Raw genomic sequence first — 57,430 nt, 5'->3', positions numbered from 1 at the left:
CCGCATCGGCCACCGCCGCGACCCGCGCCGCCGCCGCGCGCAGCGTGCTGATGCCGTGGCCGCGTGCGGCGCAGGCACCGGCCACGCTGTCCGTCACCCAGGACGGCACGGGCCGCCCGTGGGCGACCGTCGAAAGCCTCGCGGCCGTTCCGCTGCGGGCGCCGTTCGCGGCCGGCTACCGGATCACGAAGACCGTCACGCCCGTGTCGCCCGCCGTCAAGGGCGTGCTGACGCGCGGCGACGTCGTGCGCGTGCATCTCGACATCGATGCGCAGAGCGACATGACGTGGGTCGTCGTCAACGATCCGATCCCGTCCGGCGCGACGATCCTCGGCTCCGGCCTCGGTCGCGACTCCGAAGCCGCGACGCAGGGCGAGAAATCGCCGGACGGCGCATGGCCGGCGTTCATCGAACGCGACTTCGACGGCTACCGCGCGTATTACGACTATCTGCCGAAGGGCAAACTCTCGGTCGAATACACGGTGCGGCTGAACAACGTCGGCACCTTCGGGCTGCCGCCGACGCGCGTCGAGGCGCTGTACGCGCCGTCCGTGTATGGCCTGTGGCCGAACCCGCCGATGACCGTGAAGCCGGCCGACGCGGGCAAGTAACGAGTACGTGATGATCGATCGTGTATCGCCGCGGCCGGTGCGTTTCGCCGGCCGCGTATTCGTCGCCGTCGTGCTGGCCGCGCCGCTGGTCGCGCACGCGCTGCCCGGCTACGACGACGTGCGCCGCAACTGGCGCAGTTCCGACTGGGTGCTGCTCGCGCGCGACGGCACGCCGCTGCAACGCACGCGCGTCGACCTCACCGAACGGCGCGGCGACTGGGTCTCGCTCGCCGACGTGTCGCCCGCGTTCCGCGAGGCGATCGTCGTGTCCGAGGACAAGCGCTTCTACGCGCACAGCGGCGTCGACTGGCGCGGGATCGCCGGCGCGGCGTGGGGCAATCTGTGGAACGAGCGCACGCGCGGCGCGTCGACCGTGACGATGCAGCTCGCCGGGCTGCTCAGCGATTCGCCGCGCCGCTCGGGCCAGCGCTCGCTGCCGCAGAAGGCCACGCAGGCGATGAACGCGCTGCTGCTCGAGCGCGGCTGGCGCAAGGACCAGATCCTCGAGGCCTACCTGAATCTCGTGCCGTTCCGCGGCGAGACGGTCGGGCTCGCCGCGCTGTCGCAGGTGCTGTTCGGCAAGGCGCCGTCCGGTCTCGACGCGCGTGAAGCCGCGATCGCTGCCGCGCTGGTGCGTGCGCCCAACGCGGCAAGCGCGAAGGTCGCCGAGCGTGCGTGCCGGATCCTGCGCGACATGCATGCGGAACAGGCGTGCGCGTCGCTCGACGGCTACGTGCAGCTCGTGATCGCCCGCCCGGCCAACGCCGTGCGCGACGACGGCGCCGCCCTCGCCCCGCACTTCGCGCGCCGCATTGCGGCCGAGGTCAGACCGGCGGCCGGCGCGCAGGTGCGCACGACGCTCGATGCGCCATTGCAGCGCTTCGCGCGCGACACGCTGACGCGCGCGCTGACCGAGCTCAACGCGCCCGCGCACCGGCGCAACGTGCAGGACGGCGCGGTCGTCGTGATCGACAACGCAACCGGCGAGATTCGCGCGTGGGTCGGTTCGTCGGGGGCGTTGTCGGGCGCGCGCGACGTCGACGCCGTGCTCGCGCCGCGCCAGGCCGGCTCGACGCTCAAGCCGTTCCTCTATGCGCAGGCGATCGACGAGAAACGGCTGACTGCCGCATCGCTGCTCGACGACGCACCGATCAACCTCGCGGCCGGTGGCGGACTCTACATTCCGCAGAACTACGACAAGGATTTCAAGGGCTGGGTGAGCGTGCGCAGCGCGCTCGGCGGCTCGCTGAACGTGCCGGCCGTGCGCACGCTCGTGCTCGTCACGCCGCACCGCTTCGCGCGCACGCTGACCGCGCTCGGCCTGCCGCTTGCGCAGGAAGGCGACTACTACGGCTTCAGCCTTGCGCTCGGCAGCGCGGACGTCACGCTGCTGTCGCTGACCAATGCGTATCGCGCGCTCGCGAACGGCGGCGTCGCACGCCAGATCGTCGACCTGCCCGCGCCGTCGCCCGCTTCAGGCGCACCGGCATCGGGGCGCGCGGACAACAGCACGCGCGTTTTCAGCGAAGCGGCCAGCTTCGTCGTCACCGACATCCTCTCCGACAACAACGCGCGCGTGCGCACGTTCGGCTTCGACAATCCGCTCGCGACGCGCTTCTTCTCGGCGGTGAAGACCGGCACGAGCAAGGACATGCGCGACAACTGGACGGTCGGCTTCACGTCGCGCTATACGGTCGGCGTGTGGGTCGGCAATGCGGACGGCTCGCCAATGTGGGACGTGTCGGGGGTGACGGGCGCGTCGCCGGTGTGGTCGGCCGTCGTCGGCTACCTGCACCGCGACCTGCCGAGCCGGGCGCCACGTCCGCCGGCCGGTGTCGAAACGCGCCGCATCACGTTCGAGCGCGACGTCGAACCGTCGCGCGACGAGTGGTTCGTCGCGGGCACGGCGCTCGACACGATCCGGCTCGCGGCGCCCGTCACGCCGGGCAAGGACGGCGCGCGCGCACCGCTGACGATCGGCGCGCCGACCGACGGCACGATCTTCGCGATCGATCCGGACATTCCGCCGAAGAACCAGCGGATCTGGTTCGAGCGGTCGTCCGGACATGCCGCGCGGTTCGCGTGGCGGCTCGACGACAAGGTGATCGGGCACGCCGACCGCGTCGCGTGGATGCCGTGGCCGGGAAGGCACCGGCTCGAACTCGTCGACGCGCGCGGCAACGTGGCGGATGCGATCGGCTTCGAGGTGCGCGGCGCGTTCGCGAAGCCGGCTGGGCGCAAGCCCTGAGCGCCCGTGCCGGCCGCTTACTGGCCTGCTGCGTTCGCCTTCGGCGGCTGATTGGAGAAGTCGATGACGGGCGCGGTCGAGATCGCGGCTTCGTTCGCGACGCTGAAGTTCGGACGCGGCTGGTAGCCGAAGATCCGCGCAATCACGACGCCCGGGAACTGGCGGATCTGCACGTTGTACTGCTGCACCGTCTTGATGTAGCGGCCGCGCGCGACCGCGATGCGGTTTTCGGTGCCTTCGAGCTGCGTCTGCAGATCGCGAAACGCCTCGTTCGCCTTCAGTTCCGGATAACGCTCCGACACCACCATCAGCCGGCTCAGCGCGCCCGACAGTTCGCCCTGCCGCTGATCGAACGCCGCCAATGCGGCGGGATCCTTTGCCATCTCCGGCGTCATCTGCACGCTGCCCACGCGCGCGCGCGCCGACGCGACCTCGGTAAGCACGCGTTCCTCGTGCGACGCGTAGCCCTTTACCGACGCAGCAAGGTTCGGCACGAGGTCCGCACGACGCTGATACTGGTTCAGCACCTCCGACCACGCCGCGTTGACGTCTTCATCCGACGACTGGATCGCGTTGTAGCCGCAACCGGCGAGCGGCGCGAGCACGCAGCACACGAGCAGGATTCGAAACCATTTCATTGTTTGTGACTTCCGGTTGAACGCTCCGGCTGGAGCGGTAAGTTGAAAAGAAACGTTCGCCCTCGCGCCGCGCACGGCGGCTACCAGCGGCCCGATGCCCCGCCGCCGCCGCTCGAGCCGCCACCGCCGGTGAATGAATCGGACGAACTGGAGCTGGACGAATCCGAGCCGGACGATGACCAATTGAACGACGAAGACGAGGACGTGGAGCGGGATGACGACCAATCGCTGCCCGTCAGTTTTTCGACGATCAACAGGATCCCCATCACCACGCAGAAGACCGTCAGCAGAACCTCACCGGGCGAATATCCCATCAGATGCCCGATCCAGATCAACGCCAGCAACGTCACGCCGATGATCGCCGTATTCTTTCGGACGCGTGCGGAGCGAACGAGACCGATGCCGAGGAGCCACGCACAGAAACCCATGCTCGTCGCGACGATCCCCAGCCCACCCAGCATCGCGACCAGATCGCCTCCGAATATCGCGCCGACCGGCAACATCGCAACCGGCACGATCGTCGCGACGAGAAAGCTGGCCGGCAACATCACCTGCCAACGCAGCTTGCGCCATTCGGTGACGACACCCAGCGCGACACCGGTCAGCCCGAGCAGTAACCAGAAAAGGAAGCTCCCGACGTCGGCTGAGGGTTTCTCCCGCAAGCCGTTCGACAACCGCTTCGCATCGCCGGACGTCGCACGCTGCGCGTCCTCGTCGGGCAGTGCGCTATCCGACGCCGCCATTTCAGGCGGCGTCATCTCGCGCACCAGCGCATCGACCGCATCGCTCACGCCGGCTTCGATACGCTTCTCGCGAAACGCCGGCACGATGCGTTCACGGATGATTCGCCCCGCGACGATGTCCGGAATCGCGTCTTCCAGGCCGTATCCGACCTCGATCCGCACGGTGCGATCGTTCAGCGCGGCGACCAGCAGCAGACCGTTGTCGATCTTGCTCGCGCCGAGACGCCATTTCTCGAACACCGTCGTCGCGAACTGCTCGATGGTCGCGTGGCCGGTCGAGCCCACCAGCAGGATCGCCATCTGCACACCGAGCCGGCGCTCGAGATCGGCGAGACGGTCGGTCAGCTCGGACGCACATGCGACACTCAGTACGCCCGTCATGTCGGTCACGCGGCCTGTCAGCGACGGCGCTGCTTCGGGGTCGTTGGCGACGGGATAGGCGGCTGCGGTAGCCACGTTCATGCAGGCCGACGGCGCACCGGCCGCCAACGGAATCGCGCTGGCGTCAGCCGCCGGCGCGGCGAAGGCCGCGCTGCACAGAAACATCGCCCCGGCCAGCAGCACGGCCGCCACCGCCTTGCCGGTGCCGGTCTTGCCGCGGATGCGGGCGGGCCGCGCCGCGTTGCGGGTCGTGCATGCCATCGATGCCGGATCGCCCTCGCAATCCGGGAGGCGTGACCGCCGCGTCAGTCGTTTCAGGTTCATGTCGGAAACGGCGCGCCGGTTCCGTCGGGAATGGCGCGTTCTCTCGTCGTTTTTTGATCGTCCCGCAGCATAACCAGTTGCGAAGGGAATTGAAAGGTTCCGGACCCGGGCGGTTGCCGATCGCGCCGGTGCTACGTGCGGCTCGCGCGAGCAGGATTGACAAGACTCATCTTCCGGCACGCGCTCCCCGCGCTCTGTCGAGAAAGCGAGCATGCACCGCCGGAATCCGAGACCTAGAATAGGAGCGACACCGCCTATCCGGCGTCCACCGGTTGCCACACTTGCCCATATGCCCGCGACCATGAACCTTCGCCATCCGCGCTTTCTCCGCCCCGCGCTGGGCACCGCCTGCGTCGCCGCCCTCGCGGCACTGGCCGGTTGCAACGGCGACGCCTGCTTCGGCGTCGATGTCTGCTTCAACGGCAACAACACGCAGACCGTCGCGCTGTCCGGCACGGCCGCCACAGGCTCCGCGCTTGCGAGCGCGTCGGTCACGGTCAGTTGCGCGCAAGGCTCGGCGACGACGCTGACCGACGGCGGCGGCAACTACCGCGTGACGGTGAACGCCGTGCTGCCGTGCGTGATCACCGTCGCATCGAGCGGCACGAGCCTGCATTCGCTCGCCTACGCGGGCGGCACCTTCAACACGACGCCCGAGACCGAGCTGATGCTCGTCTATCTCGCCGCGCAACTCGGTACGAACACGGCCGGGCTGATCGGCAATTTTCAGGGGAATGCGCACTTCCAACAGGCGATGGGCAGCCCGAACACGGTGCAGGCCGCGCAATCGGCGGTCGTGACGAATCTGCAGCAGCGCTATTCGGTCACGCTGTCGACGCCGGCCTTCCTGACGACGCCGTTCGTGGTCGGTCAACCGGGCGTCGACAGCGATCTCGACGCGCTGGCCAAGGCCGGCGCGATCGATTCGAACGGAATGCCGGATCCGGCCGCGGTTTCGCTGCTGGCGCAGGCGGGCGCGGGGCACCCGCTGTGAGCGGCCGGCGTGCCGTTGCGGCACGCGCTTGCGCAGCCTCTACGGCTTACGCGGCTTCCCCGCTCCCGCAAGCAACCCGCGCCGCCTGCTGCTGCGTGAGGTAGCGCAGCAGCTTCGTCACCATCCACACGACGATGAACGACAGCGCGACGAAGAACACCGCGAGCGGCGTCAGCACGTGAATCGACACGAACCCGGCCAGCCCCATCATCGCGGACGACACGAGCAGCAGCGCGCACCCGAGGATCGCGCTCGTCAGCCCCGCGATATGCGGAAACAGCGAATTGCCCTTGGCCATCAGCGTCGGATACATCGCGCCCGCGCAGAAACCCATCACGAGCACCGGCGTCGCGAGCGTCCACACGCGCAGGCCGACCGTCAGAGCCAGCACCAGCATCGCGACCGCCGCGCCCGCCATCACGCGTGCGCCGATGCGCAGCCGCTGCTCGGCACTCGGCAGCCCGCGCCCGTGAATCCGGTTCGACAGCCCACCGAGGAAATACATCAGCCCGATTCCGAGCGCGAGATAGCCGAAGTAGGTCGGCGGCTTGTGCAGCGTGGTCTGCACCATGAACGGCCCGACGATGTTGAACACCAGCAGGATGCTGTAGCACAGCCCCTGCGCGAGGAAGCAGCTCTGGAACACCGGGCTCGCGAGCACCTTGCCCGCGTTCGCCATCAGCGTGCGCGGCTCGAGATGGACCGGCTTCGGCAAGGTTTCGCGATAGCGCCAGAGCAGCGCCCACATCACCAGCGAGTACACCAGCAGGAACACGAGGCACGCGCGCCAGCCGAACCATTCCTGCAGGTGCGCGCCGATCACCGGCGCGATGATCGGTGCAAGCCCCCACGCGATCGACATGTACGTAAACGCGTGCATCAGCGCCTGGCCCGAGAACGAGTCGGTGATGATCGCCTTCGCGAGCAGGTTCGTGGTCGCGATCCCGAAGCCCTGCAGGCAGCGCGCGAGCACGAACGTCTCCAGGTTCGGCGCGCCGAGCGACAGCAGGCAGCCGATCGTGTAGATGACGAGCCCGAACGCGAGCACGCGCTTGCGCCCATACGCATCGGCGACGGGGCCGAAGATCAGCTGGCCGAGCGCATAGGCGGCCATGTAGCCGGATACGCTCGACTGGATCGCCTGCGGCGTCGTCGCGAACGAGCGCGCCATGTCGGGCAGCGCGGGCACATAGATGTCGATCGCGAGTTGGCCGGCGGAGGCAAACAGGCAGATCAGGAACAACAGGAAGCGCGGCGAGTTCGATTCGCGCGCGGGGGTGAGCGAGGCGTTCATGACAACCGGGAAAGATTCGGACGGCGGCGGCACGCGCCGTGCTGTTCGAACGACGAACAACGGTGCGCGGCGAAGTGCGTATTGTGCCTGTTGTTGCGCAGCGCGACAGGAATCCCATGGCGCGGGCACGGTTGAATGCCGATTTCGGCACAGTCGGCAACTGACGAACCGGCATTGCGCCGGCCGGAAATCAAGGTCTCACGCACGCTTGCGCCGCGCCAGGGATCGGGCCAGAAACGGAAGCCGCCAGCAGGTGCCGGCGGTCTTTTTATTTGCGGTGCGATACGCGGACGACGCGTCGATCAATACTGCGCCTGATCCGTCGGATTCCTGAACAGCTGCTTCATCTCCGGCGACAGCGGATAATTGAGGCTCACGCCCTTCGGCGGAATCGGCTGCATGAACCACTGGTCGTAAAGCTTCTCGGCCGCGCCGGAGGTCTGCATCTTCGCGATCACGCCATCGACCACGTGCTTGAACGCCGGATCGTCCTTGCGCATCATGCATGCGTAGTTTTCGTGAACGAGCGGCGTGCCCGTCACCGTGTACGCACCCGGATTGCGGTCCTTCGCGATCTCGCCGTACAGCAGCGGCTCGTCCATCACGAACGCGACCGCGCGCCCCGTCGTGACGTTCATGAACGCTTCGGCGTGGTCCTTCGCGCTGATGATCGTCATGTTCATCCCCTTCTCCTCGTTGAGCTTGCGCAGCAGGCGCTCGTCCGACGTACCGGCCGTCGTCGCGACCGTCTTGCCGGCCAGGTCCGTGAAGTCCTTCACGCCGGAATCCTTGCGCGTGCTGAAGCGGATTCCGTACAGGAAAATACTGTTCGAGAACGCGGCCTGCTTCTGCCGCTCCAGCGTGTTGGTCGTCGACCCGCACTCGAAGTCGATCGTGCCGTTCTGCAGCAGCGGAATCCGGTTCTGCGACGTGATCGGGATTTCCTTCACCGTCAGGTTCGGCGCCTTCAGCTCGGCCTTGAGCGCGTCGATGATGCGCGCCGCGATGTCGCGCGAGTAACCGATGTTCTTCTGCTGGTTGTCCGAATACGAGAACGGCACCGACGATTCGCGGATACCCAGCGACACGATGCCCGTGTCCTTGATCTTCTTCAGCGTGCCGGTGAGCGCCTGCGCGTGCGCGGTGCCCGCCAGCGCGCAGGTCAGTGCGACGGCCAGCCAACGGAAGCGGCGATCCATGCTTTTCTCCTGACGAAACGTTGATCGAATCGCGATCGTACGCCCGACAAAATTCGCACCTCATCAGGGAAAGCCGCAAAGCGCACTCCGTCGATGCCACCCGCGAACAATCGTTTCCGTGGCGCGCAAAAACGCCCGCGCCGCACGTTTCGCCCGGTCAACCGCCTCCAATCTTGCACTGCGTGAACAGATCATCCGTTCCAAACGCGCGTTCATGCTGCAATGCAGCGAGGCAATCGTTTGCGTGTCGCGCTTTTTTCACACAAAACATATTCAAGAAGCCGCCTCATCGGCCGTTACCCAGTGCATGGCGCGTCGCAGCAGTCTGCACGTGCCCGATAAAAAACAGGTCCGGTTTGCGCCGGGCAGGCACGACCGCCAGCACGACGGTCATCTACGAGGATCGAGTTTCACCATGAGAGCCAAACGATTCAATTTCGCGCTGGCCCGCTCCGCTCATGCGCGCATGCTCGCCGGCATGCTGTCTGCCGCAGCCCTGCTTCCGATCGCCGGTTGCGGCGGTGGCGGCGACGGCAGCAATCCGTCTTCCTCCAATGCAGCGCCGGCCCCCTCGCCGGCGCCCTCCCCAACCCCGACGCCCCCGCCCGCGACCAGCGGCAGCAATGCATGCACGACGCAGCAGGCCGCCGTGCAGATGGCCGCCCAGACGGCCGGGCCCATCGAGCCGCCGGTCGATCACCTGATCGTCCGGCTGAAGACGCCGACTGCCGCGCGCGCGATGGCGGCCCTCGACACCGGCACGCGGCTCGACGCGGTGATCCAGCGCTCGATGACGCGCTGGACAGCGCCGACGTCGAGCGGCGCCGCACGGACGTATGCCGCCGTGACGACATCGCAGGCACCACTGAACGTGCAGGTCGAGCGAACCCTGTCGGACGGTGCGGCCGTGCTGTCCATCGGCCAGCGCATCGCATCCGACGACGCGGCGGCGCTCGCGCAGGCGTTCGCGGCCGACGGCGACGTCGACTACGCGGAACCCGATCACCCGATGCGAATCCGCGACACGCCGAGCGACCCCGCATATGCCCAGCAGTGGTATCTGTCCGACGCCAGCGTCGGCATCAACGCGCCGCCCGCGTGGACGCGGACCAAGGGTGCGCCGACCGTCGTCACGGCCGTGCTCGACACCGGCTACCGGCCGCACCCCGACCTCGTCGGCAATCTGCTGCCCGGCTACAGCTTCATCTCGAACGCCAACACCAGCAACAACGGCCAGACGCGCGGCACCGATGCAACCGATCCGGGCGACTGGGTCACGCAGCAGGAACTGGACGACACCAGCGGCCCGTACTATCACTGCGCGAGCGAGCCGAGCACCAGCAGCTGGCACGGCACGCGCGTGATGGGCGTGATCGGCGCCGCCGCCAACAACGGCATCGGCGTCGCCGGCGTGTCGTGGCTCGGCCGGATCCTGCCGGTGCGCGTGCTCGGCAAGTGCGGCGGCAAGACGAGCGACATCGCGGACGCGATGCGCTGGGCAGCCGGCATCCCGGTCGCCGGCGTGCCGACGAACCCGAATCCCGCGAAGATCATCAACCTGAGCCTGGGCGGCGTCGGCGCGTGCAGCGCGACGTTCCAGCAGGCGATCGACGATGTGAACGCGAAGGGCGTGACCGTCGTCGTCGCCGCCGGCAACGATGGCCTGTCGACCGCGCTCGACCAGCCGGCGAACTGCCGCGGCGTGATCACCGTCGCCGCGACCGACGCGACCGGGCGCCGCGCGTCGTTCAGCAACTTCGGCTCCGACGTCGCGCTGAGCGCGCCGGGCGTCAACATCCTGTCGACGGCCAATAGCGGTACGACGACACCGGGCACGGACACATACGGCACCGCGAGCGGCACGAGCCTCGCGACACCGCAGGTGACGGGCATCGTCGGGCTGATGCTGTCGGTGAACGGCAACCTCACGCCCGCGCAGATCCAGCAGAAGCTGCAAGGCGGCGCACGTGCAGCGATGCTGCCGGCCAGCACGTCGTGCACCGCGCTGCCGGCCGGTTCCGGTATCGCGGATGCGGGCGCTGCCGTCACGGCGTCCACGCAGTAACCGGTACGTCGCCTCGATGCAACCGCGCGCATGCCTGCCTGGCATGCGCGCGGTTTTTTTCGTTCGCAGAGCCAGCGTCGTCGCACCGACGTATTGCAGGAATTGCCTGAAAAAAGGGCGGAAAAAGGGTTGACGCTTCGCACGACGACCCATTACCATCGCCCCCGTCTGATTACATGGAGTGTTCTGTGAACACCGATGCGAGTTGTAGTTGGTCCTCGACCAACTTGACTGCTGCCTGAGGAAACCGCGCAGAGCCTCGTCTTCTGCCGCATCCCGGGAAGCAGGATGCGGCGCCCTTCCGGCCTGACCGGCCAGAATCCCCCGCCGATTTTTTCGATATCGCCGCACGTTCGCGCTGCGCAACCGTGCGTTGCTGCGCGCATACGTTCGCGCCGCACGCAGCGCACGCTGCGTGCGTGTTCCGTTCGCGTGCCGTCCGGCCGCGCGCCCTCACGCGTGCGCGGCTACCGATCGCCCGTGCCGCCCACCCGCAACCGACAGGAGTGCAGATGAACTCAGACGACAGTAGTCGATTACCGCTCGCCGGTGCGACGCCGCGCTTCGTCCCTCGGACCGCACTCCACGCGCCGGCGAGCCTTCCTCCCTTCACCGATCCACAGCCGATCGCGCCCGGCGCGACGCGGCGGGGAGCGTTCGTGCGTCGATAACGTCACGGTCGCTTCCCGCCCGCCGCCGCGTGCGCAAGGAGCGATTCATGACACAACGAAACACCTCGCAAAAGAAACAGCGCGGCTTCATCAACGCCGGACCCGGTCAGCAGAACGAACCGCGTGTCATGCGCGCCGCGCAGGAAGCGGCCCGCCCGCTCGAAGAAACCTTCAAGTCGCTGCATACCAGCATGCGCGGTCTCACCTACGGGCAGGCCGCCGACCGTCTGCAGCACGACGGCCCGAACGAAATCGCGCACGACAAGCCGCCGCACTGGACGCGTCAGTTGCTGCATGCGTTCCACAATCCGTTCGTCTACGTGCTGCTGGTGCTGGCCGCGATCAGCTTCTTCACCGACGTCTACTTCGCGGCACCTGACGATCGCGACTACGTCGGCATGACGATCCTGCTGGCGATGGTCACGATCAGCGCGTTGCTGCGCTTCGTGCAGGAATTCCGGTCGCTGCGCGCGGCCGAAAAGCTCAAGGCGATGGTCCGCACGACGGCGACCGTGCAGCGCGCGGTGACCGACACGTCCGAGCCGGCGCGCCGCGAGGTGCCGATGCGCGAAGTGGTGGTCGGAGACATCGTGCATCTGTCGGCCGGCGACATGATCCCCGCCGACGTGCGTCTGCTCGCGTCGCGCGACCTCTTCATCAGCCAGGCCGTGCTGACCGGCGAAGCGCTGCCGGTCGAGAAGTACGACACGCTCGGCGCGGTCGCCGGCAAGTCGGCCCACGCGGGCATGGCGGGCGCGCCGGGCGCGGCGAACGATGCGTCGACGTCGCTGCTCGATCTCGAGAACGTGTGCTTCATGGGCACCAACGTGGTCAGCGGCACGGCGACGGCCGTGGTCGTCGCGACCGGCGAGGACACGTATTTCGGATCGCTCGCGCGCAACGTCGTGAGCCACAAGCGCATCGAGACGAGCTTTGACCGCGGCGTCGCGAGCGTGAGCTGGCTGCTGATCAGGTTCATGTTCGTGATGGTGCCGATCGTGTTCATGATCAACGGCCTGACCAAGGGCGACTGGCTGAGCGCGCTCACGTTCGCGCTCGCGGTGGCCGTCGGCCTCACGCCCGAGATGCTGCCGATGATCGTCAGCGCGAACCTCGCGCGCGGCGCGATCGCGATGGCGCGCCGCAAGGTCGTCGTGAAGCGGCTGAACTCCGTGCAGAACTTCGGCGCGATGGACGTGCTGTGCACCGACAAGACCGGCACGCTCACGCAGGACAAGATCATCCTCGAACATCATCTCGACTTGTCCGGCCACCGGAACGAGGACATCCTGCGGCTCGGCTGGCTGAACAGCTTCCATCAGAGCGGCCAGAAGAACCTGATCGACATCGCGGTGGTCGCGCGCGCCGACGAGATCGGCGAGCGCGTGAAGCCGCAGGGCTACAGGAAGATCGACGAGCTGCCGTTCGACTTCGTGCGCCGCCGCCTGTCGGTCGTCGTCGAGGACACGCACGGCGCACACCTGCTGATCTGCAAGGGCGCGGTGGAGGAAATGCTCGCGGTATCGACCCACGTGCAGGACGAGCATGGCGTGCGTCCGCTCGACTTCGTCGCGCGCAAGCGGCTGCTCGAACAGGCAAACGCCTACAACGAGGACGGCTTCCGCGTGCTGGTGCTCGCGACGCGCGCGATCCCGCGCGGCGACGAACGCGAACAGTACCGCACCGCCGACGAGCGCGACCTCGTCGTGCGCGGCTTCCTGACCTTCCTCGATCCGCCGAAGGAATCGGCCGCACCGGCGCTCGCCGCGCTGCGCGAGAACGGCGTGTCGGTGAAGGTGCTGACGGGCGACAACCCGACCGTCACGATGAAGGTGTGCCGCCAGGTCGGCCTCGAACCGGGCAAGCCGGTGCTCGGCGCTGAAATCGAGACGCTCGACGACGCGACGCTCGCGCAGGTCGTCGAACGCACGACGGTGTTCGCGAAGCTCACGCCGTTGCAAAAGGCGCGCATCGTGAAGGCGCTGCAGGCGAACGGCCACACGGTCGGCTTCCTCGGCGACGGCATCAACGACGCACCCGCGCTGCGCGACGCCGACGTCGGCATTTCGGTCGACAGCGGCGCCGACATCGCGAAGGAAACCGCCGACATCATCCTGCTCGAAAAGAGCCTGATGGTGCTCGAGGAAGGCGTGATCAAGGGCCGCGAGACGTTCGGCAACATCCTGAAGTACCTGAACATGACGGCCAGCTCGAACTTCGGCAACGTGTTCTCGGTGCTCGTCGCCAGCGCGTTCCTGCCGTGGGAGCCGATGCTCGCGACCCAGTTGCTCGTGCTGAACCTGATCTACGACACGTCGCAGATGCTGCTGCCGTGGGACAAGATGGATCCGGAGTTCCTGAAGAAGCCGCGCAAGTGGGAAGCCGGCAACATTGGCCGCTTCATGCTGTGGGTCGGGCCGACGTCGTCGGTGTTCGACATCACGACCTACGTGCTGATGTGGACCGTGTTCGGCGCGGGCGCGATGTATCACCTGCACGGCGGCTCGGGCGGCCAGATCGTGATGAACTCGGGCTGGTTCATCGAGAGCCTCGTGTCGCAGACGCTCGTCGTCCACCTGCTGCGCACGCAGAAGATTCCGTTCCTGCAGAGCACGGCCGCGCTGCCGGTGCTGCTGTCGACGTTCACCGCGATCGCGATCGGCTGCTGGCTGCCGTTCTCGCCGTTCGCGGATTCGCTCGGCTTCATGCACCTGCCGGGCACCTACTGGCTGTGGCTCGCCGCGACGATGGTCGGCTACATCCTGCTCGCGCAGATCGTCAAGACGATCTATGTGCGTCGCTACAAGCAGTGGTTCTGATTTCCTCCAAACGACGGCGTGCCGGCCCGCATGGGCGGCACGCCCACGACGCACTACAGGTGACGTGATGAAAAGAAGAATGCTTCCGCTCGCGGCCGCGAGCGCCCTCCTCGCGCCGCTGGATGCCTACGCGGCGCATCCGCTCGTCAGCGACGACACGGGCACGCAGGGCAATGCGAACTGGCAATTCGAGTTCAACGGCGAGGAAACCTCGAAACAGGACGAGAACGGCCGCCATCAGTTGTGGAACGCGACGCTCACGCGCGGGCTCGGCGAGCACGTCGATCTCTACGTGAGCGCGCCTTACACGCATCTGCAAACGCGCACCGACGAAAACGGCGCGGGCATCGGCGATGTCGAGATCGGCATGAAATGGCGCTTCGTCGAACGCGGGCCGCTGTCTCTCGCGCTGAAACCGAAGGTGACGATGCCGACCGGCAACGACGGTCGCGGGCTCGGCACGGGCCGTGTCGGCACCGGCGCGACGCTGCTCGCGCAAGCCGACGTCGCGCGCTTTTCGCTGCTCGCGAACGCGGGCCTCGCCTACCAGCCGAATCGCCAGGGCGATCTGCGCTCAGTCTGGGCCGTATCGGCCGCGGCGCTCTACAAGGCAACCGACAAGCTGCAGTTCGTGGCGGACATCGGCCTGTCGCGCAACACCGAAAGCACGGCCGGCGCAAATCCGGCGTTCGTGATCGCGGGTGCGATCTACTCACCGAGGCGCTGGCTCGATCTCGACATCGGCTACCGGCACGGGCTGAACGACCAGACCTACCGTCATTCCGTCATGGGTGGGGTAACGGCGCGGTGGTGATGCCGTGACGATGTGGCCGACGCCGCATGTCTGACCGTACCGCGACGGGCCGCCTTCGGGCGGCCCGTTTTCTCATTTGCCGTCGTTCGCGCCGAACAGTTGCTCGCACACGGCGCGCCCCGCTTCGGTCAATGCGGCGCTGCCGGTGCCGTCGTCGTTCAGCGTCGTCGCGCTCAGGCCGGCGGCGTCGAGTTGCGTCAGCACGCGGCGCAGCGTGCTCATCGGCAATTGCGTGCGCTTCGCGATTTTCGGCAGCGACCACGTCTTGCCGGACGGATCGGTCGCAGCGTCGTGCAGCGTCGCGAGCGTCGCAACGAGTGCGGAATCGAGCGGGGCGTCGTCGGATTCTGAAGTCATCGGTTCGGGTTCGCGTGCCGGCGCGGGACCGGCATTCAGGAAGGATGCAATCGCGGACACTATACGCCCGGTTACGCGCCCTTGATCGCGGCGCGCATGAACGATACGAAACGCGTGGTCACGGGATCGTCACGGCCGGACAGCCACGCCAGCCCGACGCGCCATTTCGCGTCCCTGCCGGCGAGCGGCAATACGGTCGCGTCGCGCAGCAGATACTGCGCACGCGAAGGAATGAACGCGACGCCGACCCCGGCCGCGACCGACGTGAGCACCGATTGCACGTCCTCCGCCTGCTGCGTGACCTGCGGCACGAAGCGCCGCTCGACGCACCACCGGTCGATCTGTGCGGCGAGCCCGGGGCCGCGTGCGCGCTGCAGCGCGATGAAGCCGATCTCGTTGAGCACGTCGAGATCGGCCGGCACGCGCTTGAAGCCGAGGTGCGGCGGCACCGCGAGCGCCAGCCCCTCGTCGATCACCTTGAACGACGACAATCCGTCATCCGACGGCAAACGCAGGAACCCCGCGTCGAGCTTGCCCGCGCGGAGCCGACGAGTTTGCTCGGACGACGACAAGTCGCTCAGCGTGACCGCGATGCCCGGATTGCGGCGCCGGAATTCCGCGACGAGTTTCGGCACGAGCGTCAGCACGGACAGGCAGATGCCGAGCCGCAAATGCCCGCGTTGCCCGCTGGTCGCCTCCCGTGCACGCGCGAGAATCTCGTCGGCGTCGCGCACGAGCGCCTGCGCGTCGGGCAGGAAGCGTTCACCGAACGGCGTCAGCTCCGCGCCGTGCCGCCCGCGCTCGAACAGCTTGCCGCCGAGGCTCGCCTCGAGCGCGCCGATCTGCTTGCTCAGCGCCGGCTGGCTCATGTGCAGCGTGTCGGCCGCACGGCTGAAATGGCTGAGTTCGGTGACTGTCAGGAAAGTGCGCAGCAGTTTCAATTCCATTCTTCAAAGGAATCATATTGATCGAAACATTCATTTTACTGATCGAATGGCGTGACGTTCAATACGGAAACGCCCCTTTCGGAGTTACCCACCATGCCTTTCGATCATGCGGCCGAGTGCCTGACCGACGTGTCGTGCGACACGGTCGTCGCCGGCGCAAGCGATGCCGGGCCCGACGCGCCGGCGCCCGAGCGTCGCACCGCACGCGGCGACGGCCGCCGCCGCTTGCGCTTCGGCAATGCGCTGGACGACGTGCGGCCACGTGCCGTCACCGGTTCGATCGCGATCAGCTTCGCGGTCGTGTCGCGGCGGAACTGGCCGCGTTGAATCGCGACGCCAGGCGCCCGCCGCCGAACGCAGGCGTTCGATCCTCCGCAAAAAAACCGCAGGAATCCGCGCGCATCACGCATCATTGCGCGCACATCCATCGTCATCGCCACGCGATCGACCTTATAATTTCCCGCACCCGCTGACCGCCCACACATTTCGCGCCGCCGCAACGCGCGAGAAAAGGAGACTTTCGCTTGACCGGCCTCATCGCGCGCCTGCCTCGCGCCCGGACCACCCTGATCATCGCCCTCTCGTTCCTGACACTCGCGTTCGCGACGAACGCGTCCGCGCAGCCGCATCGCACCGCGTCGCCGCATGCGCACGCGAAAGTCGTCAAGAAAAAGCCCGCTCCCCGCAAGCACAAGGCCGTCAAGCATCGCCGCCCGCGGGTGAAGCATCATGCGGTCAAGCGTCACGCGGCGCCCGCACCGCAGCGGCGCGCGAAACGCACGAATGCGGTTCGCCCACGCTCCGCCGCGAAGCCGCGCCTGCTCGCAAGCTGCGGCTATAGCCCGCGCGCGGTACGCTCGCTGCACTCGCGCGCGGCCTACGTGCTCGACGTCGACTCCGGCACGCCGCTGTTGGCCCGCAACGCACGCACGGTGCGGCCGATCGCGTCGATCTCGAAGCTGATGACCGCCGTCGTCGCGCGCGACGCGGACCGTCCGCTGAACGGCGTGCTGCGCGTCACCTCGCGCGACCGCGACACGATCAAGTTCACCGGTTCGCGGCTGCCGATCGGCGCCGAACTGTCGCGCCGCCAGATGTTCCATATCGCGCTGATGTCGTCGGAAAATCGCGCGGCCGCCGCGCTGAGCCGCGACTATCCGGGCGGCCGTGCCGCGTTCGTGAAGGCGATGAACCGCGAGGCGCGCCGGCTCGGGATGCGCCATACGCATTTCCGCGAGCCGACCGGCCTCTCGCCGCACAACGTGTCGACCGCCGAGGATCTCGCGCGGCTCGTCGCCGCGGCCGCGCAGGATCCGCTGATCCGCTATTTCTCGACGGACACGTCGACCACCGTGCAGGCCGGCGACGGCGAGCTGCTGTACGTGAACTCCGATCCGCTCGTCCGCCACGGCCGCCTGCCGATCCGGTTGCAGAAAACCGGCTTCATCAACGAATCGGGGCACGGCGTCGTCATGCGCATGCACGTGAAGGGCCGCCGCGAAACGGTCGTGCTGCTCGGCGCGCCGACGCGCGCCGGCGTGTCGAGCGATGCCCTGAAGATCCATCGCTGGCTGGCCTGCTCGATCCAGTAAGCACGACGCGCGCGGCCCGCGTACTCATCCACGAAGGAGCGATGCCATGCCGGACGAATACCGTTTCAACGCATTCGGGCGCCTGCTCGCCGTCGTGCGTTCGAACGGCCGCTGGACCGTGTTCGATCTCGGCACCGACGGCAAGCGACGGCCGGCCAACCTGCAGATTCCGTCCGCGCTCGCCGCGGACGAACTCGCGCAATATCTCGGCGACCTGCTGCACGAGAATGCATCGCCGAAGTACAACGACGTCGTGCCGATTCCGTCGCCGCGCCGCACGTAACGCGCTGCCCACTCCCGCCGCACCGACACACCGCGCATCTCGCACGCCCGCCAAATTCGACAGCCAAACTTGCAAGTTAAACTGTCGTGTTCTATGATTCGCCGCATGACACCGCCACGCATACCCGGCGTTTCCGCCGATACCGTCGCCGCCGATCTGACCCTCGCGGTCGGGCAGTTGATCCGCCGGCTGCGTTCCGAGATCGAATCCGAAGGGCTCGGCATGTCGCAGACGAGCGCGCTCGCGCGGCTAGAACGACAAGGCCCGATGACGACCGCCGATCTCGCCCGCGCCGAGGCGATGAAGCCGCAGTCGATGAAGGCAATTCTCGCGAGCCTCGAGGAAGACGGGCTCGTCGAACGCGAGCCTCATCCGACCGACGGCCGCCAGATCCTGTTCCTGCTGACCGCGGCCGGCCTCGCGGCGCGTCGCAAGCGCGACACCGCGAAGCACAAGTGGCTCGGTGCCGCGATCGAGAAGCTCGCCCCCGAAGACATCCGCACGCTCGCCGCCGCGATTCCGCTGATCCGGCGCATCGGCGAGCAATGACCCGCATGCGTGCCGCGCGGCATCCGCGCGCACGCTTTCCTTCGCCCACTTCACGGAGCATCACGCCATGAGCACGACCCGTCTCGACACGCAAACGGCACTCGTCGTCATCGACATGCAGAAGGGCATCGTCGCGCTGCCCACCGCCCACCCGGTCGCACCGGTGATCGAACGGACGCGCGAGCTGCTCGACGCCTTCCGTAGCCGCGGCCTGCCGGTCGTGCTCGTCAACGTCGCCGGCAGCGCGCCGGGCCGCACGCAGCAGCAGGTGCGTCTGGATGCCCTTCCCGCCGACTGGGCCGATCTTCTGCCCGAACTGAACCGCCAGCCAAGCGACCATGTCGTGACGAAGAAGACCTGGGGCGCGTTCACCGGCACCGGTCTCGACGCGCACCTGAAAGCCGCCGGCGTCACTCAGATCGTGCTGGCCGGCATCGCGACGAGCATCGGCGTCGAATCGACGGCCCGCCAGGCGCACGAACTCGGCTACAACGTGACGCTCGCGGTCGACGCGATGACCGACCTCAACGCCGACGCGCATACGAACAGCATCGAACGGCTGTTCCCGCGCCTGGGCGAGACGGGCCCGACGCAAGCAATCCTCGCGCTGCTCGACCGGCGCGGCGCGTGAGCGACAAACGCGCTCAGCCGGCGCCGGGCCATGCGGCCGGCCGGCTCGATCCGTCGATCTGGAAAGTCAGCGCCGTCGCGACGCTCGGCTCGCTGCTGTCGCAACTCGACGCGACGATCGTCAACGTATCGCTGGCGAGCCTCGCGACCGATCTGCACGCAAGCCTGTCGACGATCCAGTGGGTGACGAGCGGCTACCTGCTCGCCCTCACACTGGTGTTGCCGCTGAACGGCTGGCTGGTCGACCGCATCGGCGCGAAGGCGCTGTACCTGTGGTGTTTCTCCGCGTTCACGCTGACGTCGGCGCTGTGCGGGCTCGCGTGGTCCGCGCCGTCGCTGATCGCATTCCGCGTGCTGCAGGGCGTCAGCGGCGGGCTGCTCGCACCGATGGCGCAGATGATGATCGCGCGCGTGGCCGGCCAGCAGATGGCACGCGTGATCGGTTATGCGGCCGTGCCCGTGCTGATCGCGCCGATCCTCGGGCCGGTCGTCGCCGGTGCGATCCTGCAGCACGCCTCGTGGCGCTGGCTGTTTCTCGTGAATCTGCCGGTCGGTGCACTGGCGCTTGCGCTGGCCGTATGGTTCCTGCCCGGCGACCGCGACGAAACGCAGCGGCGCGAACTCGACTGGGTCGGCCTCGCGCTGCTGTCGCCGGCGCTCGTGCTGTTCCTGTATGGCGCCGAGCGCATCGACGCGGTGCCCGGCATCGCCGCGATCATGGGTTCGGTGCTGCTGCTCGCCGCGTTCCTGCGCGTCGAGCGGCGCAAAAGCGAGCATGCGCTGATTGATCTCGCGCTGTTTCGCTCGCGCGTATTCGGCGCGGCCGCTGCCACGCAGTTCCTGTCGAACGGCGCGATCTACGCGGGCCAGATGCTGATTCCGGTGTTCCTGATCAAAGCGTGCGGCCGCTCGCCCGGCGAGATGGGCTGGCTGCTGGCGCCGCTCGGGCTCGGCATGCTCGTCACCTTTCCGTCGATGGGCGCGCTGACCAGCCGGTTCGGCGTGCGCCGGCTGGCCGCCGCCGGCGCGCTGCTCGCGCTCGCCGCGACGCTGCCGTTCGTGTATCTGGCGCTGGCCGGCTACGATCCCTACGTGCTGGTGCCCGCGCTGTTTCTGCGCGGAATGGGCCAGAGCGCAATCGGCGCACCGTCGATTTCCGCCGCGTATGCGTCGGTCGAGCGGCGCAACCTGCCGATGGCGACGACGTCGCTCAATATCGTCCAGCGCCTCGGCGGCCCGACGTTCACGACGATGTGCACGCTGTTTCTCGCGTGGCGGCTGCAGGCCGAATCCGCGTCGACGGGTGGCACGCACGGGGCCGCCTACGCGTGGGCGTTCGGCATGCTTTGCGCACTGCATGCGGCGAGCTTCGTGACGACGCTGCGGCTGCCGCGATGGTCGAGCGGCGCGGGCGGGCGACCGGCGGGGGCCGCGCGGGCCGGTTCGCGGTGAATGCCGGGGCCGCTACTGCAACCACATCGGCACGATCGACGCCGCGAGCAGGATGCCCAACCCGGCATTCACGCAACGCCACTGCCGCTCCGTACGCAGCACGCGCGCGAACAGCAGCCCGGCACAACACCAGAGCGACAGCGACGCCATCGCCGCCACGCCGAATGCCAGCCCGAGCAACGCACCGAGCCTCACGGGGCCGGACGCCAGCGCGGCGAACGACGCGGCCGCGCCGAGCGTCATCGCCCAGCCCTTCGGGTTGTGCCACAGCATCCAGACGCCGCTGACGAACCCTTGCGGCCGTTGCACGGCCGCGGCGACGCCCGGCTTGCCGCCGCGCGCGATGCGCGCGGCCAGCCACACCAGATAGAGCGAGCCGAGCACCTTCATCCCGAGCTGCAGCGCAGGCAGCGCCAGCAACACGCTGCCGAGCCCGGCCGCGGCAGCGGCGGCCATCGATGCCAGGCCGGCCGCGATGCCCCCCATCATCGGCAACGAACGCCGATAACCGAAATGCGCGCCGGATGCTGTCGCCAGCGTCGTCGCGCCACCCGGCGTCACCGTGGACACGATCACGAACAGCATCAGCGGCAAGTAGTCTTGAAGCGGCACGCGGGCTCCCGGTCGTGGTCGTCGAAGCCCCGTTTTACCCGCGATCCACGCATTACCACAGCGAAAGCTTTTTATGCCTGTCATTAGCATCCATAATGCGATCCATGGTACGTAACCTCGACATCGCCCTGCTTCGCGCCTTCGTCACGGTCGCCGATCACGGCAGCATGACAGCGGCGAGCCGCGCGCTGCATCTGACGCAAGGCGCGATCAGCCAGCAGGTCGCGCGGCTCGAAACGCTGTCCGGCCCGCTGTTCGTGCGCGAGCATCGCAACCTGCTGCTCACGGCGGACGGCGAACGTCTGCTCGCGCAGGCGCGCCGGCTGCTCGCCGCGCACGACGCGCTGCTGACCGACATGACGGCCGGAGCGATGGAAGGCGCCGTGCGGATCGGCGCGCCGCAGGATCTCGTCGGCAGCTGTCTCGCGCCGATCCTGAAAGGCTATGCGCACGCGCATCCGCAAGTCACGCTGTCGCTCGTGTGCGCGGCGTCGCCCGAACTGCGCAAGTCGCTCAGGCAGGGCGAGATCGATGTCGCGTTGATCGAGGCGCCGGTCGGCCCGTCGCGCGGCGAATGCGTCGCCGTCGACCGTCTGGTCTGGGTCGGCGCGAAAGGCGGCAGCGCCCACTTGCGGACGCCGCTGCCCGTGTCGATGGTCGACCGGACCTGCGCGTTCCGCCCGACCGTTCTCGACGCATTGCGTGCCTGCGACCGCGCGTGGCGCACGGTGTTCGAGAACGGCAGCATCGACGCGACGGCCGCGACCGTGCGCTCCGATCTCGCGGTGACCGTCTGGCTCGCGTCCACCGTGCCGGCCGATCTCGACATCCTGCCCGCCGACTGCGGCCTGCCCGCGCTGCCGAACTTCGCAATCAACCTCCATCTGCCGCGCGGCCAGCACACGCCGGCTGCGGCGGAACTGGCCCGTCACCTGCGCAACGGCTTCGCGCGCGTGCGCGCGGCTGCCTAGCCTTCTTCCCCGCTCGCCGCCACGCGACATGAGCCTCGCGCGGGCACTGCATGGCGAACGCGCAATGTGTTGCGCCGCATGAAAACAACGCAGTGCGACGTAACGCTGAAAATGTTCCGGAGCCCTACGTCATGCGTTCGCGACATCAGGCCGGAACCCGATGGCACAATCACGGTCCCTTACATGTGCCCTTCATCGGGCGCACGCCGCATCGCGGCGCAGATTCAACACACGAGAAGGACCCTGCCTGACCTTATGACCCTGAACGAATCCTGGTTTGCGCCGCTCGTCGGCATCCTCATCCTGCTCGCTGCCGCCGGCGCGATCACGGCCACCGCCCATTTCCTCCTGTTCCGCGTGGTCGCGCGTCTTGCGCGGCTGTCGGCCACCCGCATCGACGACGCGCTGTTCGAGTTCGGCGCATTCAAGTGGCTGAACCGCATCGTGCCGTTCGTCGTGATCAAGCTCGGCCTCGGCGCGGTGCCCGGCATCCCCACCGTGGCCGCGCAAGCCGCCGACAAGGTGCTGTTCGCGCTGATCGTGTTCCTGGTGTCGATGACGATCAGCGCGACGCTGTCCGCGCTCGAGCACACGCATCGCACGAGCCGGCGCGACCAGCCGCGCCTGTCGCTGAAAGGCGCGATGCAGCTCGTCAAGCTCGTGATGTTCATCACGGCCGCGCTCGTCGTGATCGGCGACGCGACCGGCAAGCAGATCGGCCTGCTGCTGTCGGGCATCGGCGCGATGTCGGCGGTGCTGATGCTGATCTTCAAGGACACGCTGCTCGGCCTCGTCGCCGGCGTGCAACTGTCGTCGAACGACATGCTGCGGATCGGCGACTGGATCACGATGCCATCGGCCGGCGCGGACGGCACCGTCATCGACATCACGCTGAACACGGTCAAGGTCGCGAACTTCGATCACACGATCATCACGGTGCCGACCTGGAAGCTGATCACCGAGAGCTACCAGAACTGGCGCGGGATGACCGAGGCCGGCGGGCGCCGCATCAAGCGCGCGCTGTTCGTCGACGCGACGAGCGTGCGCTTTCTCGGCAACGACGAGATCGAACGGCTCGAACGCCTGACGCTCCTGAAGGACTACCTGGAAGACAAGGTCGATGCGATCGCGCAATGGAACGGCACGCTCGGCGCGGCCGGCGAATGCCAGGCGAACCGCCGCCAACTGACGAATCTCGGCACGTTCCGCGCGTACGTTGCGAACTATCTGAAAGGCCATCCGCGAATCCGCCGCGACATGACATGCATGGCGCGCCAGCTGCCGCTGACGGCCGAGGGCATTCCGCTCGAACTGTATTGCTTCACCGACACGACGACCTGGGTCGACTACGAGGCGATCCAGTCCGATCTGTTCGATCACCTGATCGCGGTGCTGCCCGAGTTCGGGCTGCGCGTGTACCAGCATCCGTCGGGCTTCGACATGCGCCGGATGGCCGGCGCGGCGCAAGCCGAACTGTCGGCGCCGCACGCGCGGTAATGCTCGGCGCGACGGCCCGCAACGGGCCGGTGCGCTCGCCACCGCATCGGGCCGCTCACCGCCCCGCGCACTCGGCCGCGAGCCGCCCCACCACCTTCAACGCGTCCTCGATCTGCCGCGACCACGGATAGCTGTAGTTGAGCCGGATGAAGTGCCGGTAATCGGCGGTCGCCGAGAACATGTGGCCAGGCCCGATCGTGATCCCCTGCGCGAGCGCGCGCCCATACAGCTTCATCGCGTCAACCTGCGGCGGCAGCTCGACCCACAGCACGTACCCGCCCTGCGGCTGCGACAATCGCGTACCTTCCGGGAAGAAGCGCCGCACCATCGCGCTCATCAGGCTCGCCTGCTGCGCATACTGCTTGCGCATCCGCCGCAGGTGGAAATCGTAGCCGTCGTGCTTCAGGTATTCGGCAATCGCGAGTTGCTCGATCGCGGGCGTCGCGAGCGTGTTCAGGAATTTCAGCTTCTCGACCTGGTCGCGGTAGCGGCCGGGCATCGCCCAGCCGATCCGGTAGCGCGGCGACAGGCTCTTGGTGAACGACGCGCAATGCAGCACGAGGCCGTCGCGATCGTACGACTTCAGCGCGCTCGGCGTCGTGTCGCCGTAATGCAGCTCGTGATAGACGTCGCTCTCGATCGCGGGCACGTCATGCTTCGCGAGCAGTTCGACGAGCGCGCGCTTGCGCGCATCGGGCATCTGGAAGCCGAGCGGATTGTGGAAATTCGGCATCACCATGCATGCGGCGATGCGCTCGCGCGCGAGAATCCGTTCGAGCGCGTCGAGATCGATGCCGTCGCCCGGATGGGTCGCCACCTCGAGCGCGCGCATGCCCATCCGCTCGATCGCATGCAGCATCGCGTAGAACGTCGGCGACTCCACCGCGATCGTGTCGCCGGGCTTTGCAACGGCCTGCAGGCACAGGTTGATCGCCTCCGTCGCGCCGATCGTCACCACGATCTCGCCCGGCTCGACCGGGATCCCGCGCTCCGCGTAGCGCCGCGCGATCTGGCGGATCAGCTCCTGGTTGCCGGGAGGCAGGTCGTCGATCACGCCCCAGCGCGTGCGGCGCCGGCCGATCGCCTGGGCGTAGCGCGCGAGACGCTGCACCGGGAACTGCGACGCATCGGGATACGGCGAACCGAGCGGCACCGCGTCGTCGCGCGCGATCGAGCGCAGCGTCGACAGCACGAGCCGGCTCACGTCCACCGCCGACGGTTCGGCGGTCGGCGCCGACACGTGCAGCTCGGCCTGCGCAGGCGCCGTGGCCCGCGCCCGCACGAAGTAGCCCGACTGCGGCCGGCTCTCGATCAGCCCACGGCTCTCGAGCACGAGATACGCGCGCAGCACGGTCGTGACGCTGAGCTGCTGCTGCCGGCTCGCCTGGCGCACCGACGGAATCCGCTCGCCGGGCCGGTACACGCCGCGCTCGATCTGCGCCTGCAGATCGTCGGCCAGTTGTTCGTAACGCTTCACGCGCCCCCTTTCAACATCCCTTCGAAAACACAGTTGCGGCCGCCACCACCTGACTGGCCGCAACTGTACTCTTTTTTGAAGACGAAAGGTGTACACACAGCGGCCGCCGCACCGCGCGTACTCTCCGTGCATCGACCCCGACACACGCATCATGAAAAAGAAATCCGCCGCCGCGCGCATCGAACCGTACACCCACCCGGCCGCCGGCTGGGGCGCGCTGAAAGCCGTCACGATCAACCTGATCAAGGAAAAGGTCAGTGGCGGCAACTACCGCACGCTGCTGCGCCAGAACCAGCCGGACGGCTTCGACTGCCCGGGCTGCGCGTGGCCCGACCGCCAGCATGCGTCGACGTTCGAATTCTGCGAGAACGGCGTGAAGGCCGTGGCCGCCGAGGCGACAAGCAAGCGCGTGACGCCCGAATTCTTCGCCGCGCACACCGTCGCCGAGCTGCTCGAACAGACGGATTTCGAACTCGAACAGCACGGCCGCCTGACCGACCCGATGGTGTACGACGCGCGGACCGACCGCTACGTGCCGATCGCGTGGGACGACGCGTTCGAGCTGATCGCACGCCACCTGCGCGCGCTGCCGGACCCGAACCAGGCGGCGTTCTACACGTCCGGCCGCGCGAGCAACGAGGCGGCGTTCCTGTATCAGCTGCTGGTGCGGCGCTACGGCACGAACAATTTCCCCGACTGCTCGAACATGTGCCACGAGGCGACGAGCCGCGGGCTGCCGGCGTCGGTCGGCGTCGGCAAGGGCACCGTCACGCTCGACGATTTCGAGCACGCGGACATGCTGCTGATCTTCGGCCAGAATCCGGCGACCAACCATCCGCGGATGATGGGCGAACTGCGCGAATGCGCGAAGCGCGGCGCGACGATCGTGTCGATCAACCCGCTGAAGGAACGCGGGCTCGAGCGCTTCGCCGATCCGCAAAGCCCGCTCGAGATGCTGACGATGTCGGGCACCAACATCGCGTCGACCTTCATCCAGCCGACGATCGGCGGCGATTTCGCGCTGATCAAGGGAATGGCGAAGCGCGTGCTCGAACTCGACGACGCCGCGCGCGCCGCCGGTGCGCCGCGCGTGCTCGACACGGCGTTCATCGGCGAGCACACGGTCGGCTTCGATGCGTTCGCCGACGATCTGCGCAACGAAAGCTGGTCCGCGCTGACGGCCGAAAGCGGCGTGTCGTACGCGCAGGTCGACGGCCTCGCGCAACGCTATGCACGCAGCGAGCGCGTGATCGCGACCTGGGGGATGGGCATCACCCAGCACAAGCATTCGGTCGCGACCGTGCAGATGCTGACGAACCTGATGCTGATGCGCGGCAACATCGGCCGTCCCGGTGCGGGCCTGTGCCCGGTGCGCGGCCACTCGAACGTGCAGGGCAACCGCACGGTCGGTATCGAGGAAAAACCGTCGCAGGCGTTCCTCGACCGGCTCGGCCACGTGTTCGACTTCGAGCCGCCGCGCGAGCACGGCTACGACGTCGTCGAAACCATCGAAGGCATGCTCGAAGGCCACGTGAAAGTGCTGATCGGTCTCGGCGGCAACTTCGCGATGGCGACGCCCGACACGCCGCGCACGTGGGAAGGCATGCGCCGCTGCGATCTCTCCGTGCACATCACGACGAAGCTGAACCGCAGCCACCTGATCCACGGCCGCGATGCGCTGATCCTGCCGACGCTCGGCCGCACCGAGATCGACCTGCAGGACAACGTCGCGCAGGGCGTGACGGTCGAGGATTCGATGAGCATGGTCCACGTGTCGTACGGGATGAACAAACCGGCGTCGCCGAACCTGATGTCGGAGCCCGCGATCGTCGCGCACATCGGCCATGCGCTGTTCGGCAGCGGCGAGATCGACTGGCTCGCGTACAAGGACGACTACGCGAAGATCCGCGACGCGATCGAGGCGACCGTCGACGGCTTCTACGACTACAACACGCGCATCGCGCGGCCGGGCGGTTTCCACCTGCGCGTCGCGTCGCGCGACCGCGAATGGCTGACGCCGACGGGCAAGGCGAACTTCATCGCGCACGCGCTGCCGACCGACACGCCGATCCAGCGCGCCCGCGCGCTGCACGGCGAGCGCCTGATGACGCTGATGACGACGCGTTCGCACGACCAGTACAACACGACCGTCTACGGGCTGGACGACCGCTATCGCGGCGTATTCGGCCAGCGCCGCGTGGTGTTCGTCAACCGCGACGACCTCGCGATGCTCGGCCTGAAGGCCGGCGAATGGGTCGACATGGAAACCGTGTGGCACGACGGCAACGAGCGGCGCGCGGACGGTTTCCTGCTCGTCGAATACGACATCCCGCGCGGCTGCATCGGCGCGTACTACCCGGAAACGAACCCGCTGGTGCCGCTCGACAGCGTCGGCGACGTGTGCAACACGCCGACGTCGAAGTCGGTGCCCGTGCTGCTGCATCGCGCGGCCGCGCCGGCGTCGGCCGCCGCCTGACGGAGCGCCGCGATGATCGTTCGGCCGCGCGAGCACTGGCTGCGGATGCTCGATGCTCGCCTCGACGATCTCGTGTCGATGGCGAGCGGCTGCGAGCGCATCGCATCGACGCCGTAATAAAGACTTGCAATCGATACAGCCGGAAACGTCAACAGCCGGGGCCCGCACAGCGTTTTTTTCGACAAGCGCGCACGTTTCGTGACGCGCAACGACAGGAGAAAACGTCATGCGAGCCCTTACCCGCCATCTCGCGATCGCCGCCACCCTGATGTCGGTACTGACCGGCACCGCGTTCGCCGAAACGCCGTGGCAGCAAGCGCATCCGCGCCGCGAAGAGGTCAACCAGCGTCTCGCCAACCAGAATCGCCGGATCCATCAGGAAGTGAAGGAAGGCGAGATGTCGCACGCCCAGGCCGCGCGCCTGCACCGTGACGACCGCAAGATCCGCCAGGAAGAGCGGGACATGGCCGCGCAGGATCACGGCCACATTACGCAGAGCGAAAAGCACGTGCTGAACCAGCAGGAAAACGCGGTCAGCCACAAGATCGGCCAGTAACGCCGGCAAGCGTCGATTCGCCATCGCTTGAAACGCCCGCTGCCGCCGTGCGACAGCGGGCGCTTGTTGTTGTATCGAATCGTTTCAGCAGGCCGTTCGCGTCAAGTGCCGCGGGTATACTCCGACGTCAGCCGCCACCCGCATCGACCGTCAAGAACGGCACGATTCCGGCGGTTTCGTCGCGAAGCTCCGCGTTTCGCGTACCCCGCGCCCCAGCCTCGACACGAGACACACGACGATCCCGATCATGAAACGATTCCTGCTGCTCCTTCCCGCCGCCCTGCTCGCCGCCTGCGGCTCGACGCCCTCGTCCGATTCTGCCGCGTCCGGCTCGGCGCCGATGATCTACGTGTCGTCCGCGCGCCCGGCCCACGCGATCGCCAACTGCCTCGACAGCCGCCTGTCCGGCACCGAGCAATCGCAGCACAACGGCGTGACCGACATCACCGTCGGGTCGCGCTCGTACTTCGTCACGCTCACGCCGTCGGGCAACGGGTCGGTCGTCAAGGTCGTGCGCGGCTCGGGCAGCGAGCCGGCCGAGGAAGCGATGCGCTTCGCGATCGCGCGCTGCGTGATCTGACCGCCGCCGGTGCCGGGCACCCCGCCCGGCCCGCAAGCCGCGTCATCCGGGCGCCGTCATGCGCGCCCGTCGAATTTTTTCATCCGGGCCGCCGTCGATGAGAGAATCGCAGCACGATTCCCTTTCCACGGAGCCCGCATGAAGCATCTGCTGTCCCGGCTGTTCGTCAGCGCCGCGCTCGTCGCGCTTGTTCCGGCGCTGCCGGCGCAGGCCGCGACGCCGCCCGGCATCTTCGTCGTCGCCACCCAGCTCGGCGAATTCACGACTCTCGACCCGAGCGAAATCTACGAGCTCGTGCCGTCCGAGTACGTCGCGAACACCTACGAACGGCTCGTGCGGGTCGACCTGAAGGACCCGACGCGCTTCGACGGGCAGATCGCGCAATCCTGGTCGGTCGGCGCCGACGGCGTCACCTACACGTTCAAGCTGCGCCCCGGTCTCACGTTCCATTCCGGCAACCCGGTCACCGCCGACGACGTCGCGTGGTCACTGCAGCGCACCATCCTGCTCGACAAGGGCCCGGCCGGCGTGCTCGCCGATCTCGGCCTTACGAAGGCGAACGTGATGCAGAAGGTGCGCGCGGTCGACCCGCAGACCTTCGTGCTCGAAACCGACCACAAGTACGCGCCGAGCTTCGTGCTCAACGTGCTGAGCGCGTGTCCGGCGTCGGTGCTCGACAAGAAGCTGCTGATGTCGCATCAGCAGGGCAGCGATTTCGGCAGCGCCTGGCTGAAGACCAACGACGCGGGCTCGGGCCCGTACCAGCTCGTCAAGTGGACGCCGAACGAAAGCATCGTGCTGCAGCGTTTCGACAAGTACCGCACGCCGTACCCGATGAAACGCGTCGTGCTGCGCCACGTGCCCGAGGCCTCCGCGCAGCGGTTGCTGCTGGAAAACGGCGACGTCGACGCCGCGCGCAACCTGAGCCCCGACAGCCTCGCCTCGCTGACCAAGGCCGGCAAGATCAAGGTCGCGTCGTGGCCGGTGTCCGCGCTGCTGTACCTGAGCCTGAATACGAAGAACCCGAATCTCGCGAAACCCGACGTGCAACAGGCGATGAAGTGGCTGGTCGACTACGACGGCATCCAGCGCAATATCGTCAGCACGACGTACAAAGTGCACGAGACCTTCCTGCCCGAAGGCTTCCTCGGCACGCTGAATTCGAATCCGTACAAGCTCAACGTCGCGAAGGCGAAGGCGCTGCTTGCGAAGGCCGGGTTGCCGAACGGCTTCGACGTGACGATGGACATGCCGAACGATTATCCGTACCTCGAGATCGCACAGGCACTGCAGGCGAACTTCGCGCAGGGCGGCATCCGCGTGAAGCTGATTCCGGGCGATGCGAAGCAGGCGATCGGCAAGTACCGCGCGCGCCAGCACGACATCTTCATCGGCGAATGGTCGCCCGACTACATGGACCCGAACAGCAACGCGCGCGGCTTCGCCTGGAATCCTGACAATTCCGACCAGTCGAAGACGAAGATGCTCGCATGGCGCAACAGCTGGGACATCCCGCAATTGACGAAGGACACCGAGGCCGCGCTCGTCGAGCCGTCGCCCGCGAAGCGCGCACAGCGTTACGAGGCTCTGCAGAAGGCCGTGCTCGCGAACTCGCCGTTCATCATCATGTTCGAGAAGGTCGTGCAGGTCGCGACGCGCCCCGGCACGACCGGGCCGGAGATCGGACCGATCAACGACCTCGTGTCGTACCGGACGCTGGCAAAATAAGGCCGGCTGCGCGGCGAAACACCCCGCAAATTATCCCTGTCATGCACGGACGCGAAACATGCGTGACAGGGATAAATTTCTCTGCTGCCCATCGCGATCCTGTTGTCGGGCGCGCACACCTTCCCCTATCACCCTCTGCCAAACCATAGTTTTTATCCGCTGGCGCGAATAATTTTGGCTTTGTTAGATGGATGACACCGAATCATCCGATGACAAATATCTAACAGACCGATGACCTGCGCGTTCGCCCATACCGTCGAATCCCACTTTGCCGACCTGACGCCGACCGCGAAGCGCATCGCGAGCTACATGCTCGCGAACCTCGACCGTCTCGGGCTCGAAACGGCCGACCAGATCGCGCAGCAGACCGGCACCAGCGGCATCTCCGTCGGTCGCTTCCTGCGCAGCATCGGCTACCGGAACCTCGACGACCTGAAACGCGAACTGCGCGGCGGCAGCGACCGCCCGTGGATGATCACCGATCGCCTCGACGAATACCGCCGCACCGCCGGCGCGCACGCGAACGCCGGCGACAGCGACCATGGCGACGGCACGCTTGCATCGTCGCTCGATCGCGAACTCGATGCGATCCGCCACGTCTACCGACTCGCGGAAGAACCCGTGTTCGCGCAGGTCGCGGACCGGATCGCGCATGCCGACGCCGTATTCATCCTCGGCATCCAGTCGACCCGCGGCATCAGCAACGCGTTCAGCAGTTATCTGGAATACCTGCGCCCGCGCGTGTTCTATTCCGACGGCCAGTCGGGCTCGTACGTCGATTCGCTGAATTCCGAATTCGAGCGGCCGTACTGCATCGTCACCGATACGCGCGCCTATTCGCGCAGCGCGCGCCGCTATTGCCAGGCGGCCGCCGAACGCGGCCAGCCGTTCGCGCTGGTCACCGATCTCTATTGCCCGTGGGCGCGCGAATGGCCGGCCGACCTGCTGCAGGTGAAGACCGACGTCGGCCAGTTCTGGGATTCGCTCGCGCCGCTCACGTGCCTGTTCAACCTGCTGATCACCGCCGTGGTCGACCGCCTCGGTCCCGCGATCGACCGGCGCGTCGCGCGCAACCGCGAACTGCAGCGCACCTTCGACCAATTCGAATCCTGAGCGCCCCGAATGCCGATGCCGTCTCCCCGCCTCGTTGAAATCACGCCCGCCACGCATCGCGTCGAGATCGATCTCGTCTACGCGACCGAGCGCAACCTGACCGGCAAGGCGATCTACCGTCGCGCGCACTGCCTGCTGCTCGAGCCGGCCGAGGCCGCGCTGCGCCGCGCGGTCGACGTCGCAGCTCAAGCCGGCTTCACGCTGCGCATCTACGACGCGTACCGGCCGCCGCAGGCGCAACAGGTGCTGTGGGATTTCCTGCCCGATCCGAACTTCGTCGCCGATCTCGGCCGCGGCTCGAACCACAGCCGCGGCACCGCGCTCGACCTGACGCTCGTCGGTGCGAACGGCGAGCCGCTCGACATGGGCACCGGCTTCGACGAGATGGTGGCAGCGTCGGGCCACTTCCATCCGGGGCTGCCCGAAGCCGTGCAACGCAACCGGCTGCTGTTGCTCGGCGTGATGCAGGCGGCCGGCTTCGCGCATATCGACAGCGAATGGTGGCACTACGAACTGCCCGGTTCGCATGCCTTGCCGCAGATCGACAACGCGGCGAGCGGCCCGTGGCGCCTGATGTAACGACGATGCACGTTTCTTTCACCGTTCCCGTTCAACGACCTCAACGACACATGGAGAAGCGCACATGCAACCCCTGACCTCCCGGCTCGTCGCGGCACTCGCCGCCGCATCCGTGCTCGCCGCCGTTCCGCTTTCCGCCGCACGCGCGGAAACGCCGAAGGACATGTTCGTGATGGCCACGCTGCTCGACGAATTCACGACGCTCGATCCCGGCGAGATCTACGAACTGGTGCCGGAGGAATACGTCGCGAACACGTACGACCGGCTCGTGCGCGTCGACCTGCGCGATCCGTCGAAATTCAACGGCGACGTCGCGCAGTCGTGGACGGTGAGCGCCGACGGGTTGACCTATACGTTCAAGCTGCGCTCGGGCCTCAAGTTCCACTCGGGCAACCCGCTGACGGCCGACGACGTCGCATGGTCGATCCAGCGCGCGGTGCTGCTCGACAAGGGTCCGGCCGCCGTGCTGACCGGCATCGGCCTCACGAAGGCGAACGTCGCCGCGAACGTGAAGAAGCTCGACGATCAGACGGTGTCGATCACGACCGACCACAAATACGCGCCGACCTTCGTGCTGAACGTGCTCGGCTCATGGCCCGCGTCGGTGCTCGACAGGAAGCTGCTGCTGTCGCACCAGCAAGGCAACGACTTCGGCAATGCGTGGCTGAAGACCAACGAGGCCGGCTCCGGCGCGTACAAGCTGGTCAAGTGGTCGGCCGGCGACAGCATCGTGCTGCAGCGCTTCGACGGCTACCGCCTGCCGCTCGCGATGAAGCGCATCGTGCTGCGCCACGTGCCCGAAGCGGCGAGCCAGCGCCTGCTGCTGGAAAACGGCGACGTCGACGCGGCGCGCGACCTGAGCCCGGACGATCTCGTGTCGGTCGTGAAATCCGGCAAGGCGAAGGTCGCGGCATCGCCGCAGGCGACGCTGCTGTATCTCGGCCTGAACACGAAGAACCCGACGCTCGCGAAGCCCGACGTTCAGGAAGCGCTGAAGTGGCTGGTCGACTATTCCGGAATCCAGACCAACGTCGTGAAGACGACCTACAAGGTGCATCAGACTTTCCTGCCCGAAGGCTTCCTCGGCACGCTGAATGCGAATCCGTACAAGCTCGACGTCGCGAAGGCGAAGGCGCTGCTCGCGAAGGCCGGCGTGGCGAACGGCTTCGCGGTGACGATGGACGTGCGCAACGACTATCCGTACACGGAGATCGCGCAGGCCGTGCAGGCGAACTTCGCGCAGGCTGGCGTCAAGGTACAGCTGATCCCCGGCGACAACAAGCAGACGCTCGCGAAATACCGCGCGCGCCAGCACGACATCTACATCGGCGAATGGTCGGCCGACTATATCGACCCGCACAGCAACGCGCAGGGTTTTGCATGGAACCCCGACAACTCCGACAAGTCGAGCTATAAAATGCTGGCCTGGCGCAACAGCTGGGACATTCCGCAACTGACGAAGGAGACCGACACCGCGCTCGCCGAGCCGACCGCCGCGCAACGCGCGCAACGGTATCAGGCGATGCAGAAGGACATGCTCGCGCATTCGCCGTTCGTGATCATGTTCCAGAAGGTCGCGCAGGTCGCGACGCGGCCCGGCGTGAGCGGACTCGAAGTCGGACCGATCAACGATCTCGTGTCGTACCGTAACCTGAAGAAGCAATAAGATTCACCGCATGTCGACTCCCGCCTCCTCCCTCGAAGCGCTGCGCACGCTGCCCGCGCGGCGCCCGGCCGTACGCTGGGCGCTGCGCGTGCTGCGCTGGGCGCTCACGCTCGCCGTCACGTTCGCGGGGCTGCTCGCGCTGACGTTCGTGATCGGCCGCAAGGTGCCGATCGATCCCGTGCTCGCGATCCTCGGCGATCGCGCGTCGGCCGAGGCTTACGCGGCCGAGCGCATCGCGCTCGGCCTCGACAAGCCGCTCGCCACGCAATTCCTGATCTACGCGCGCGACGTGCTGCACGGCAATCTCGGGATGTCGCTGCTGACGTCGAACCCGGTGCTCGACGATATCCGACGCGTGTTCCCCGCCACGCTCGAACTCGCGACGATCGCGACGTTGATCGGCATCGCGATCGGCGTGCCGCTCGGCGTCGCGGCCGCGGTGAAGCACAACCGGCCGATCGACCACATCGCGCGCTTCGTCGGCCTGATCGGCAATTCGGTGCCGGTGTTCTGGCTCGGGCTGATGGGGCTGCTGCTGTTCTATGCGCGGCTGCACTGGGTCGGCGGCCCCGGCCGGCTCGATCCCGTGTACGACAGCATGGTCGACCCGCGCACGGGCAGCCTGCTGATCGACTCGGCGCTCGCGGGCGAGTGGGACGTGTTCCGCAACGCGGTGTCGCACATCGCGCTGCCGGCCGCGATCCTCGGCTACTACTCGGTCGCGTACCTGAGCCGGATGACGCGCTCCTTCATGCTCGACCAGCTGAGCCAGGAATACATCGTCACCGCGCGCGCGAAGGGCCTGTCCGAGCGCCGCGTGATCTGGCGGCATGCGTTCGGCAACATCGCGGTGCCGCTCCTGACCGTGATCGCGCTCACGTACAGCAACCTGCTCGAGGGCTCGGTGCTGACCGAGATCGTGTTCGCGTGGCCGGGGCTCGGCTCGTACCTGACGGGTGCGCTGCTGAACGCCGACATGAACGCGGTGCTCGGCGCGACCCTCGTGATCGGCGCGATGTTCATCATCGTCAACCTGCTGACCGACGCGCTGTACCGCGTGTTCGATCCGCGTGCGCGCTGAGGGCCGCCGCGACATGACCGCTTCCACCCTGCTTCTTTCACCGTCCATGCCGAAGGTCGTCCGATCATGAATGCCGAGCGTCTCACGCTGCGCGCGTGGCTGCTTTCCGATGCGCCCGCGTCGCGCTCGCAGGCCGCGTTCGGCCTCGCATATCGCCGCTGGCGCCGCTTCGCCGCCAATCCGCTCAACCTGTTCGGGCTCGCGATCCTGGTCGCGCTGATCGTCGTCGCCCTCGTCGGCCCGCTGATCATGCCGCACGATCCGCTGCGCCAGGTGCTGTCCGACCGCCTGCTGCCGCCCGGCTCGCCGTCGCACTGGCTCGGCACCGACCAGCTCGGCCGCGACATCCTCTCGCGGCTGATCGACGGCTCGCGCCTCACGCTCGGCATCGCGATGCTCGTCGTCGTGATCGTCGTGCCGATCGGACTCCTGATCGGCACGACGGCCGGCTATTGCGGCGGTTTCGTCGACAGCGTGCTGATGCGCATCACCGACATCGCGCTGGCGTTCCCGAAGATCGTGCTCGCGCTCGCATTCGCGGCCGCGCTCGGGCCCGGCGTGATCAATGCGGTCGTCGCGATCTCGATCACCGCATGGCCCGCGTACGCGCGGCTCGCGCGCGCGGAGACGATCCGCATCGCGCAGGCCGATTACATCCACGCGGCGCGCCTGCAAGGCGCATCGGGCCCGCGGATCTTGCTGCGCTACATCGTGCCGCTGTGCATGTCGTCGGTGATCGTGCGTGCGACGCTCGACATGGCCGGCATCATCCTGACCGTCGCGGGCCTCGGCTTCCTCGGCCTCGGCGCGCAGCCGCCGAGCCCCGAATGGGGCTTCATGGTCGCGTCGGGCCGCAACGTGCTGCTCGACGCGTGGTGGGTCGCGACGCTGCCCGGCGCGGCGATCCTGCTCGTCAGCCTCGCGTTCAACCTGCTCGGCGACGGGCTGCGCGACGTCTTCGATCCGCGTCATGGAGCGTGACATGCAACCGAATTCCGTCAACGCGCCCGCGCCGCTCTGCGAGATCGACGGCCTGAAGATCGGGTTTCGCGGGCACGACGGCGTCGTGTCCGACGCGGTGCGCGACCTGTCGCTGACGCTCGCGCCCGGCGAACGGCTCGGCATCGTCGGCGAATCCGGCTCCGGCAAATCGCTGACGGGTCGCGCGCTGCTCGGCCTGCTGCCCGAAGCCGCGCGCTGGTCGGCCCGCACGATGCGCTTCGCCGGCCGCGACCTGCTCGCGATGTCGGCGAGCGAACGCCGGCGCCTGTGCGGCAGCCAGATGGGGATGATCCTGCAGGATCCGAAATATTCGCTGAACCCGGTGATGACCGTCGCGAAGCAGATGGGCGAAGCATTCCGTCTGCACGAGCCGGGGTTGCGCGGCCGCGCGCTGCGCGAGCGGATCGTCGAGGCGCTCGCCGCCGTGCAGATTCGCGATCCGGCGCGCGTCGCCGATGCGTATCCGCACGAGCTGTCGGGCGGCATGGGCCAGCGCGTGATGATCGCGATGATGGTGTCGACCGGCCCGCGCCTGCTGATCGCCGACGAGCCGACGTCCGCGCTCGACGTCGCGGTGTCGATGCAGGTGCTCGCGGTGCTCGACGCGATGATCGCGCGGCACGGCACGGGCCTGATGTTCATCAGCCACGACCTGCCGCTCGTGATGTCGTTCTGCGATCGCGTCGCGGTGATGTATGCGGGCCGCGTCGTCGAAACCTGCGCCGCGCGCGACCTGCGCGACGCGACGCATCCATACACCCGCGGGCTGCTCGCGGCGAATCCGCCGCTCGCAAACCCGCCCGACGAACTGCCGGTGCTGCGGCGCGACCCGGCGTGGCTCGACGCCGCTTCGCCCGCATCGTCGTCGGCCGAATCCAGGGAGGCCGCACGATGATCGACGTCGATCACGCCTCGATCCGTTTTCCGACCCGCACCGGCCATGTCGACGCCGTGCGCGATGCCAGCTTCGCGGTACGCGACGGCGAAGTCTTCGGGCTCGTCGGCGAATCGGGCTCCGGCAAGTCGACGCTGTTACGCGCGCTGACCGGCCTCGTGCCGCTCGCGGGCGGCAGCCTGTCGATCGACGGCCGGCCCGTCGGCGGCACGCCCGACCGCGCATTCCGCCGCCACGTGCAGATGGTGTTCCAGGATCCGTACGCGTCGCTGCATCCGCGCTTCACGGTCGACCAGACGCTGCGCGAACCGCTGTCGATCCACCGGATCGGCGACGCCGACGCGCGCATCGCCCGCGCGCTGTCCGAAGTCGGGCTCGGCCCGGCGTTCCGCTTCCGCTATCCGCACCAGCTGTCGGGCGGCCAGCGCCAGCGTGTCGCGATCGCGCGCGCGCTGATCGTCGAGCCGCGCGTGCTGCTGCTCGACGAGCCGACCTCCGCGCTCGACGTATCGGTGCAGGCCGAGATCCTGAACCTGCTGCGCCGCCTGCATCGCGAACGCAACCTGACGATGATCCTCGTGAGCCACAACCTCGCGGTGATCGGCTTCCTGTGCCAGCGCGTCGCGGTGATGCAGCATGGCGAGATCGTCGAACAGCTGCGGATCGAGGACGTTCGCGCCGGACAGGTCGCACGCGACTACACGCGCACGCTGCTGCGCGCGACCGAAGGCTACCGACGCCTCGATCCGGTTGCCTGACATGTGCACGACGCGCGGGCGTGCGATACTCGGCACCCCGTGCGTCGGCGCGCCCGTGCATCGTCGCGCCGTCGAATGGAACCCTCGCGCGCCGCGCGGGTCCATTTCCTTTCGTCAACAGCTCAACAGCAATAGGGAGGCGTTCATGCTGCAATTCATCGAAACCCTGGTGGTCGGGCTCATCGTCGGCCTCCTCGCCCGCGCGCTCAAGCCCGGCGACGACAAGATGGGCATCCTGATGACCGTCGTGCTCGGCGTCGTCGGCTCGCTCGTCGCGGGCTACGTCGGCCGCGCCGCCGGCTGGTATGCGCCGGGCCAGGGTGCCGGCTGGATCGCGTCGATCATCGGCGCGATCGTGCTGCTCGTGATCGTCGGCGCGGTGCGCAAGCGCGCGGGCTGACCGCCGCATCGCCCGCGTCGATACGCAACGGCCGCTCGTCACACGAGCGGCCGTTTTCTTTATGCACGCCGCAATTCGCACCTTCGTCGAATCGTTGAGTCCTCAACGATTCACTCGCAAACCCCCGGTCCACTGGCCGGATCGCCGCGCCCTTACGCCATCGGCAATACCCCGACTTGCGGCCGCACAAATTTGGGATAAATTGATTGGAGGAATACGGCGTCATTTGATCGTGGCCGTTATTTCCCGTTTTTCATTCAAGAGGTCCAATGGAATTGCCGTTTACGCATACAGCACCGCAGCGTTGACGGACTGCCATTCGAGCGGCCCCGCTGCGACGCGCTTCCTCTCTGGAGCCTGTCATGAAGCATCGCCTGTTTGCCGCCTCGTTTGCCCTGGCTGCCTCGCTTCTGGCGTCGTCCTCATCTTTTGCCGCCGGCGCGTCCGGCGTTATCCACTTCACCGGCATGATCGTCGAGCCGCCGTGCTCGTTCGCGCTCGACACCGCCGACGCCGCGCACGCGCACGTGCGCCCCGACTGCCCGCGCCCGGCGAGCGGGCAAGTCGCGTTCGTCGACGCGGCCAGCCTGCGCACGATCAAGACCACGACCTTTACGCAGGCCTCGCGCGCAATCGTTTTACCTGGCCGTGCGGGCGACACGCATGCGCCGATGATCGCCATCGTGACGTACCAGTAACGCCCGCTGCCGGAGGCGTCGCGCGTCAGTCGCGATGGCAGGCGATCCAGTCGCTGAACGCGCGGATCTTTTGCTGGCTGCCGATGCTCTCCGGGTAGACGAAGAAATAACGGGCGCCGGTCTCGAGCACGATGTCGAACGGCCGTTCGAGCCGGCGCGCGCTGACGTCGTCGTCGACGAGCGTCACGTCGCCGATCGCGACGCCGAAACCCTGCATCGCCGCGTTCGTCGCGAGATCGAGCGTGTCGAAGGTCGGCCCGCGCTCCGCATCGACGGCGCGCTCGCCCGCGTGATCGAGCCACGCGCGCCAGTCACGGTGGTCGCGCGTCGGATGCAGCAGCGTATGGTGCGCGAGATCGCCGACCGCATCGAGCGGCGCGGCCTGCCGCAGCTCGGGCGCGCACACCGGCGTCAAGCGTTCGTCGAACAGCGGCAGCGCGAATACACCGGGGCCCGGCGACGTACCGTAGACGACCGCCGCATCGAACGGCTCGGTCGAGAAATCGACGACGTGCTGCCACGCGGTCGTGATCTGCACGTGGAGCTCGGGATGCTCGCCCTGGAAGCGCATGATGCGCGGCAGCATCCAGCGCATCACGCAGGTCGGCACCTTCAGCGCGAGATCGGTGCGCTGCCGCGTGAGCTTCATCGAGATGTCCTCGATCCGCGCGAAGCTCTCGTTGACCACCGGCAGCAATTGCTCGCCCTCTGCCGTCAGCGTGAGGCCCTTCGCGTGCCGTTTGAACAGCGGAAAGCCGTAGTGCGCCTCGAGTGTCTGGATCTGCCGGCTCACCGCACCCTGCGTGAGACACAGCTGCTCGGCCGCGCGCGTGAAGCTGCGGTGGCGGGCCACCGTCGAGAAGATCTGCAGCGCGTGCAGGGGCGGAAGTCGGCGCATGACGAAGGGGGTAGACGGATCGACCGCACCGAACGACGGCGCGGCAAGGCCGCGCGCCGACACCGGCGCGCGCTGATCGACACGATAAGCCAAACGCCGGCTTTACGCGAGGTGCGTCGCGCGCTCAGGCCGTGGCGGCGAACGCGCCCGTCGCGATGCGCGCCGCCGACGCGACGACGTCCGCGCGTGCGGCCGCGTCGGCACGCGGCTGCGTGAACGACACGGCCAGCACGATCGGCGCGCGCGACGGCGGCCACAGCACCGCGACGTCGGTCGTCGTGCCGTAGCCGCCGGTGCCGGTTTTGTCCGCGATGCGCCAGCCGGGCGGCACGCCGGCCGCGATCCCGGTCGCGCCGCGCGCGCCGCCGGCCATCCATTCCGTGAGCTGCGCACGCTGCGGTTCGCGCAGCGTATCGCCGAGCAGCAACCGCTGCAGCGTGTCGACCATCGCAACCGGTGTCGACGTATCACGCTCGTCGCGAGGCGCCGCCTGGTTCAGTTCGGGTTCCCAGCGGTCGAGCCGGAACACGGTGTCGCCGCTTTCGTGCGCGAACGACGTGACGGCCTGCGGGCCGCCGAGCACGCCCATCAGCAGGTTCCCGGCGCCCTTGTCCCCCGACTGCAGCATCGCCGTGCAGAGCTGCGCGATCGTCATCCCCGTGTCGACGTGGCTTTCCGTCACCGGCGAGCCGGCCACGACTTCATAGCGGCGATACAGGATGCGGCGCGGCAACAGCGACGCGTCGAGCGAGCCGCGCGCGAGTATCGCGGCGGCGGCGACGACCGCATAGGTGCCGCACAGCGGGAAGCGCTCGCGCGCGTGATGTGCGATGCGCGTGCCGCTCGACGTATCGAGTGCGGCGACGCCGAGCCGGCCGTTCGACGCTTTTTCGAGCGCGGTGAGTTCGGCCTGGGCGGCATGTGCGCGCCCCTGCTCGGCGACGGGTGCCGACGAGCACGCGGCGACGAACGGCGCGGCGACGGCGGCGAGCAACAGCGAGCGGCGTGTCGGAGAATGTTCCATGGATGAAGGGCGTTCTGTCGGAAACGGTGACATGGAGCAACGCACGTGCGCATCGACGACGCACACGCATTCGCGCCGACGGCCGGCTCGCGACGGCATACGCCGCGCATCCCCGAAGACGTCCGTCGGCCCCGCATGCGGCGGGACGCACATGAACAGACCCTAGCGTAGCAGCGAGTGCGGCCCGCGTCAGCCTTGCGACGAAGGCAGGTACGGCATCGGATTGACGGGCTTGCCGTCGCGTCGCACTTCGAACAGCAGCGCGACACGCGAGTTGTCGAGGTCGCCCATCTCGGCGATCTCGTCGCCCCGGCGCACGATGTCGCCGGTTTTCACGAGCACTTTGCGGTTGTGCGCATAGGCGGTGAGGAAATCCGCGTTGTGCTGGACGATGATCAGGGTGCCGTAATCGTTCAGGCCGCTGCCCGCGTACATTACGCGGCCGTCGGCCGCCGCGCGAACCGGGTCGCCCGGCCGGCCTGCGATCTGGATGCCGCGGTTCTGCCCCGGCCGGAACGCGTCGACGATCTTGCCGCGCGCGGGCCACGTGAGCGCCACACCGCCCGCATGCCGCTTGGTTTCCTTCACGACCTGCCGGTCGCTCGCCGTCGACGCGCTCGCCTGCGCGCCGCCCGCCGCATTGCTCGCGGCGGCTGGCGCGGAGGCCTGTGCACTGCCATTCCCGCCCGATGCCTGCAACGGCTGCTGGCGGACGATGCGCAGCACCTGCCCCATGCGCAGCCTGCCGCGCCCATCGAGCTTGTTCCAGGTGCGCAGGTCGGCGACGCTGCAGTCGTTCGCGGACGCGATGCCCGACAGCGTGTCGCCGCGTTTCACCACGTACTTCTGCGCGACGAGAATGGGTGCGGGCGGCGGCGTCGCGGGCGCGGCGGCGGGCTGGCCCGACGGCGAGCCTGCCAGCGTGTCGCTCGGCGGGACGGGCGGCGTACTGGCACAACCGGCCATGACGAGCACCGCGGCCAGGCCGGACAGCCACGCCGACTTGCGGCAAATCTCGCGCTGATTCATGGACGATCGACTCCGGTTTGACAATCTTTCAAGCATCTCAAAAACGGAACGGCCGACGTGTAACCGGATGCAAACAATGATGACAAACGATCACGAACCGGGCGCCGGCGGACACTCGTTACCGGTAATACGGTCGATTTCGGAAAAACTTGACGGTTTTGGACGCGAGATGCGGAAGAAATTTCAGGATGCGCCGATATTTCGAATGGCTTTCAATCTCCCATGGCCGCGTCGGACAGCCGATGCGGTCTGCGACGGCCGCCCGCTCAGCGCAGCCAGTCGACCAGCTCCGCGCAGGCCCACGCGACGCCGATGCACAGGAACAACAGGTGCAACGCGATCTTGAACGACACGCCCCACGACGAATCGACCCGCATGACAATCTCCCCCGGTTGATATGCGGCCATGATCCGGCATCGATCCCGCCCCGAAAATGCGGAACCGGCGAACGGGGTCTCAGGCGCAGCCTGAGACCGGCGCGGCGGTTCCTGCTAACTTATCGGCCATACCCATCCTTACGCGCCCTCACCCGCCATGCGCTTCGACCTGACCGACCTGCGGCTCTTCCTGAACATCTGCGAGGCCGGCACGATCACGGGCGGCGCCGAGCGCACCCACATCACGCTGCAGGCAGCAAGCGAGCGCATTCGCGGGATGGAAGACGAACTCGGCGTGCCGCTGCTGCACCGGACCAAGTCCGGCGCGCAGGCGACCGACGCCGGCCGCGCGCTCGAGCACCACGCACGCACGGTGCTGCAGCAGATCGACCAAATGCGCGGCGAACTGCAGCAATACGGCCAGGGGCTGCGCGGGCATATCCGGCTGCTCTGCAACACGGCGTCGCTGAGCGAATACCTGCCCGACGCGCTCGCCGCGTATCTGCCGCATCATCCGAAACTGTCGATCAGCGTCGAGGAGCGCTCGAGCCAGGAAATCGTGCACGCGATCCGCAACAAGACGGCCGAGGTCGGCATCGTCGCCGATTCGGTCGGGCTCGGCGGACTCGAGCAGAAGCCGTTCCGCGAGGATTGGCTGATCGCGGTCGTGCCGGCCGGGCATCCGCTCGCCGCGCGCGACGAGGTCGCGTTCGACGAGATCGCCGACGCGGATTTCGTCGGGCTGACCGACGGCAGCGCGCTGCAGGTCCATCTCGGCGACCAGGCACGTGCGCTCGGCAAGCGGATCCGCTACCGTGTGCAGCTGAAGAGTTTCGACGCGATCTGCCGCGTGATCGAAAGCGGCGTGGGGATCGGCATCGTGTCGCGCCACGCGGCCGAGCGCGCGATGCAGACGATGGACGTGCGGCTCGTCGAGCTGTCCGACGCGTGGAGCCACCGCAAGCTGACGCTCTGCGCGCGATCGTTCGATGCGCTGCCCAAATATACGCAGGCGTTCGTGTCGTATCTGTCGGGCGAAACGCCATCGCGCTGAACGCCGCGCGCCGTCCGCAACGGCCGGGCAATACACGAGGAGGCACCGCCGCCATGACGACACCCGATCTCGCCACGCACTACCGCGCCTACATCGACTGCCTGAACCGCCAGGACTGGCCGGCGCTCGGCCGGTACGTCGCCGACAACGTGATCCACAACGACCGGCCGCTCGGCCTGGCCGGCTACCGCGCGATGCTGGAGCAGGATTTCCGCGACATTCCGGATCTCCATTTCGAGATCCGGCTGCTGGTGTGCGAACCGCCGCGCATTGCATGCCGGCTGCGCTTCGCGTGTGCGCCGAGCGGGACGTTCATGGGGCTCGCCGTCGACGGCACGCGCATCACGTTCGCCGAGAACGTGTTCTACGAATTTCACGACGGCAAGATCCGTCAGGTGTGGTCGGTGATCGACAAGGCCGCGATCGAAGCGCAGCTTTAGCATCGCCGCGAGACGGCCATCGGACAGGATCGACGAGTCGATATCCGGCTTGAATCCGATTCTAAAGGGTAACGTTTTCTTTCATATCTCACCGGAGGGCGCGCCGCACGAACGCCTTTCCGACATTGCCGTCACTGCCGATATGCCACGCTGCGCCGCAGCGCAAATAATCATAAATCGCAGAAATTCCCGCACGCATAGCCCTCTTTCATCGCACCTCGTGCGTTGACCATCCGGGTTTTCACCGTCGCATCCGGCGTGAAAGCGCATTGACATCGAAGCAATCGATGCCTAAATTTGGAAAACGTTTTCCTTCACTATCAGCGCGACGCGACCATGGCCCGCGCAGGGAGAACGCTTGCCTGCTCGAGTTGCGATTCAACACTTCATCACTATTCGAACCTGGAGACACGATGCATATGCGCAGCAGATTCGCGCTCGGCGCAGCGTTCAGCGCCCTTTCCGTCCTGTTCATCAGCGCATGCGGCGGCAACGACGTGACCGCCCCGCCGTCGACACCGGCGCTCGCGCCGAACTCGTTGCAGGCGCTCGTCTACGGCGCACCCGACACCAGCGTGCCGGCGGGCACGCGCATTCCGGTCACGATGATGGGCCAGATGCGCGCGCTGTTCGACCTGATCCGGAAGTCGCCCGACTTCACGCAGGTCGTCATGGATCTCGGCGACGGTTCGCCGGTGCACGTCCTCGACACGAACACCGGCGACAAATTCCTGCCCGGCAAGCTCGCGCTCGGACTGTCGTACATCCTGATCGACATGAAGTCGAAGGGCGACCCGCAATACGCGAGCTATCTCGCGACGTACCAGACGATCACGACCGCGATGATGGCGCAGTCGGGCAGCGACTACACGTATGCAAATACTTCGTGGGGCGAGTACTACTACCTCGTCGCGCTGAACAACCTGAAGGCGCACGGCATGCTCAACGAGGTCTTCAGCGACGCGATGCTCGCGACGCTGCAGCAACGGCTCACCTTCTGCGACATGTTCGGCCCCGATGCAAGCGGCAAGACCAGCACCTGCCCGGCCGCCGGCACGCCGATCGACATTGCGTCGCTCAACACCGCGCAGAATTATTATGCGGTGTCCTACGGAATCGCCGGACTGCGGCAGAAGCTCGGCTGGAGCAATCCGTCGTTCTCGTCGGCGACCGATCCGGCCGTCGCGACGATGGGCGCGCGCGATGCGCTGCTCTATACCGTGACGAACCACATCCGCAAGGATTCGTCGGGTGGCTTCTCCGACGAAGCGTCGAACACGCACACAACCTATTACGACCGGGCCCGCTACGACCGCTACAGCACGCTGCTGATCGGCGAAGTGACCGAACGCACGTTCGAGATGGGCAACGAGGCGAATCTCACGCCGGAACTGAAGGGCTATCTGCGCAAGTCGGTCGACCTGATCCTGCCGCAGCTGAACGCCGACGGCCAGGGCTTCAACTACGGCCGCTCGATCGGCCCGTACGGCGATTCCGCGTTCATGGAGGTGCTGACGGCGGCCGCCAACGCGGGCGTGCTGACCGACCAGGAAAAGCAGGTTGCGTACGCGTTCATCTACCGGGCCGCGCGGCGCTTCGACACGTACTGGTACGACCCGTCGCTGCCGACGCCATCGGTAAACATGTGGGTCAAGGGTCGCGGCACGGACGCCTATCGCGGCAAGCCGCGCGTGATGGGCGAGAATTTCAGCCTGCTGCATCAGTACCTGTACGTGAACGCGTGGTGGAACAAACTCGGCTTCGGCGGCAAGGCGCCGATGGACGATGCGGCCTACGATGCGTGGCTCGACGCGCTGCCGCGCTACACGCTCACCTGGTACAACCAGCCCGCCGATACCGCGCATCCGTACAACGCGGCGCTGCTCACCGTGCGCGACGGCCGCCGCGTGGTCAACCTGAATCTCAGCCAGGCGCCCGACTACAACTCGTTCACGCCGTACTATCCGGTGCCGTTCTCCGACAAGCTGATCTACGGGACGACCGATCTGGGCTACGCTCTGCTGGTGCCGCAGGTGTCGTACAACGGGAAGACCTACGTTCCCGTCACGTACTACAAGAACCTCAACGTGCAGCAGGCCAACGGACAGGTGGTCGTGTCGTTCGACACGGCGAAGTTCCGTCTCGCGTCGAAGAACGCGGCGTACACGACGGATCTCGACCTGCAGGTACATACCGTGCTGACGTTCGCGCACGGCACGATCTCGCGCAGCGACACGCTTTCCTCGGGCACGCTCGCCGGCAACCTGTCCGTCGAGACGGACTTCGCGTCGTTCGCGGACTTCGCGTCCACGCAAGCGAACGGCGACGGCACATCGGTGACGTACGCGAACAGCACCGCGACCGGCTATGCGGCGTCCGGGTTCGACACCTGCGCGCTGTCCGCCTTCGACACGGTCAACGGCGCGACGAACCCGCTGTCGACGACGCCGATCGGCCAGCTGCATTCGAACTTCGCGTGCAAGACCACTCCGTTCGCGCTCGGTGCGGGCGTCACCCGCACGTTCGGGTGGACGCTGAAGTACGCCGACCCGGCCTGAGCGGCATGGCCGCCGCTCCGTGAGCGTCCTCGAAGCCGGCTCTCGAAACCGGCTTCGGGGCATTCACGCCGGGCGCGCGGTGCGCGTGTCGGCGATGCCCGTTCACCGCCACGCCGAAGCGGCCATGTAGGCGCCGAGCGCGATCATCCCGACGAAGAAGCAGCGCTTGAACGCCTTCTCGCTCATCACGCGCCGCGCATATTGCCCGCCGATCATCCCCGCGAGTGCCGGCACGAGCGCCAGCGCCGATACGCCGAGATCGATCGTCTGCAGCGCGCCCGTCACGCGCAACTGCAGCCCGAGCGCGATCGTCGACGCGGTAAACGACAGCCCGAGCGCCTGGATCAGGTCGTCCTTCGACAGCCGCAGCGCCTGCAGGTACGGCACCGCCGGCACGACGAACACGCCGGTCGCGGCCGTCACGACGCCCGTCAGATAGCCGACCGCGGCCGACAACCACTTCTCGTATCGCCGCGGCGCGGGCAATCGCGCGGCGGCGAGCCCCCAGCAGCCGTATGCGGCCAGCACGACGCCGAGTGCCGCGTGGGTCCACGCGCTGCCGGCGGCAAGCGCGGGCAGCCCGCCCGTCAGTGTGCCGATTGTCAGCCCGGCGAGCAGCGGCCACAGACGCCGCAGCAACGGCCCGAACGAAGGGCCGAGCCACAGCTGCCAAACATTGGTGATGAACGACGGCACGAGCAGCAGGCTCGCGGCGGCCGACGGCGGCATCGCGAGCGTCAAGAGCCCCATCGCGATCGTCGGCAGGCCGAGGCCGATCATGCCCTTGACCGCGCCGGCCAGCAGAAAGACCAGCACGATGATCGTCAGCATATGGGTTTGCATGGAGGGTGTTCCGTCCGGTTGAAGACGGCGCGATGATGAACCACCGTCACGCCGCCGGCCATCTGGCTTTGCCTGAGGCTGGCTCGGGCCCGCCCGGCCGGCCTCGTCGCCTCGTCATCCCGCCATGCCCGCCGTTCAGGCTCCGTGAGCGGGCCCCCGGCCCTGCTCGCTGTCGAGGTGCGCCATCTGGGGGGCCGGATAACGCTCGCCGGCAGCCGCCCCGGCGGGAACCGCCGTTTCGATGCGCGCCAGATCATCGACCGTTAGTTGCAACTTAGACGCCTGCAATGCGTCCTGGAGTTGCGTGCGCTTGCGCGCGCCGATCAGCGGCACGATGTCGTCGCCGCGCGACAGCGCCCATGCGATCGCGATCTGCGCCGGGTTGCTGCCCTTCTCGTCGGCGATCGCACGCAGCGCGTCGACCAGCGCGAGATTGTGCGCGAGGTTCTCGCCCTGGAAGCGCGGGCTGGCCGCGCGGAAGTCGCGCTCGCCCTGCCGCGCCGCGCTCCAGCCGCCGCCGAGCAACCCGCGCGACAGCACGCCGTACGCGGTCACGCCGATCCCGAGTTCGCGGCACACGGGCAGGATGTCCGCCTCGATCCCGCGCGACAGCAGCGAGTATTCAATCTGCAGGTCGGCGATCGGCGCGACGGCCGCCGCGCGGCGAATCGTGTCGGCACCCACCTCCGACAGGCCGATATGGCGCACATAACCGGCCTTCACGAGATCGGCGATCGCGCCGACCGTCTCCTCGATCGGCACCGTCGGATCGACGCGCGCCGGCCGGTAGATGTCGATGTGGTCGGTGCCGAGCCGCTTCAGCGAATACGCGACGAAATTGCGGATCGCCTGCGGCCGCGCGTCGTAGCCGACGAACGCGCCGGCCGGGTCGCGCAGCGCGCCGAATTTCACGCTGATCAGCACCTGGTCGCGCGCGCGGCCGCGCAGCGCATCGCGGATCAGCATCTCGTTGTCGCCCATCCCGTAGAAGTCGCCCGTGTCCAGCAGCGTGATCCCGTTGTCGAGCGCCGCGTGCAGCGTCGCGATGCTTTCGTCGCGATCCGCCGGCCCGTACAGATCCGACATCCCCATGCAACCGAGCCCGATCGCCGACACCTGCGGGCCCGTGCGGCCCAGTTGACGCTTGTCCATGTCCGTTTCCTTGCAGTGGTGAGTGAATGAACCGGATTCTGGACGCATCGCGGCGCGCGATAAACGCGAAACGCCCAACCAATTCATTCGACGCTGATTAACAATGGAGCCTGTCCCAATTCGCCCACGCTCCCGCCCCGCATGGACCATCTGCATGCAATGCGCATCTTTGCGCGTGTCGCCCACCTCGGCAGCTTCACGAAAGCGGCCGAGCAGCTGCAATTGCCGCGCCCGACGGTCAGCAACGCCGTCCAGTATCTGGAAAAACACCTGAGGGTGCGCCTGCTGCAGCGAACCACCCGGCGCGTCGCGCTCACCGCCGAGGGCGCCACCTACTACGAGCGCTGCACGCGGCTGCTGGCCGATCTGGACGATGCCGAGACGCTGTTCGACGACGCCGGCGCCGCGCCGCGCGGCGCGATCCGCGTCGACCTGCCCGAACGCTTCGCGCTGAACAAGGTGATTCCGGCGCTGCCGGATTTCCACGCGCGCTATCCCGACCTGCGCGTCGTGCTGAGCACGACCGACCGCTTCGTCGATCTCGTCGCCGACGGCATCGACTGCACGGTGCGCGTCGGCGTGCTGTCCGACACGTCGCTGGTCGCGCGCCGCGTCGGCGAGATGGCGCAGATCAACTGCGCGTCGCCCGCGTATCTCGCGCGATACGGCACGCCGCGCTCGCCGGACGATCTGCCCGACCACGTCGCGGTCGGTTATTTCTCGAGCCGCACGGGCCGCGAGCTGGACTGGGAATATGCGGACATGGATTCGGGCGCGCTGCAGACGGTGAAGATGCGCAGCGTGGTCGCGGTGAACAGCTCGCAGGCGTATCTCGCGTGCTGCATCGCGGGCCTCGGGCTGATCCAGGCGCCGCGCGACGGGCTCGCGCCGCTGCTCGAGGACGGCTCGCTGGTCGAGGTGCTGCCGGAGTGGCATGCCGCGCCGCTGCCGGTGTCGGTCGTGTTTCCGAACAGCCGACATCTGGCGCCGCGCGTGCGGATCTTCGTCGACTGGCTCGCGCAAACGCTCGACGACGACGCGCGGCGGCCCGCGTGACGAAAAAGCCGGCGCCGAGGCAATTCGCCCCGGGCGCCGGCAGGTCGACATCAGAACTTGTGGCGAATCGCGGCGCGCACCGCGAACTGGTTGGCCGACGACGACGGGCCGTCCGTCCCGACCACGTAGCCGCCGTCGGCCGCGGTGCCGGTCTTGTCGCCGGCGACCTTCTGCCATGCGCCCTGCAGGTAGACGTCGGTGCGCTTGGACAGGCTGTAATCGGCCATCAGCCCTACGGTGTGGTACTTCGGCTTGAACGAACCGGCCGCGGCGTCGAACTTGCCGTCCGTGTACACGTACTGCGCGCCGAGATAGAAATCGGACGTGAGCTGGTACTTGCCGTTGATCTCGAAGTTCTGGAACTTGGTCGCGCTCAGCCCGAGGCCCGAGAACGTCGACGCCGGCAGGTAGACGGTCGACACCGGGTTCTTCACGTCGGTCTTCGTATAGACGAAGCCGACCGTCGCCGGGCCGAACGTGTAGTTGACGCCGCCGCCGAAGATGCGCAGGCGGTCGGCGACGAAGTTCGCATCGTCGGCCGCGATCGCGCCCGCGTTGCCGACGCCCGGGCTGTTCGCCTGCAGGTATGCAGCCGCGACCTGCAGGCCGGCCAGCGAATACTGCGCGCCGATGCTGTACTGGCGGTTGGTCGAGAAGCCCGTGCTGTTGCTGAAGCTGTAAGTGCCGCCGAACGACAGCCCGTTCCAGTCGGGGCTCGCGTACTTGACCGTGTTGTTGACGCGGAACGAATTGTCCGTGTTGTCGTTGTCGAACGGGTGCGAGAACAGCGTGCCGCCCCAGTTGCCGTTTGCGGTCAGCGGCGCGAGATAGTCGACGACGGAATCGTACTGGCGGCCGAAGGTCAACGTACCGAAACGCGACGCGCTCAGCCCGACGAACGCCTGACGGCCGAACATCCGGCCGCCCTGGTTGAGCCGGCCGTTGTTCACGTCGAAGCCGCTTTCCAGCGTGAAGATCGCCTTCAGCCCGCCGCCCAGATCCTCGCTGCCCTTCAGGCCCCAGCGGCTGCCCTGCGCGTAGCCGCTCGCGAGCTGGTAATTCGTTTTTCCGACCCCGTTTACGTTCACGTTGTTCGTGTAGTTGAAGCCCTCGTCGATCAGGCCGTACAGCGTCACGCTGTCCTGCGCGAAGGCCGGCGCGGCAAAAGCGGCCAGCGCGGCGGCAAAAATGACGTGCTTCTTCATGACGGATCTCCGGAGCCGGGCCGGGCAGGCCATGCGCCCGGCGATTTGTTTGATCTGTTTTATCGAGGTGGCCCGCAGGGCGGACTACGCGGTGTGCGGCCGCGCGGACAAAATGGTGTCACGTCGCAAATCGCCCGTCCATCGGGGCGTGGGACCGGCTCGCAAAGCGTTGCGCTCGTCCAACTGCCCTGTTCTCACCATGGCCCGATCAGGCTTGCCGGCAACGGCTGGCCGGCCTGCCATCCGCGTAAACCCGGACGGCGTCACATCAGTGGCACAATGCGCATCCGTTCTTCATTTCTTCACGAAGTCATGCTTCACCCCGATTCATGCGCGGCGGGTGCCGGCCGCGCACGCGGCGCCCCCCCGGAGGCGGCCCGATGACCGCCGCCGCCCGGGCCGGCCGCTACGCCGAGCTCGATTTCTTCCGCGGCCTCGTGCTGCTGGTGATCGTCGTCGACCACATCGGCGGCAGCATCCTGTCGCGCGTGACGCTGCACGCGTACGCGCTGTGCGACGCGGCCGAGGTGTTCGTGTTCCTCGGCGGTTTCGCGACCGCCATCGCGTACAACTCGCTCGCCGAGCGCCACGACGAGGCGGCCGCGCGCCAGCGTTTCATCCGCCGTGCCTTCGAGATCTACCGTGCTTTCCTCGTGACGGCCGGCTTGATGCTGCTCATCACCGCCGTGCTGAACGCATTCTCGATCGACGGCCCGAACATGCCGACCAACGATCTCGACGGCCTGCTCCACAAGCCGCTCGCCGCGCTGCGCGACATCCTGCTGTTCCGCCGCCAGCCGTATCTCGCGTCGGTGCTGCCGATGTATGCGTTCTTCGCGCTGCTGGTGCCGCTCGCGCTGCCGCTCGCGCGCACGCAGCCGTGGCTGATGCTCGCGTTCAGCGGCTCGCTCTGGTACGCGGCGCCGCACATCGCGCGCTTCTTGCCGACCGTCGAAGGCGCGCCGTGGGACTTCAATCCGTTCGCGTGGCAGTTCCTGTTCGTGCTCGGCGTGATCGCGCGCTGCCAGCCCGTCTACCAGACGCTCGCGCCGAAACCCCAAGGCTGGCTGCTGACGGCCGTGTCGCTCGCGATCGTCGCGGCCGGCGCGTATTACCGGCTGCGCATCGAGCCGTTCCCGACCGATCCGTCGATCAAGCAGAATCTCGGCGCGCTGCGGCTCGCGAACTTCCTCGCGATCGCGTGGCTCGCGGCCAAGCTCGTGCACCTCGGATGGATGAAGAAGGTTGCGCACGCGATGCCGTGGATCGGCACGATCGGCCGCCAGGGGCTGCTGTGCTTCGTCGCCGGCACCGGCATCTCGCTCGCGGTCGACTCGCTGCTTTACCAGGCGACCGAAGGCTATCTGAACGTGCCGCTCGGCCTGACCGCCGACGCCGTCGCAATGGGCTTGCTGTACCTCGTCGCGAAACTCTATGCGCCGCTCGTGTCGCGGCTGCCGTTCCCGTTCCGTTCGCGGTGATGATGCGCCGCGCCGTCATGCGCCGCTGCTACGATAGCGGGCGCCTCTCCTGAAACGATTCACCATGCGCCGACTCGCCCTTCCGTTCGCCGCCGCCTTGATCGCCGGCGCCATCGCCACCGCCCACGCCACGACGGGCGGGCCCACGATTTCAACGGCGTCGTCCGCGGCCGCGACCGTCCCGCCCGCAACGATCGCGCCGGCCGTCCAGGAACCTCCTGTCAATCCGGGCAGCAGCGTCGTGCTGCGCGCGTTCCGGTCGGCGTCGCTGAAGCGCGACTGGTCTTACACGGTCTACCTGCCGCCCGGCTACAACCCGGAAGGCGCGCGCTATCCGGTGCTGTACCTGCTGCACGGCAACGCCGGCAACGCAAACGACTGGATCACGCAGGGCAGGCTGCAGGCCACCGCCGACACGCTGATCGAGCGCCGCGAGATCCCGCCCGTCGTGATCGTGATGCCGCAAGGCGGCACCGACTGGTACGTCGACCGCAAGGAGAAGATGCAGAGCGCGTTCCTCAACGACCTGCTGCCTGAAGTCGAGGCGCACTTCGCGGTGTCGAACCAGCGCGCGGGACGCGCGATCGGGGGCGTGTCGATGGGCGGCTTCGGCGCACTGCGTTTCTCGCTGCTCGAGCCGGGCCTGTTCTGCGGCGCGATGCTGCTCAGCCCCGCGATCTACGCGAACGAGCCGCCGCTCAATTCCGCCGCGCGTTATGTCGGCGTGTTCGGCGACCGGCAGTTCGACCCGCGCGTGTGGCACGAGCTGAACTACCCGGCGCTGCTGCGCGGCTATTTCGCGCGCAACTGGCGCGTGCCGATGTTCATCGCGGTGGGCGACGACGACCTGACGATCCAGGCCGAATCGAGCGTGCTGTACACGCAACTGCGCCGCGCGCAGAACCCGGCGGAACTTCGCGTCGTCGACGGCGGGCACACGTGGGAAGTGTGGCGCGGGCTGCTCGGACAGGGGTTGAAGTACGCACTGGAATGCGTGAAGTAACGAGGCCGGTCGACACGTCAGGCCGTCGCACGACGATTGCCTGACGCCGCGCCCTTCGCTGCGCCGGCGTCACCGGCCCGACCCGCGCGCCACGCTGTCGCGCCGGATCCCGGTCGGTTCAATTCCACGCATGACGCGCCGGCCGCACCCCGTTCAGGTAGTAGTTGCCGACGAGGTGGTACTTCCATCGCACCGGATCGTGCAGCGTGTGCGTGCGCGCATTGCGCCAGTGCCGGTCGAGATTGTGCTCGGCGAGCGTCGACTGCGTGCCTGCCAGCTCGAACAGCTTCTCGCCCGCGAGCAGCGCGATCTCGGTCGTGAGCACCTTCGCCTCGCCGACCGCGACCGACGCACGCGCGACATCGTCGTCGGTCACCGCGCCGCGCGCGCCGATCTCGTCGAGCGTGCGCGCCGCGCGTTCGAGCAGCGCTTCCGCCGCATGCAGCTGGATGTGCAGACGGCCGATCTCGCGGACGATCAACGGATCGTCGGCCGCCCGCTCGACGCCGCTGTCGACCCAGGGCCGCGTGCGCGTGCGCACGAACGCCTCCGTATCGGCGATCGCGGCCTTCGCGATACCGGCATCGATCGCCGCCTGGATGATCTGCGACAGCGGGCCGTTGAGCGTCGGTTCATCCGATACGCGCTGCGCGTTCAGCACATGCGAAGCCGGCACGCGCACGCCGTCGAGCACCACCGTGCCGCTCGCGGTCGTGCGCTGCCCGAAACCCGACCAGTCGTCGATCACGGTCAGCCCGGGCGTCGGCTGCGGGACGTACGCGAGCCACGCCTGCCCCGCAACGTCGAGGCCGAGCACCGGCACGTAGTGCGCGAACAGTGCGCCGGTCGAGTAGAACTTCGTGCCGTCGACGACATAGTCGTCACCATCGCGCCGCACGCGCGTCTTCAGGTCGAGCACATGCTTCGTGCCCTTCTCCGAGAAACCGTTGCCGAAACGCTTGCCGCTGAGGACTTCCGCGAAGAAGTGACGCTTCTGCGCGTCCGTGCCGGTCAGCGCGATCACGTCGACCAGCCCGAAATGGTTCTGCGGCAGCTGCCCAAGCGACGCATCGGCCGCGGCAACGATCTTGACCACCTCGGTGAGCGTCACGTGCGATACACCCGCGCCGCCGTATGCCTTCGGCACCGTGATCGCCCACAGCCCCGACTGCGAGAACCATTCGATCTCGTCGCGCGGCAGCCGGCGCTCGCGATCGCGTTCGGCCGCCCCTTCGGCCAGCCGCTGCGCAAGCGCATGCGCGACCGCGATCGCCTGCGCGTCGTCGGCGATCACGCGGGCCACCTGCGGTCTTGCGTCGGCCGGGCGCTCCTGAATCGTCGCACTCGTATCTGACATCGGGTTCTCCTGTCGAATGACGAAAGCATTCAATCTAGCAGCGCCCCGCAGGCCGTCAAACCGAGCGATTCTCGTAACGATATTCCTTCGGATAACAAACGACATAGCATTGAACGACATCCGTTTCCACGTTTCGACATCGCAATCGATGCCCGGGCGTCGACACTTCCCGTCGTTGATCCACGTAATGCGCAGCGACGATAACGATCTGCGAATCCGTTATTGGAACGCGCGCGTCGTGCTTCCTATACTGGCCTCCCGGTGCAAACGGCCCCGCCCTTCGAGGAACACCGCATGACTTCGTCGCACGCAGATACCGATCTTTCCACCGGCGCCGACTACGACGCACTCGCGAGCCGGTTTCGCCCCCTCTTCGAGCGCATCGCCGCCGGCACCGCCGAGCGCGAGCGCCGCCGCGAACTGCCGCACGAAGCGATCGGCTGGCTCAAGGCCGCCGGCTTCGGCGCCGTACGGCTGCCGGTGCGCGACGGCGGCGCCGGCGCGTCGCTGCCGCAGCTGTTCCGGCTGCTGACCGAACTCGCCGCCGCCGATTCCAATCTGCCGCAGGCGTTGCGCGGACACTTCGCGTTCGTCGAAGACTGGCTGAACGAGCCGCCCGGGCCGCTGCGCACGACGTGGTTCGACCGCTTCGCGAGCGGTCAGCTCGTCGGCAACGCATGGTCGGAAGCGGGCGACGTTCCGCTCGGTCAGACGCTCACCAAGGTGTCGGAGCAGAACGGCCGGCTCGTGCTGAACGGCCGCAAGTTCTACAGCACCGGCAGTTTGTTCGCGGACTGGATCGACGTATTCGCGCAGCGCGCGCACGACGGCAGCGACGTGATCGTCGCGGTCGCCACCGCGCAGCCCGGCGTGATCCGCGACGACGACTGGGACGGCTTCGGCCAGACGACGACCGGCAGCGGCACGACACGCTTCGAGAATGCCGCGGTCGATGCCGACAACGTGATCGATTTTGCCCGCCGCTTCAAATACCAGACCGCGTTCTACCAGCTGTTCCATGTCGCCACGCTGGCCGGCATCGGCCATGCGATCGTGCGCGACGCGGGCGAACTCGTGCGCAACCGCTCGCGCGTATACAGCCATGGCAACGCAGCGCGCGCCGGCGACGACGCGCAACTTCAGCAGGTGATCGGCGAAATCGCGTCGTGGGCCTATGCGGCCGATGCGCTCGCGCTGCGCGCCGCGCAGCCGCTGCAGCAGGCGTACGTCGCACGCTTCGGCGGTGACGACGAAGCCGAGCGTGCCGCGAACGTCGCAGCCGAAATCGAATCCGCGCAAAGCCAGCTCGTCGTGTCGGAACTCGTGCTGCGCGCGGCGACGCGCCTGTTCGACGCGCTCGGCGCGTCCGCGACGCGCAGCACGACCGCGCTCGATCGTCACTGGCGCAACGCGCGCACGGTGTCGTCGCACAATCCGCTCGTCTACAAGGCGCGGATCGTCGGCGACTGGGTCATCAACGGACGCACGCCACCGTTCGTCTGGCGCGTCGGCAACGGTGCAAGTGCTGGCGCAGACGCGGAGCCGGGAGCCGCACGATGAGCAAGACCATTCGCTTCAACGCGTTCGAGATGAATTGCGTCGGCCATCAGTCGCCCGGCCTGTGGGCGCATCCGCGCGATCGTTCGTGGCAGTACAAGGATCTCGACTACTGGACCGATCTCGCGCGCGTGCTCGAACGCGGGATCTTCGATGCGATCTTCATCGCGGACGTGATCGGCTATTACGACGTCTACCAAGGCAGCAACTATCACGCGCTGCATCAGGCCGCGCAGATTCCGGTCAACGATCCGCTGCAGCTCGCCGCGCCGATTGCGATGGCGACCGAGCATCTCGGCATCGGCATCACCGCGTCGACAACATTCGAGCATCCGTACACGTTCGCGCGCCGGCTGTCGACCGCCGACCATCACACCAAGGGCCGGCTCGCGTGGAATATCGTCACGTCGTATCTGGAGAGCGGCGCGAAGAACGTCGGCGACAACGGGCTGCGCACGCACGACGACCGCTATGCGGTCGCGGCCGAATACGTCGAGGTGCTGTACAAGCTGCTCGAAGGCAGCTGGGAAGACGGCGCGGTCGTGCGCGATCGCGACGGCCGCGTGTTCACGCATCCGGAGAAAGTGCACGAGATTGGCCACAAGGGGCGCTTCTTCGACGTGCCCGGCTATCACCTATGCGAACCGTCGCCGCAGCGCACGCCGGTGCTGTTCCAGGCCGGCGCGTCGGGCCCCGGCAAGGCGTTCGCCGCTCGACACGCCGAATGCGTGTTCGTCGCCGCGCCGACGCAACCGCAACTCGCACGCTATGTCGCCGACGTGCGCGCGCAAGCCGCGGCCGCGGGCCGCGACCCGCACGACGTGCTGATCTACAACCTCGTCACCGTGATCGTCGACGAGACCGACGAGAAGGCACAGGCGAAATTCGATGAGTATCGCCGTTATGTGTCGTACGACGGCTCGCTCGTGTTCATGTCCGGCTGGACCGGCATCGATTTCGGCCAGTACGCGCCGACCGATCCCGTGCGGCGCGTCGAGACGAATGCGATCGTGTCGGCTGTCGAGCATCTGGCCGGCGGCGATACCGCGTGGACGATCGAGGAGCTGGCGGCCTGGGGCGGCATCGGCGGGATGGGGCCGGTGTTCGTCGGTTCCGCGCGGACCGTCGCGGACATCCTGCAAGAATGGGTCGCCGCGACCGACGTCGACGGCTTCAATCTCGCGTATGCCGTTGCGCACGAAACCTTCGAGGACATCGTGCGCTACCTCGTGCCGGAGTTGCAGCGGCGCGGTGTCTACCCGACCGAATACGTGCCGGGCACGCTGCGCGAGAAGCTGTTCGGCGGGTCGGCGCGGCTGCCGGACGCGCATCCGGCCGCGCGGTTTCGCGACATCGAACAGGTCAAGCGCGATGCGCAACAGGTGGCCGACTACGCGTGACGGCATCGCGGCCGGACCGCATTCCCGACGGACGACCGCGTCACCGCCGCACCGGTCGCCCGGCGCACTGCCGCCGCTTGCGCCGCGCCTGTCAGGTCAAAGCCACGTCCCCCCTGCCGCTCGTGCGGCTCGTCGGCAAGCGCATCGAAATAGTCGCGCGCGTCGCGAAATCCGGCGTGCGCGGTAGCATGTCGCTTCGACCGGCGCACGGCGAGCGCATCGCGCGCCCGCCGCCGCCTCCCTCACCCAATCCGCAGGGAACCAAGCCATGTCTGTCTCGAAGAAGATCGCCGCCG

Annotated in this window: 52 protein-coding genes (2 of these 52 cut by a window edge); 37 read left to right on the top strand and 15 right to left on the bottom strand. The window is 67.6% G+C overall.

Annotated elements, in window-relative coordinates; translation table 11 throughout:
- Both HWX25_RS18240 and pbpC read left to right on the top strand, forming a co-directional pair.
- Positions 1–611, top strand: partial view of an MG2 domain-containing protein gene (locus HWX25_RS18240; protein ID WP_175909535.1) — the final stretch only. It extends 5,422 nt beyond the left edge of the window; only the last 611 of its 6,033 coding nucleotides appear in the window; the start codon falls outside the window, past its left edge; its stop codon occupies positions 609–611.
- A gap of 10 nt (positions 612–621) precedes the next feature.
- Positions 622–2,859 (top strand): penicillin-binding protein 1C, encoded by a 2,238-nt coding sequence (gene pbpC / locus HWX25_RS18235; protein WP_175909534.1) that lies wholly within the window; start codon positions 622–624, stop codon positions 2,857–2,859.
- Between the two features lie 17 nt (positions 2,860–2,876).
- On the opposite strand, the gene HWX25_RS18230 is transcribed toward pbpC, so the two are convergent.
- Positions 2,877–3,497 (bottom strand): LemA family protein, encoded by a 621-nt coding sequence (locus HWX25_RS18230; protein WP_059691292.1) that lies wholly within the window; start codon positions 3,495–3,497, stop codon positions 2,877–2,879.
- 80 nt (positions 3,498–3,577) lie between these two features.
- Positions 3,578–5,158, bottom strand: coding sequence for a TPM domain-containing protein (locus tag HWX25_RS18225; RefSeq protein WP_175909532.1), 1,581 nt, complete (start codon positions 5,156–5,158; stop codon positions 3,578–3,580).
- Between the two features lie 88 nt (positions 5,159–5,246).
- On the opposite strand from HWX25_RS18225, the gene HWX25_RS18220 reads away from it, so the two are divergent.
- Positions 5,247–5,939 carry a hypothetical protein gene (locus HWX25_RS18220; protein ID WP_059534011.1) on the top strand — a complete coding sequence of 231 codons (693 nt, stop codon included), beginning with the start codon at positions 5,247–5,249 and terminating at the stop codon, positions 5,937–5,939.
- Between the two features lie 46 nt (positions 5,940–5,985).
- Here HWX25_RS18220 and HWX25_RS18215 read toward each other — a convergent pair whose 3' ends face one another.
- Complete coding sequence (locus HWX25_RS18215; RefSeq protein ID WP_059691294.1) at positions 5,986–7,233, bottom strand: multidrug effflux MFS transporter; 1,248 nt, start codon at positions 7,231–7,233, stop codon at positions 5,986–5,988.
- Positions 7,234–7,271: 38 nt separating this feature from the next.
- On the opposite strand from HWX25_RS18215, the gene HWX25_RS33750 reads away from it, so the two are divergent.
- Entirely contained in the window at positions 7,272–7,397 is a 126-nt protein-coding gene (locus HWX25_RS33750) for a hypothetical protein (protein ID WP_257792234.1), read from the top strand.
- 138 nt (positions 7,398–7,535) lie between these two features.
- On the opposite strand, the gene HWX25_RS18210 is transcribed toward HWX25_RS33750, so the two are convergent.
- Positions 7,536–8,432, bottom strand: a complete 897-nt coding sequence (locus tag HWX25_RS18210; RefSeq protein WP_175909530.1) for a glutamate/aspartate ABC transporter substrate-binding protein — start codon at positions 8,430–8,432, stop codon at positions 7,536–7,538.
- A gap of 415 nt (positions 8,433–8,847) precedes the next feature.
- Here HWX25_RS18210 and HWX25_RS18205 point away from each other — a divergent pair, with 415 nt between their 5' ends.
- From HWX25_RS18205 to HWX25_RS18195, 3 genes are all read left to right on the top strand, one after another.
- The gene (locus tag HWX25_RS18205; protein ID WP_175909528.1) at positions 8,848–10,497 is read left to right on the top strand and encodes a S8 family peptidase; all 1,650 of its coding nucleotides are present in this window, start codon (positions 8,848–8,850) and stop codon (positions 10,495–10,497) included.
- 718 nt (positions 10,498–11,215) lie between these two features.
- The gene (gene mgtA / locus HWX25_RS18200) at positions 11,216–13,987 is read left to right on the top strand and encodes a magnesium-translocating P-type ATPase (protein ID WP_175909526.1); all 2,772 of its coding nucleotides are present in this window, start codon (positions 11,216–11,218) and stop codon (positions 13,985–13,987) included.
- A 67-nt stretch (positions 13,988–14,054) separates the two neighbouring features.
- Positions 14,055–14,801: a transporter gene (locus HWX25_RS18195; protein ID WP_175909524.1), complete on the top strand. Its 747-nt coding sequence runs from the start codon at positions 14,055–14,057 to the stop codon at positions 14,799–14,801.
- Between the two features lie 72 nt (positions 14,802–14,873).
- Here HWX25_RS18195 and HWX25_RS18190 read toward each other — a convergent pair whose 3' ends face one another.
- Positions 14,874–15,158: a transcriptional regulator gene (locus HWX25_RS18190; RefSeq protein ID WP_175909522.1), complete on the bottom strand. Its 285-nt coding sequence runs from the start codon at positions 15,156–15,158 to the stop codon at positions 14,874–14,876.
- Positions 15,159–15,229: 71 nt separating this feature from the next.
- The gene (locus HWX25_RS18185) at positions 15,230–16,105 is read right to left on the bottom strand and encodes a LysR substrate-binding domain-containing protein (protein WP_059698396.1); all 876 of its coding nucleotides are present in this window, start codon (positions 16,103–16,105) and stop codon (positions 15,230–15,232) included.
- A 93-nt stretch (positions 16,106–16,198) separates the two neighbouring features.
- Between HWX25_RS18185 and HWX25_RS18180 the strand changes: the two genes are divergently transcribed.
- From HWX25_RS18180 to HWX25_RS18155, 6 genes are all read left to right on the top strand, one after another.
- On the top strand, positions 16,199–16,432 hold the full coding sequence (locus tag HWX25_RS18180) for a hypothetical protein (RefSeq protein WP_175909520.1): 234 nt from the start codon (positions 16,199–16,201) through the stop codon (positions 16,430–16,432).
- A 197-nt stretch (positions 16,433–16,629) separates the two neighbouring features.
- Entirely contained in the window at positions 16,630–17,697 is a 1,068-nt protein-coding gene (locus HWX25_RS18175) for a serine hydrolase (protein ID WP_175909518.1), read from the top strand.
- 46 nt (positions 17,698–17,743) lie between these two features.
- Entirely contained in the window at positions 17,744–17,980 is a 237-nt protein-coding gene (locus HWX25_RS18170) for a hypothetical protein (protein WP_059819270.1), read from the top strand.
- 93 nt (positions 17,981–18,073) lie between these two features.
- Positions 18,074–18,529 (top strand): MarR family transcriptional regulator, encoded by a 456-nt coding sequence (locus HWX25_RS18165; RefSeq protein WP_059819271.1) that lies wholly within the window; start codon positions 18,074–18,076, stop codon positions 18,527–18,529.
- Between the two features lie 67 nt (positions 18,530–18,596).
- On the top strand, positions 18,597–19,160 hold the full coding sequence (locus HWX25_RS18160; protein WP_175909516.1) for a cysteine hydrolase: 564 nt from the start codon (positions 18,597–18,599) through the stop codon (positions 19,158–19,160).
- Positions 19,157–20,611 (top strand): DHA2 family efflux MFS transporter permease subunit, encoded by a 1,455-nt coding sequence (locus HWX25_RS18155; protein ID WP_175909514.1) that lies wholly within the window; start codon positions 19,157–19,159, stop codon positions 20,609–20,611. The genes HWX25_RS18160 and HWX25_RS18155 overlap by 4 nt, the downstream gene beginning before the upstream one ends.
- A gap of 12 nt (positions 20,612–20,623) precedes the next feature.
- Here HWX25_RS18155 and HWX25_RS18150 read toward each other — a convergent pair whose 3' ends face one another.
- Positions 20,624–21,223: a LysE family transporter gene (locus HWX25_RS18150; protein ID WP_175909513.1), complete on the bottom strand. Its 600-nt coding sequence runs from the start codon at positions 21,221–21,223 to the stop codon at positions 20,624–20,626.
- A gap of 95 nt (positions 21,224–21,318) precedes the next feature.
- On the opposite strand from HWX25_RS18150, the gene HWX25_RS18145 reads away from it, so the two are divergent.
- On the top strand, positions 21,319–22,194 hold the full coding sequence (locus HWX25_RS18145; protein WP_175909512.1) for a LysR substrate-binding domain-containing protein: 876 nt from the start codon (positions 21,319–21,321) through the stop codon (positions 22,192–22,194).
- 255 nt (positions 22,195–22,449) lie between these two features.
- Positions 22,450–23,691 (top strand): mechanosensitive ion channel family protein, encoded by a 1,242-nt coding sequence (locus HWX25_RS18140; protein WP_175909511.1) that lies wholly within the window; start codon positions 22,450–22,452, stop codon positions 23,689–23,691.
- Positions 23,692–23,746: 55 nt separating this feature from the next.
- Here HWX25_RS18140 and HWX25_RS18135 read toward each other — a convergent pair whose 3' ends face one another.
- Positions 23,747–25,168: a PLP-dependent aminotransferase family protein gene (locus tag HWX25_RS18135; RefSeq protein ID WP_059819276.1), complete on the bottom strand. Its 1,422-nt coding sequence runs from the start codon at positions 25,166–25,168 to the stop codon at positions 23,747–23,749.
- Positions 25,169–25,319: 151 nt separating this feature from the next.
- Here HWX25_RS18135 and HWX25_RS18130 point away from each other — a divergent pair, with 151 nt between their 5' ends.
- The 13 genes from HWX25_RS18130 (at position 25,320) to HWX25_RS18070 (ending at position 38,700) form a co-directional block, all read left to right on the top strand.
- Entirely contained in the window at positions 25,320–27,644 is a 2,325-nt protein-coding gene (locus tag HWX25_RS18130) for an FdhF/YdeP family oxidoreductase (protein WP_175909510.1), read from the top strand.
- A 226-nt stretch (positions 27,645–27,870) separates the two neighbouring features.
- Positions 27,871–28,200, top strand: coding sequence for a hypothetical protein (locus HWX25_RS18125; protein WP_175909509.1), 330 nt, complete (start codon positions 27,871–27,873; stop codon positions 28,198–28,200).
- A 247-nt stretch (positions 28,201–28,447) separates the two neighbouring features.
- Positions 28,448–28,780 carry a hypothetical protein gene (locus tag HWX25_RS18120; RefSeq protein WP_059819278.1) on the top strand — a complete coding sequence of 111 codons (333 nt, stop codon included), beginning with the start codon at positions 28,448–28,450 and terminating at the stop codon, positions 28,778–28,780.
- A gap of 138 nt (positions 28,781–28,918) precedes the next feature.
- Entirely contained in the window at positions 28,919–30,508 is a 1,590-nt protein-coding gene (locus tag HWX25_RS18115) for an ABC transporter substrate-binding protein (protein ID WP_175909508.1), read from the top strand.
- Positions 30,509–30,739: 231 nt separating this feature from the next.
- On the top strand, positions 30,740–31,621 hold the full coding sequence (locus tag HWX25_RS18110) for a MurR/RpiR family transcriptional regulator (protein ID WP_175909507.1): 882 nt from the start codon (positions 30,740–30,742) through the stop codon (positions 31,619–31,621).
- Between the two features lie 15 nt (positions 31,622–31,636).
- Positions 31,637–32,200 (top strand): D-alanyl-D-alanine dipeptidase, encoded by a 564-nt coding sequence (ddpX, locus tag HWX25_RS18105; RefSeq protein WP_082750685.1) that lies wholly within the window; start codon positions 31,637–31,639, stop codon positions 32,198–32,200.
- 64 nt (positions 32,201–32,264) lie between these two features.
- Positions 32,265–33,866, top strand: coding sequence for an ABC transporter substrate-binding protein (locus HWX25_RS18100; protein ID WP_175909506.1), 1,602 nt, complete (start codon positions 32,265–32,267; stop codon positions 33,864–33,866).
- 10 nt (positions 33,867–33,876) lie between these two features.
- Positions 33,877–34,947 carry an ABC transporter permease gene (locus HWX25_RS18095; protein WP_175909505.1) on the top strand — a complete coding sequence of 357 codons (1,071 nt, stop codon included), beginning with the start codon at positions 33,877–33,879 and terminating at the stop codon, positions 34,945–34,947.
- Between the two features lie 66 nt (positions 34,948–35,013).
- Positions 35,014–35,928, top strand: coding sequence for a nickel transporter permease (gene nikC / locus HWX25_RS18090; protein ID WP_175909503.1), 915 nt, complete (start codon positions 35,014–35,016; stop codon positions 35,926–35,928).
- 1 nt (position 35,929) lies between these two features.
- Positions 35,930–36,844, top strand: coding sequence for an ABC transporter ATP-binding protein (locus tag HWX25_RS18085; protein ID WP_059691314.1), 915 nt, complete (start codon positions 35,930–35,932; stop codon positions 36,842–36,844).
- The gene (locus HWX25_RS18080) at positions 36,841–37,602 is read left to right on the top strand and encodes an ABC transporter ATP-binding protein (protein WP_175909501.1); all 762 of its coding nucleotides are present in this window, start codon (positions 36,841–36,843) and stop codon (positions 37,600–37,602) included. Before HWX25_RS18085 ends, HWX25_RS18080 begins: the two co-directional genes overlap by 4 nt.
- Before the next feature lie 145 nt (positions 37,603–37,747).
- Positions 37,748–38,002: a GlsB/YeaQ/YmgE family stress response membrane protein gene (locus HWX25_RS18075; RefSeq protein WP_057924918.1), complete on the top strand. Its 255-nt coding sequence runs from the start codon at positions 37,748–37,750 to the stop codon at positions 38,000–38,002.
- Between the two features lie 362 nt (positions 38,003–38,364).
- Positions 38,365–38,700: a hypothetical protein gene (locus tag HWX25_RS18070; protein ID WP_059691316.1), complete on the top strand. Its 336-nt coding sequence runs from the start codon at positions 38,365–38,367 to the stop codon at positions 38,698–38,700.
- 25 nt (positions 38,701–38,725) lie between these two features.
- On the opposite strand, the gene HWX25_RS18065 is transcribed toward HWX25_RS18070, so the two are convergent.
- From HWX25_RS18065 to HWX25_RS18055, 3 genes are all read right to left on the bottom strand, one after another.
- Positions 38,726–39,598: a LysR substrate-binding domain-containing protein gene (locus HWX25_RS18065; RefSeq protein WP_175909545.1), complete on the bottom strand. Its 873-nt coding sequence runs from the start codon at positions 39,596–39,598 to the stop codon at positions 38,726–38,728.
- A gap of 124 nt (positions 39,599–39,722) precedes the next feature.
- Positions 39,723–40,622, bottom strand: coding sequence for a class A beta-lactamase (bla, locus tag HWX25_RS18060; RefSeq protein WP_175909500.1), 900 nt, complete (start codon positions 40,620–40,622; stop codon positions 39,723–39,725).
- 189 nt (positions 40,623–40,811) lie between these two features.
- Positions 40,812–41,651, bottom strand: coding sequence for a peptidoglycan DD-metalloendopeptidase family protein (locus tag HWX25_RS18055; protein ID WP_175909499.1), 840 nt, complete (start codon positions 41,649–41,651; stop codon positions 40,812–40,814).
- A 534-nt stretch (positions 41,652–42,185) separates the two neighbouring features.
- On the opposite strand from HWX25_RS18055, the gene HWX25_RS18050 reads away from it, so the two are divergent.
- The 3 genes from HWX25_RS18050 to HWX25_RS18040 all read left to right on the top strand — a co-directional run bounded on the left by HWX25_RS18050 (position 42,186) and on the right by HWX25_RS18040 (position 46,080).
- Entirely contained in the window at positions 42,186–43,082 is an 897-nt protein-coding gene (locus HWX25_RS18050; RefSeq protein WP_059819288.1) for a LysR substrate-binding domain-containing protein, read from the top strand.
- A gap of 53 nt (positions 43,083–43,135) precedes the next feature.
- Positions 43,136–43,522, top strand: coding sequence for an ester cyclase (locus HWX25_RS18045; protein ID WP_175909498.1), 387 nt, complete (start codon positions 43,136–43,138; stop codon positions 43,520–43,522).
- 413 nt (positions 43,523–43,935) lie between these two features.
- Positions 43,936–46,080 (top strand): hypothetical protein, encoded by a 2,145-nt coding sequence (locus HWX25_RS18040; protein ID WP_175909497.1) that lies wholly within the window; start codon positions 43,936–43,938, stop codon positions 46,078–46,080.
- Between the two features lie 102 nt (positions 46,081–46,182).
- On the opposite strand, the gene HWX25_RS18035 is transcribed toward HWX25_RS18040, so the two are convergent.
- The gene (locus HWX25_RS18035; RefSeq protein WP_175909496.1) at positions 46,183–46,923 is read right to left on the bottom strand and encodes a sulfite exporter TauE/SafE family protein; all 741 of its coding nucleotides are present in this window, start codon (positions 46,921–46,923) and stop codon (positions 46,183–46,185) included.
- 135 nt (positions 46,924–47,058) lie between these two features.
- On the bottom strand, positions 47,059–48,075 hold the full coding sequence (locus tag HWX25_RS18030; RefSeq protein WP_175909495.1) for an aldo/keto reductase: 1,017 nt from the start codon (positions 48,073–48,075) through the stop codon (positions 47,059–47,061).
- Positions 48,076–48,216: 141 nt separating this feature from the next.
- Between HWX25_RS18030 and HWX25_RS18025 the strand changes: the two genes are divergently transcribed.
- Complete coding sequence (locus HWX25_RS18025) at positions 48,217–49,131, top strand: LysR family transcriptional regulator (RefSeq protein WP_175909493.1); 915 nt, start codon at positions 48,217–48,219, stop codon at positions 49,129–49,131.
- 50 nt (positions 49,132–49,181) lie between these two features.
- Here the strand turns inward: HWX25_RS18025 and HWX25_RS18020 are convergent, their stop codons facing one another.
- Positions 49,182–50,336: a porin gene (locus HWX25_RS18020; protein ID WP_175909491.1), complete on the bottom strand. Its 1,155-nt coding sequence runs from the start codon at positions 50,334–50,336 to the stop codon at positions 49,182–49,184.
- A gap of 380 nt (positions 50,337–50,716) precedes the next feature.
- On the opposite strand from HWX25_RS18020, the gene HWX25_RS18015 reads away from it, so the two are divergent.
- Together HWX25_RS18015 and HWX25_RS18010 are read left to right on the top strand one after the other, a co-directional pair.
- On the top strand, positions 50,717–51,817 hold the full coding sequence (locus HWX25_RS18015) for an OpgC domain-containing protein (RefSeq protein WP_059534019.1): 1,101 nt from the start codon (positions 50,717–50,719) through the stop codon (positions 51,815–51,817).
- Between the two features lie 64 nt (positions 51,818–51,881).
- Positions 51,882–52,820 carry an alpha/beta hydrolase-fold protein gene (locus HWX25_RS18010; RefSeq protein WP_175909489.1) on the top strand — a complete coding sequence of 313 codons (939 nt, stop codon included), beginning with the start codon at positions 51,882–51,884 and terminating at the stop codon, positions 52,818–52,820.
- Between the two features lie 118 nt (positions 52,821–52,938).
- On the opposite strand, the gene HWX25_RS18005 is transcribed toward HWX25_RS18010, so the two are convergent.
- A complete protein-coding gene (locus HWX25_RS18005; protein WP_175909487.1) occupies positions 52,939–54,177 on the bottom strand; it encodes an SfnB family sulfur acquisition oxidoreductase in 1,239 nt (412 codons plus the stop codon).
- Positions 54,178–54,471: 294 nt separating this feature from the next.
- Here HWX25_RS18005 and HWX25_RS18000 point away from each other — a divergent pair, with 294 nt between their 5' ends.
- From HWX25_RS18000 to HWX25_RS17990, 3 genes are all read left to right on the top strand, one after another.
- Entirely contained in the window at positions 54,472–55,737 is a 1,266-nt protein-coding gene (locus HWX25_RS18000) for an acyl-CoA dehydrogenase family protein (protein WP_175909485.1), read from the top strand.
- On the top strand, positions 55,734–57,134 hold the full coding sequence (locus tag HWX25_RS17995; RefSeq protein WP_175909483.1) for an LLM class flavin-dependent oxidoreductase: 1,401 nt from the start codon (positions 55,734–55,736) through the stop codon (positions 57,132–57,134). The genes HWX25_RS18000 and HWX25_RS17995 overlap by 4 nt, the downstream gene beginning before the upstream one ends.
- Before the next feature lie 268 nt (positions 57,135–57,402).
- On the top strand, positions 57,403–57,430 hold the beginning of the coding sequence (locus HWX25_RS17990) for an SDR family oxidoreductase (RefSeq protein WP_175909482.1). The gene runs 731 nt beyond the window's last position; the window shows 28 of its 759 coding nt (coding positions 1–28); its start codon is at positions 57,403–57,405; its stop codon lies beyond the right edge, outside the window.

Source organism: Burkholderia sp. BCC1640, assembly GCF_902833125.1.
Classification (GTDB): Bacteria; Pseudomonadota; Gammaproteobacteria; order Burkholderiales; family Burkholderiaceae; genus Burkholderia; species Burkholderia diffusa.
The sequence above is the reverse complement of the archived record's forward strand: the minus strand, read 5'-3'. Positions and strand labels throughout refer to the sequence as shown.

Bases quoted from the DNA above. Each gene is read 5' to 3' on its own strand.
- pbpC (WP_175909534.1), top strand. From the start codon at position 622: ATGATCGATCGTGTATCGCCGCGGCCGGTGCGTTTCGCCGGCCGCGTA.
- HWX25_RS18230 (WP_059691292.1), bottom strand. From the start codon at position 3,497: ATGAAATGGTTTCGAATCCTGCTCGTGTGCTGCGTGCTCGCGCCGCTC.
- HWX25_RS18225 (WP_175909532.1), bottom strand. From the start codon at position 5,158: ATGCTCGCTTTCTCGACAGAGCGCGGGGAGCGCGTGCCGGAAGATGAG.
- HWX25_RS18220 (WP_059534011.1), top strand. From the start codon at position 5,247: ATGAACCTTCGCCATCCGCGCTTTCTCCGCCCCGCGCTGGGCACCGCC.
- HWX25_RS18215 (WP_059691294.1), bottom strand. From the start codon at position 7,233: ATGAACGCCTCGCTCACCCCCGCGCGCGAATCGAACTCGCCGCGCTTC.
- HWX25_RS18210 (WP_175909530.1), bottom strand. From the start codon at position 8,432: ATGGATCGCCGCTTCCGTTGGCTGGCCGTCGCACTGACCTGCGCGCTG.
- HWX25_RS18205 (WP_175909528.1), top strand. From the start codon at position 8,848: ATGAGAGCCAAACGATTCAATTTCGCGCTGGCCCGCTCCGCTCATGCG.
- mgtA (WP_175909526.1), top strand. From the start codon at position 11,216: ATGACACAACGAAACACCTCGCAAAAGAAACAGCGCGGCTTCATCAAC.
- HWX25_RS18195 (WP_175909524.1), top strand. From the start codon at position 14,055: ATGAAAAGAAGAATGCTTCCGCTCGCGGCCGCGAGCGCCCTCCTCGCG.
- HWX25_RS18190 (WP_175909522.1), bottom strand. From the start codon at position 15,158: ATGACTTCAGAATCCGACGACGCCCCGCTCGATTCCGCACTCGTTGCG.
- HWX25_RS18185 (WP_059698396.1), bottom strand. From the start codon at position 16,105: ATGGAATTGAAACTGCTGCGCACTTTCCTGACAGTCACCGAACTCAGC.
- HWX25_RS18180 (WP_175909520.1), top strand. From the start codon at position 16,199: ATGCCTTTCGATCATGCGGCCGAGTGCCTGACCGACGTGTCGTGCGAC.
- HWX25_RS18170 (WP_059819270.1), top strand. From the start codon at position 17,744: ATGCCGGACGAATACCGTTTCAACGCATTCGGGCGCCTGCTCGCCGTC.
- HWX25_RS18165 (WP_059819271.1), top strand. From the start codon at position 18,074: ATGATTCGCCGCATGACACCGCCACGCATACCCGGCGTTTCCGCCGAT.
- HWX25_RS18160 (WP_175909516.1), top strand. From the start codon at position 18,597: ATGAGCACGACCCGTCTCGACACGCAAACGGCACTCGTCGTCATCGAC.
- HWX25_RS18145 (WP_175909512.1), top strand. From the start codon at position 21,319: ATGCGATCCATGGTACGTAACCTCGACATCGCCCTGCTTCGCGCCTTC.
- HWX25_RS18140 (WP_175909511.1), top strand. From the start codon at position 22,450: ATGACCCTGAACGAATCCTGGTTTGCGCCGCTCGTCGGCATCCTCATC.
- HWX25_RS18130 (WP_175909510.1), top strand. From the start codon at position 25,320: ATGAAAAAGAAATCCGCCGCCGCGCGCATCGAACCGTACACCCACCCG.
- HWX25_RS18125 (WP_175909509.1), top strand. From the start codon at position 27,871: ATGCGAGCCCTTACCCGCCATCTCGCGATCGCCGCCACCCTGATGTCG.
- HWX25_RS18120 (WP_059819278.1), top strand. From the start codon at position 28,448: ATGAAACGATTCCTGCTGCTCCTTCCCGCCGCCCTGCTCGCCGCCTGC.
- HWX25_RS18115 (WP_175909508.1), top strand. From the start codon at position 28,919: ATGAAGCATCTGCTGTCCCGGCTGTTCGTCAGCGCCGCGCTCGTCGCG.
- HWX25_RS18110 (WP_175909507.1), top strand. From the start codon at position 30,740: ATGACCTGCGCGTTCGCCCATACCGTCGAATCCCACTTTGCCGACCTG.
- ddpX (WP_082750685.1), top strand. From the start codon at position 31,637: ATGCCGTCTCCCCGCCTCGTTGAAATCACGCCCGCCACGCATCGCGTC.
- HWX25_RS18100 (WP_175909506.1), top strand. From the start codon at position 32,265: ATGCAACCCCTGACCTCCCGGCTCGTCGCGGCACTCGCCGCCGCATCC.
- HWX25_RS18095 (WP_175909505.1), top strand. From the start codon at position 33,877: ATGTCGACTCCCGCCTCCTCCCTCGAAGCGCTGCGCACGCTGCCCGCG.
- nikC (WP_175909503.1), top strand. From the start codon at position 35,014: ATGAATGCCGAGCGTCTCACGCTGCGCGCGTGGCTGCTTTCCGATGCG.
- HWX25_RS18085 (WP_059691314.1), top strand. From the start codon at position 35,930: ATGCAACCGAATTCCGTCAACGCGCCCGCGCCGCTCTGCGAGATCGAC.
- HWX25_RS18080 (WP_175909501.1), top strand. From the start codon at position 36,841: ATGATCGACGTCGATCACGCCTCGATCCGTTTTCCGACCCGCACCGGC.
- HWX25_RS18075 (WP_057924918.1), top strand. From the start codon at position 37,748: ATGCTGCAATTCATCGAAACCCTGGTGGTCGGGCTCATCGTCGGCCTC.
- HWX25_RS18070 (WP_059691316.1), top strand. From the start codon at position 38,365: ATGAAGCATCGCCTGTTTGCCGCCTCGTTTGCCCTGGCTGCCTCGCTT.
- HWX25_RS18065 (WP_175909545.1), bottom strand. From the start codon at position 39,598: ATGCGCCGACTTCCGCCCCTGCACGCGCTGCAGATCTTCTCGACGGTG.
- bla (WP_175909500.1), bottom strand. From the start codon at position 40,622: ATGGAACATTCTCCGACACGCCGCTCGCTGTTGCTCGCCGCCGTCGCC.
- HWX25_RS18055 (WP_175909499.1), bottom strand. From the start codon at position 41,651: ATGAATCAGCGCGAGATTTGCCGCAAGTCGGCGTGGCTGTCCGGCCTG.
- HWX25_RS18050 (WP_059819288.1), top strand. From the start codon at position 42,186: ATGCGCTTCGACCTGACCGACCTGCGGCTCTTCCTGAACATCTGCGAG.
- HWX25_RS18045 (WP_175909498.1), top strand. From the start codon at position 43,136: ATGACGACACCCGATCTCGCCACGCACTACCGCGCCTACATCGACTGC.
- HWX25_RS18040 (WP_175909497.1), top strand. From the start codon at position 43,936: ATGCATATGCGCAGCAGATTCGCGCTCGGCGCAGCGTTCAGCGCCCTT.
- HWX25_RS18035 (WP_175909496.1), bottom strand. From the start codon at position 46,923: ATGCAAACCCATATGCTGACGATCATCGTGCTGGTCTTTCTGCTGGCC.
- HWX25_RS18030 (WP_175909495.1), bottom strand. From the start codon at position 48,075: ATGGACAAGCGTCAACTGGGCCGCACGGGCCCGCAGGTGTCGGCGATC.
- HWX25_RS18025 (WP_175909493.1), top strand. From the start codon at position 48,217: ATGGACCATCTGCATGCAATGCGCATCTTTGCGCGTGTCGCCCACCTC.
- HWX25_RS18020 (WP_175909491.1), bottom strand. From the start codon at position 50,336: ATGAAGAAGCACGTCATTTTTGCCGCCGCGCTGGCCGCTTTTGCCGCG.
- HWX25_RS18015 (WP_059534019.1), top strand. From the start codon at position 50,717: ATGACCGCCGCCGCCCGGGCCGGCCGCTACGCCGAGCTCGATTTCTTC.
- HWX25_RS18010 (WP_175909489.1), top strand. From the start codon at position 51,882: ATGCGCCGACTCGCCCTTCCGTTCGCCGCCGCCTTGATCGCCGGCGCC.
- HWX25_RS18005 (WP_175909487.1), bottom strand. From the start codon at position 54,177: ATGTCAGATACGAGTGCGACGATTCAGGAGCGCCCGGCCGACGCAAGA.
- HWX25_RS18000 (WP_175909485.1), top strand. From the start codon at position 54,472: ATGACTTCGTCGCACGCAGATACCGATCTTTCCACCGGCGCCGACTAC.
- HWX25_RS17995 (WP_175909483.1), top strand. From the start codon at position 55,734: ATGAGCAAGACCATTCGCTTCAACGCGTTCGAGATGAATTGCGTCGGC.